The following is a 54,545-nucleotide window of genomic DNA, read 5'->3' as shown; positions in this document are numbered from 1 at the left end:
GCAGCGATCCTCGAATGCGCCGCGGGGACCCTGGACCTCACCGAGCCGGTCGCGGTGATGATGCTCGGCATCCTCAACTTCGTGCTGGACGTGGAGAAGGCGCGGCGCATCGTGCGCGAGATCATGGCCGCGGTGCCCTCCGGCAGCTGTCTCGTGCTGACCCACCCCACCTTCGACGACGACCTCGGCGGCGCCGGCCAGATCCCGGCGATGGAGTTCTGGAACGAGAACGCCACCCCGCCGATCACCGCCCGCAGCGGCGAGGACATCGCCGCCTTCTTCGACGGCCTGGAGATCCTCCCGCCGGGCCTGGTGTCGTGTTCCCGCTGGCGTGCCGAGCCCGAAACGCCCCCCGTGGTACCGCAGTTCGGGGCGGTGGCCGTGAAACCCTGACGTACGGCAGCCGCCCGGCCGAGTCCGTCGAGGAGGACGTATGACCACCCTTGCCGATCCCGTCCCCGGCGGGCGCCCCGGCGAAGTGCAGCGGGCCGCCGCGATGAGCGGGGAGCTGTCCGGGCGGGGCGTGCACGGGATCGTGCTGTCCTACGTCGACACCGCCGGCGTCGGCCGGGTCAAGACGATCCCGACGCAGAAGCTCGCCTCGGCGTCGGCCTGGGGCGTGGGCATGTCGCCGGTGTTCGACACCTTCCTGGCGAACGACTCCATCGTCACCACCGACGTCCTGGGCTCCCCGGACGGCGATCTGCGCCTCTACCCCGACCTCGACCAGCTGGTCGTACTCGCCGGGCAGCCGGGCTGGGCGTGGGCCCCGGTCGACCGGATCACGCAGGAGGGCGAGCCGCACCCGGGGTGCGGCCGCACCCTTCTGCGCCGGATCGTCACCGAGGCCGCCGAACAGCGCGGGCTGTCTTTCAAGGCGGGCATCGAGATCGAGTGGAGCGTGGGCCAAGGGCCCGCTGCGGGTGGGGAGTTCGCGCCCGCGACCACCGGCCCCGCCTACAGTGCCACGCGCCAGGTCGAGTTGAGCGACTACACCGCCGGCCTGCTCACGGCGTTCGCAGCGCAGGACGTGGAGGTCGAACAGATCCACCCCGAGTACGCCGCCGGGCAGTTCGAGATCTCGGTGGGCGCGCTGGACCCGGTGTCGGCGGCCGACCGCAGCGTGCTGGTGCGGCAGACCATCCGGGCGGTGGCCCAACAGCACGGGCTGGTGGTCTCGTTCTCCCCGGCCGTGTTGGCCGAGGGTGTCGGCAACGGCGGCCATCTCCACCTCTCCGCCTGGCGCGACGGCGTCAACCTGCACTCCGGCGGCGAGGGCCGCCACGGCATGACGGCCGACGCGGAGTCCTTCGCGGCCGGCATCCTCGCCCGGCTGCCCGCCCTGACGGCCGTGACCGCGCCCAGCCCGGCGAGCTATCTGCGCCTCAAACCGTCCCAGTGGGCCGGGGTGTTCACCACCTGGGGCCGCGAGACCCGTGAGGCGGCGCTGCGGGTCGTCACCGGCACGGCGGGCCTGCGCGAGCAGGCGGCGAACCTGGAGGTCAAGCCGGTCGACCTGGCCGCGAACCCGTACCTCGCCCTCGGCTGCGTGATCGCGGCGGGGCTCGACGGCATGAGCCGCTCCCTGCGGCTGCCGGAGGAGATCACCGGCGACCCGGCCCGCCTGGGCGCGGAGGAGGCGGCGGCGCGGGACGTACGGCGGCTGCCGACCTCCCTCGCCGAGGCCGTCGAGGAGTTCCGCAAGGACGACCGGCTGCGGGCCGCGCTCGGGCCGGTGCTCGCCGATGCCGTGATCGCCGTACGGCAGGGCGAGATCGCGGCCGTCGACGGGCACGACGATGCGTGGGTGGCGGCGGCGTACCGCTGGAAGTACTGAGATGGGCGGCGGGCCTGTCCTCCGGGCGCTGGAGGCGCTGCCGTTGGTGGACCACCACTGCCACGGGGTGGTCACCGCCGACCTGTCCCGGGAGGAGTTCGAGGACCTGATCACCGAGGGCGGGTCGTGGCCGGGGAGCTCCTCCTTCGACAGCCCCGTCGGGGTGGCCGTCCGCCGCCACTGCGCTCCCCTGCTGGACCTGCCGCGGCACGCGCCGGCCGAGGACTACCTGGCCCGCCGCGCCGGGCTCGGGTGGCGCGAGGTCCACGCCCGTCTCCTCGGCGCCGCCGGAGCGGACGTGTTCTGCGTGGACACCGGGTACGCGCCGGAACGTCTCAGCACCCCGGCCGAACTCGCCCTGGCCGCGGGTGGCACCGCGTACGAGGTGGTGCGGCTGGAGAGCGTGGCGGAGTCGGTGGCGGTGCGGGGCGTCGAGCCGGGCGAGTACGCCGACGCCTTCCGGGTGGCCGCGCTGGAGGCCGTACGGCGGCCGGGCGTGCTGGCGGTGAAGTCGGTCGCCGCCTACCGCACGGGCTTCGACCTGGACCCGGCCCGCCCCTCGGACGCGCAGGTCACCGAGGCGGCCCGGCACTGGCTCGCGGGCGGCGGCGGCCGGCTGGCGGACCCGGTCCTCGTACGGCACCTGCTGTGGACCGCCGTCGATCTGGGCCTGCCCCTGCAACTGCACGTCGGCCTCGGCGACAACGACATCCGGCTGCACCGCTCGGACCCCGCCCACCTCACCGACTGGCTGCACCTGACCGCCGGCACGATCCCGGTCCTGCTGCTGCACTGCTGGCCCTACCAGCGCCAGGCCGCCTATCTGGCCACGGTGTTCGAGCAGGTGTACCTGGACGTGGGGCTCGCCCTGCACTTCGTGGGCCCGGCGCGGTCCCGGACGGTGCTGGAGGAGGCCCTGGAGATCACCCCGTTCCGCAAACTGCTGTACAGCTCCGACGCCTACGGTGTGGCCGAGTTCCACTTCCTCGGGGCGCTCGCGTTCCGCCGGGGTCTGGCTGGTCTGCTGCAGGACCGGGTGGACAGTGACGAACTGGACCTGCCGGACGCGTTGCGCATCGCGGAGTGGGCAGGAGCACACAACGCCCGTCAGGTCTACCGCCTTCCCGGCACCTCCTGAAAGTATGATCAAGCAATGTCTGACATGACCGAAACCACGCCCGGCTGGCTCTCCCCCGACGAGCTGGAGATGGCGCGTGCGCGCATGCCGATCCTGTACGTCGAGGCCGTGCCCGTGCGGGTCGACGACAGCGGCGAAGTCACCAGCGTCGGCCTGCTGCTGCGCATCGGGCCGGACGGCACGGTCAGCCGGACCCTGGTCTCCGGCCGGGTACTGCACCACGAGCGCGTGCGGGACGCCCTGCTGCGCCACCTGGAGAAGGACCTCGGCCCGGTGGCGCTGCCCCGGATCCCGGCCTCCCTGCAGCCCTTCACGGTCGCCGAGTACTTCCCGACCCAGGGCATCACGCCGTACCACGACCCGCGCCAGCACGCGGTGTCGCTGGCCTACGTGGTGCCGGTCACCGGCGACTGCCGGCCGCGCCAGGACGCCCTGGACCTGGTCTGGTTCAGCCCGCAGGAGGCGGTGTCCGAGGCCGTGCAGAGCGAGATGCCGGGCGGTCACGGGGTGCTGCTCAGGCAGGCCCTCGCCCACGTCGGCTGCTCTGTCTGAGCATCGCGCTGAACGGCGTCACGGGCCGCTCCCTCGGCTCGCCGTCCACGGTGATGTCGACGACCTCGTTGTAGAAGGCGAGCAGGCCCTTGATCACCGCCACGGCGGCCAGCGGCTCCGGGTAGCTCCACACGAGGTTCGCCCCGCCGGGCGTCGACCAGTACGCGGCGACGCCCTTGTACGGGCAGGCGGTGTGGTGGTCGCTCGCGGTGAGCAGGTCCATGCGGACGTCCTCGCGCGGGATGTAGTAGCGGGTGGGCAGGGCGGTCTCGAAGAGCAGCACCGGCCGGCGGGTGTCCGCGAGGAGCGTGCCGTCGACCGTCACCTGGACATGGCGGCTGCTCGGGATGGCGTCCACCCGTTTGTGCGGGTCGCGGGGGTGGACGAAGATCTCTTCCTCCTCCTCGTACCAGTGGTCGAGGCCCTTGCCGCCGCGCCCGAACCACTCGAAGGCGATGTGCCCGGCCAGCTCGGCGGCGGGGAACGTCCAGGCGGCGTTCTCCAGCAGCTCGCCGTCGACGACGAGGTCGTAGAAGATCGTCGATCCGCTGTGCGCGCCCGGCCGCGGGTTCCGCGCGGGGCGCAGCAGGTCCTCGCGCACGTCGCCGCGGGGGAAGGCGTACTGCGGTACGGGCAGTGACGGCTCCCAGACGAGGACGGGGTGCCGGCTGTCGACGACGGTGACGTCGCCCTTGCGGCCCCGGACCCAGCGTTCGCTCGGTTCCCACAGAAGGCCCTCGGGGGTGCTGCGGACGGAGTGTGCGGTGCGGAGTCCACTCATGGGTCCATGATGAACCCCATGGACCTTGAGCCGTACCGGGGCGAGTTGGTCGCGTACTGCTACCGGATGTCGGGGTCGTTCCACGAGGCCGAGGACCTCGTGCAGGAGACGATGCTGCGCGCCTGGAAGGCCCGGGAGCGCTACGACGCCTCGCGGGCGTCGGTGCGCACGTGGCTGTACCGGATCGCGACGAACGTGTGCCTGACGGCGCTGGAGGGGCGGGCCCGGCGGCCGCTGCCGTCCGGGCTCGGGACGCCGAGCGAGGATACGGGGGCGCCGCTGACGCCGGCCTTCGACATCCCGTGGCTGCAGCCGTTCCCCGACGCGCGCCACGACGTGGACGCGCGGGGCGATCTGCGGCTGGCGCTGGTGGCCGCGATGCAGGCGCTGTCGGCGCGGCAGCGGGCGGTGCTGGTGCTGCGGGAGGTGCTCCAGTTCAGCGCGGCGGAGGTCGCCGAGCAGCTCGGGACCACGGTCTCCGCGGTCAACAGCGCCCTGCAACGGGCCCGGGCGGCCGTCGCCGGGGTGGGTGACCCGGGCGGGATCGGCGAGCCGGACGACGCCGGGGCACGGGCGGCGGTACGGCGGTACGCGCGCGCCTTCGAGGCCGCGGACGTGCCCGCGCTGGTGCGCCTGCTGACCGACGACGCGATCCTGGAGATGCCGCCGGTGCCGCTGTGGTACCGCGGCCGGAGCGACTTCGGCCGGTTCATGGAGCGGGTCTTCGACACGCGCGGCACCGGATGGACCGTGCGGCATCTCGGCGCGGGCGGGGAGCCGGCGTTCGCCGCGTACGCGCCCGCAGCGGACGGCGGGTTCCGGCTGCACACGCTGCAGGTGTTCACGGTGACGGGCGGGCGGATCGCGCGCAATGTCGTCTTCGCCGATCCCCGGGTGTTCGAGGCGTTCGGCCTGCCTCCGGAGATTCCCGCGCGGCAATCCGCCGGGCCGCGATGAGTCCGGGCGGTGGCGCCGGTAGGTACCGGTGACCACCGATCGAGAGGACATCGGACATGACAGCGCGTTTCCTCGCCCTGTACGACACCCCCGCCGACCCCGCGGCCTTCGAACGGCACTACCGCGAGGTCCACCTCCCACTGGCCCACAAGCTGCCCGGGCTGCGCCGCTACACCGTCGGCACCGGCGTCACGGCCGTGCGCGGCGGCACGCCGTACTACCTGGTCGGCCTGCTCGAATGGGACAGCCTGGACGAGCTGCGGGCGGCGTTCGCCTCCCCCGAGGGCCGGGCCTGCGCGGCGGACTCCGAACGCCTCCAGGAGTTCACCACCGTCCGCAGCATGGTCTACACCGTGGACGAGGTCTGAGCGGCCTCAGGCCAGCAGGGACGGCCGGCCCGGCGGCATGACCGGCCGGGCCGGTACCGGCCCCAAGACGACCGGGGGCATCGGCTCGTGGCGCGGGCGCCTGCGCCTGCGGTCGCGGTTGCGGCGCTCGTGGACCAGCGCCATCGCGACCGCGGTGCCGACCGCGATCAGGTGCTCGCGGCCGGCCAGGTTGGGTACGGCGATCGACTCCCACACCATCGACCCGCCCGTGAGGGTGAAGACGATCGGCGCCCGCCGGACCACCGAGATGTACGTGAACAGGCCCACCACCGCGGCCGACGGTCCGGTGTCGAGCACCTGGCCGACCTGCGGCGGCAGCCCGATCCCGAGCCCGCCGGGCCCGATCGCGAGCATCACCCGCACCATCAGGGTGCCGGCGAGCGTCGTGGCGTACGAGATGACGAGGGTCCTGGCCCGGCCGAGGACGAGTTCGGCCAGCGCGAAGGCGAGGAAGAGCTGGGTGATGCCCGCCCACACCGGCAGGTCCAGGGCCGGGACGTACAGGGACACGGGCGTGCGCAGCAGCGCGAGCCACAGCGGCAGGTCGGCGTAGACGCCGCCGAGCAGCCGCACCACCGTGGCGCCGGTGCGGTGCTGCGCGACGGCGTGGAAGAAGATCACACCGAACGCGGCCAGGAAGGCCAGGGAGAGGCCGGGCAGTCCCCGGCGCCTGAGCCGGCGCAGCGGGTCGGCGACGATGCCCTCCCACTCGCCCCGCAGGGTGCGCCAGAGGAACAGCGCGACGCGCCACCACCACGTGGCACTCGGCCGTTCGTGCCGGCGCCCGGGTATGCGGTCCACGGCCCCGTCGCCGTCCAGTCCCCTGTCGGCGCCGTCCCAGCGCCGTGTCTCCCTGTGCAGCAAGACTCCCCCGTCTCTCGTACGGCGGCCCTACCGACCGTATGCATCGAAATGCAACTGTTTCTAGAGACTGTGGGAAAGAAGGTCAGGTTGCCTCAGTGCGCGGAGTCCAGCCGGAATCGCTGGTCGTCCGACAGCTCCAGGTCCACCGCGGCCAGGCTCTCCTCCAGCTGGGCCACGGAGGACGCGCCGACCAGCGGGACGACCGGCAGGACGCCGCCGAGCTGCCACGCGAGGACGACCTGGTTGACGGTGGCACCGGTCTCCCGCGCCACCTCGTGCAGGGCGGCGAGACGGGCCGGGGTGCCCGGGTGGTCGTACTCGGCGGGCAGCCGGTCGGGGCGGACGTACGCCCCCTTCAGCAGCGGCGAGTAGGCGACCAGGGTGAGGCCGGGCTCGGCCCTGAGGTAGCCGAGCATCTCGGGGCCGACGGCGCCGAGGCTGCCGTCGGGGAAGAGGTCGCCGGGCACGTCGAGGCGGGGCCGAAGGTAGCTGTGCTCGTACTGGAGCACCTCGTAGCCCGGCAGTCCGGCCGCCGCCGCGGTCGCCCGGGCGCGCTCGACCCGCCACACGGCCTGGTTGCTGGCCCCGAGCAGGCCGACGGTGCCCTCGGCGACCAGTCCGGCGAAGGCCTCGACGGTCTCACGCTGCGGGACGGTGTGGTCGTCGATGTGGGCGTAGAGCAGGTCCAGCCGGTCCACGCCGAGGCGTTCGCGGCTGCGTTCGGCGGACTCGCGGATCACCTTCGCGGACAGCCCCTCCGGGTTGTCGACGAAGCCGGTGCCGGGGGCGAGCGGGCGGGCCCCCAGCTTGGTCGCGATGACGATCTCGTCGCCGACGCCGCGGCTGCGCCGCCAGCGGCCGAGGAGTTCCTCGCTCTGGCCGCCCTGGCCGCCGTCCTCCCAGAAGGCGTAGTTGTCGGAGGTGTCGACGAAGGTGCCGCCGGCTTCCGCATAGCGGTCCAGGACGGCGAAGGACGTCTTCTCGTCGGTGCGGGAGCCGAAGAGCATCGCGCCGAGGGCGAGGACGCTGACCTCGCGGCGGGTGCCGGGGGCGGTTCCGATGGTGCGGTACTTCATGGGTGTCCTCCCGTTCGTGCCCGCGCGGAGATGCTGGCACGAACGGGAGTCTCGTTCTTGAAGCGCGCTTCAAGTCAAGCGGGTGCGGCCTTACTTGGCGAACGGCCCTTCCAGGGCGGCCCATTGGAGCAGCATGATGGTCTTGGCGTCGTTGATCTCGCCGGTGCGGATCATCTCCAGGGCGCGGCGGAAGGGCAGTTCGACGATCTCGATGTCCTCGCCCTCCTCGTCGAGGCCGCCGCCCTCGTGGGTGCGGGTCGAGGGGCCGTAGGCGGCGGCGTAGAAGCTGACGCGTTCGGTGACGGAGCCGGGGCTCATGTAGACGTCGAAGACGTGCCGGACCTCGCCGATGGTGTGGCCGGTCTCCTCCACGACCTCGCGACGCACGGCGAGTTCGGGGTGTTCGTCATCGTCGTCGAGGAGGCCGCCCGGGGTTTCGATCAGCATGCCGTCGGGGTGGCCGTTGACGTAGACGGGGAAGCGGAACTGCCGGGTGAGCAGGACGGTCTCCCGCTCGGAGTCGTACAGCAGCATGGTGGCGCCGTTGCCGCGGTCGTGGGTCTCGCGCTGCTGGGTGGACCAGGTGCCGTCGGCACGCCGGATGTCGAAGGTGGTGGCGCGCTCGACGTACCAGTGGCTGGAGAGCAGTTCGACCTCCCGCACGCGCACGCGGGGGTTGCCGGTCAGGTCGAGGCCGGTCCGGTCCAGGCCGGTGCGGCCGCGGCGGTCGGGGGTGTCGATGCCGGCGGTCATCGGACGCCCCGGGGCGGGTGGGGGATGGTGCGGTTCGTCATGGTCGCTTCCTACCACGACCCCGCTCGGGCGACGGTGAGCACGTGGGAGTGCCGGGCGGGCAGGTCGACGAAGAGGCCGGGGGTGAGCAGGGTGCCGCCGTCGCGGTCGTAGACCTGGTCCGTGAGCAGGTCGGTGAGCCGGTGGGGGCGGCCGGCGAGGTCGGGCCAGGGCAGCGGGATCTGCGCCTGGGCGGGGGCGTCGGAGTGGTTGACGATCACGATGTGGCGGGTGTCGGCGCCGGTCCAGGTCCAGGCGAGCAGGTTGCGGTGGGTGTCGTTGTCGGGCCAGCCGGTGGTGGTCAGCAGCCGCCATTCGCCGTCGCGGACGGCGGCAGCGACGGGCAGCAACCGGGCGTAGAAGGTGCGGAGTTCGTCGTCGACGGGTTCCGCCGGCCGGCGGGTGAGGAAGACCGGCGGGCGGACCGTGCGGCCCTCGAACTGGCCCTCGTGCCAGAGGGTGGCGCCGGGCAGGGTGGCGACGGTGACGGCCGCGGCGGGTCCCCGGCCGCCGGGGAGGGTGGCGGCGGCGCGGGGTTCGTCGTGGTTCTCCAGGAAGCGGACCAGGCCGCGCTGGTAGGCGGGGTCCGCCTGGAGGTGGGCGCGGACCGACCCGGCGTCCTCGTGGACGAGGCGGTCGTAGAGCCGCTTGTCGTAGCAGTGGTCGAAACCCTGCTCCTGCAGGGCGCGTTCGAGGTCCCAGTAGGCCTCGGCGACGAAGAGCATGTCGGGGTGGCGGGCGCGCACGCGTGGCAGGACGTACGGCCAGAAGTCCTCGGCGGGCGGCGGGCCCGCCCGGTCGCCCCACGTCTTGGCGAACACGTCGTTCATGAGCAGCATCGCCATGTCGCAGCGCACGCCGTCCGCCTGGTCGCCGAGGGAGACCAGGGTGTCCACGGTGGCGGTGCGCAGGTCCGGGCTGAAGGCGTCGAGCTGGACCACGTCGTGCCAGGGCGCGAAGTACGGGTCGCGGCCGTTGGCGAAGATCCGCCCGCCGACGTCGAGGAACCCCTCGGGCGAGCGGGCCAGGTCCTCCTCGGTGCCCCGGATCAGGCGCTCGGGATGCCCGGTGAGCCACGGGTGGTCGGCGGCGACGTGGTTGGGGACGTAGTCGACGAGCAACCGCATGCCGCGGGAGCGGAGTTGGGCGCGCGCCTCGGCGAGGCCGTCCGGTCCGCCGAGGCCGGGGTCGACCACGTAGTCGCGGACGCAGTACGGCGATCCGGTGATGTCGGCCTCGGTGAGGTCGGGCAGCGCCTCGCGGAAGGAGGCGAGGAGTGCCGGGTCGCGCAGGGCGATGGCGAGGCCGGCCGGGCTGCGCTCCCACACGCCCATCAGCCAGACGGTGTCGACGCCGGGCCGGGCGACCTCGTCCCACTCCTCGCCGGGCACGTCCCCGAGGGTGACGCGACGGCCGTGGCGAGCACTCAACTCGCCCAGCCAGACGAGGGTGTTGATCTCGTAGATCACCGTCATGAGAACGGCTCCTCCCGGTCCACGCTGAAGTGTTCGTCGGTGGCGTCCCGCGATGCGTCCGCCGGCCGCAGGGACTCCCGGGCGCCGCGGTGCCAGTCCTCGGCGCCGATGGCGTGGAACACGGTGGCGGTGGCCGCCACCAGGCCGGTCCAGCCGGTCTGGTGGGAGGCGCCGAGACCGGCGCCGTTGTCGCCGTGGAAGTACTCGTAGAAGAGGATCAGGTCCTTCCAGTGCGGGTCCTTGGCGAACTCGGCCCGGGCACCGTGCACGGGGCGGTGGCCGTCCTCGCCGCGCAGGAAGGTGGCGGTGAGCCGGTCCGAGATCTCGTGGGCGACCTCGTAGAGGTTCATGAGGCGGCCCGAGCCGGTCGGGCACTCCACGGTGAATCCGGGGCCGTGGTAGGCGTGCAGGTTGAGCAGGGCGCGGATGAGCAGCAGGTTCATCGGGAACCACACCGGGCCGCGCCAGTTGGAGTTGCCGCCGAACATGCCGGAGTCGGACTCGGCGGGCAGATAGCCCACCTGGTAGGTCTCGCCGTGCACCTCGAAGGTGTACGGGTGGGCCGCGTGGTGGCGGGAGAGGGAGCGGATGCCGTGCGGGGCGAGGAACTCCTCCTCGTCCAGCATGCGGGCGAGCACGCGGCGCAGCCGGTCCTCGCCGAACAGGGCGAAGAGATAGCGGCCGTCGTGCGCCGGATCGGCGTCGAGGTGCTGCGTGACGACGGCCTCGACCGCCGGGTGCCGCCGGATGAAATCCTTCGCGCCCTCGGCCAGTTGGGGGAAGCTGCGGTCGGTGCGGCCGCCGACCACGCTGGTCGCGGCGAGCGGCAGCAGGCCGACCAGGGAGCGCACCTTCAGCCGGGTCGCGCCGCCGTCGGGCAGCCGCAGCACGTCGTAGAAGAAGCCGTCCTCCTCGTCCCAGAGGCCGGAGTTGTCCTTGCCGATGCGGTTCATGGCGACGGCGATCCAGGCGAAGTGCTCGAAGAGCATCTGCGCCTGCTCGATGTAGACCGGGTTGTCGACGGCGAGTTCGACGGCGATCTCCAGGAGGTTCTGGCAGTACAGGGCCATCCACGCCGTGCCGTCGGCCTGGTCGATGTGGCCGCCGGTGGGCAGCGGGGCGCTGCGGTCGAAGACGCCGATGTTGTCCAGGCCCAGGAAGCCGCCCTGGAAGACGTTGTTGCCGTCGACGTCCTTGCGGTTGAGCCACCAGGTGAAGTTCTTCATCAGCTTCTGGAAGGCGTTCTCCAGGAAGGCGCGGTCGGCGCGGCCGGTGCGGTGCTTCTCCAGGTCGTGGACGAAGAGGACGGCCCAGGCGTGCACGGGAGGGTTGACGTCGCCGAAGTTCCATTCGTACGCCGGGATCTGGCCGTTGGGGTGCAGGTACAGGCGGCGCAGCAGCAACTCCAGCTGGGACTTGGCGAAGCCGATGTCGACCATCGACAGGGCGATGGTGTGGAAGGCGAGGTCCCAGGCCGCGAACCACGGGTACTCCCAGGTGTCCGGCATGGAGATGACCGCGTCGTTGACCATGTGGTACCAGGCGCTGTTGCGGATGCCGGGCTCGGCGGCGAGGGGGTCCACGCCGTGCTCGGCGAGCCAGCGTTCGACGTCGAGGTAGTAGTACTGCTTGCTCCACAGCATGCCGGCGAGGGCCTGGCGGACGACCCGGCGCTCGTCCTCGTCCATGCCGTCCGGGACGACGCTCTCGAAGAAGGCGTCGGCCTCGGCGCGGCGCAGGTCCATCGTCGTCGCGAAGTCCGCCCAGGGATCGGGCTGTTCGCGGTCGGTCAGCCGCAGCCGGACGGTCGTGCTCTCGCCCGCTGGGAGGGTGAGGACGCTGTGCAGGGCGGCCTTGGTGCCGGTGCGGTCCGGGTTCACGGCCGCGGTGTCGCCGTGGACGACGCAGCGGTCGATGCCGTCCTTCACGTACGGGGTGGCGTTCGGGCTGCCGAAGATACGCTCGTCGTTCGTCTCGTTCCCGGTGAACAGGGCGGTGGCGTCGGTGTCGTGGTAGAGCCAGCGCGGGCCCAGTTCCTCGTGGTCGGCGCGGATGGCGTCGGGGGTTTCGGTCAGGCCGGGTACGGCGGTTCCGCCCGCCCAGGACCAGGTGTGCCGGAACCAGAGGGTCGGCAACAGGTGCAGGGGCGCCGGGTCGGGTCCGCGGTTGTGCGCGGTGATCTCGATCAGCAGGTCCTCGGGGCCGGCCTTGGCGTACTCGACGAAGACGTCGAAGTAGCGGTTCTCGTCGAAGACGCCGGTGTCGAGGAGTTCGTACTCGACGTCGTGGCGGGTGCGGGCGCGGTTGGTGTCGACGAGGGCGGCGTAGGGGAACTCGGCCTGCGGGTACTTGTACAGGTACTTCATGTACGCGTGCGTGGGCGTGGAGTCGAGGTGGAACCAGTACTCCTTGACGTCCTCGCCGTGGTTGCCCTCCTGGTTGGTCAGGCCGAACATCCGCTCCTTGAGGATCGGGTCGCGGCCGTTCCACAGGGCGAGCGCGAAGCACAGCCGCTGCTTGTCGTCGCTGATCCCGGCGATGCCGTCCTCGCCCCACCGGTAGGCGCGGGAGCGGGCCTGGTCGTGGGTGAAGTACGACCACGCGTCGCCGTTCGCGCTGTAGTCCTCCCGGACGGTCCCCCACTGGCGTTCGCTGAGGTAGGGGCCCCAGCGGCGCCAGGCCACCCGGCCGCTGTCCGCCTCCTCCAGCCGCTGCCGTTCGCCGCCCGCGCCGCTGTCCGCCGCCATCGCCGCCTCCTCGTGGGCCCGGCATCGCTCCCAGACTCGGGGGCACGGGGCCGGCCCGCAATGGCTGGGCGGCGGAGGGGTGCCTTCCGGGCCCGCGTGGCGTGCGCGGGTGTCCGGCGGCTCGGATACCCGGGGTCGAGGCCGGGACCGGGATCGGGAAGCAGCTCGGCGAGCGCGGTGGACCGGCCGCTGCTCTGCGCACCGCCGGCTGAACGACGGAGGGGAACTGCCGGGCCCGCGTGGTGTGCGCGGTGTCCGGCGGCTCGGATACCCGGGGTCGAGGCCGGGACCGGGATCGGGAAGCAGCTCGGCGAGCGCGGTGGGCCGGCCGCTGCTCTGCGCACCGCCGGCTGAACGACGGAGGGGAACTGCCGGGCCCGCGTGGCGTGGCGGCGTTCCGGCGGCTCAGGCGCCCGGGATCGGGAACAGCATGCAGCTGCTGGTGGCGTGCGCGAGGAGACGGTCGGCGGAGTCGAGGAGTCGGGCCTCGGCGAGCGCGGTGCGCCGGCCGCTGCTGAGGACGCTGCCGACGGCGCGGACCTTGCCCGTGTCGACGGTGACCGGGCGCAGGAACTTCACGGTGAGGTCGAGCGAGGTGTAGCCCGTGCCCTGCGGGAGGGTGGACTGCACGGCGCAGCCCGCCGCGGAGTCGAGCATCGTCGCGTAGATGCCGCCGTGGACGCTGCCGATGGGGTTGTAGTGCTCCTCGCCGGGCTCCAGCGAGAACACGGCGTGCCCGTGGTCGACCTCTTCGAGGTCCATGCCCAAGGTGGCGGCGATCGGCGGCGCGGGCAGCCGGCCGGCGAGGATCTCGCGCAGGAAGTGCAGGCCGGAGCCCTGGCCGACGGTGGCCGCGGAGATCGCGGGGTCGTGCCAGTCATACGTACGTGAGCGTTCCATGCGGCTGCGCTTCCTCCTTGGCCCGCGAGGCCTCCGACGCCGTCGCGCGGTCCTTCGGGGCCGTCTGACTCTGTCCGCCGAAGCTAGCTCTCCGCTCCGCTGACTGTCAATGTCGAAGCCAGGTGCTCTACGATGGCCGTATGAAGTGGCTCGAGATGAGCACGGAGAACTGTCCCGTGCAGCGCACCCTCGACCTGGTCGGGGAGAAGTGGACGCTGCTGCTGTTGCGCGACGCCTTCAACGGGGTGCGCCGCTTCGACGACTTCCGCCGCCATGTGGGCCTTTCCGAGGCGGTGCTCGCCGACCGGCTGCGCAAGCTGGTCGCGGCCGGCGTCCTGCGGACCGTCCCCTACCAGGAACAGGGCAGCCGGACCCGGAACGAGTACCGCCTCACGCCCAAGGGCCGTGATCTGTGGCCCGTGCTGGTGGCGCTGCGGCAGTGGGGCGAGACCTACGTCGGGGACCCCGAGGGCCCGACGCTCGACATCCGGCACCGCGACTGCGGGGCGCCCGTCCGCGTCGTGGTCGAGTGCCCGGAGGAGCACACGGCCCTCTCCCCCACCGAGGTCACGGTCACGCCGGGACCGGGCGCGCGCCCCCTGACCGAGTCGCCGACAGGAACCTGACCCGCGCCTTGCCGGCCCGAGCACCGGAGCACCGGACGGCCAACCGCCCCGGCCGCCGGACGGCGTCACGCGCCCTCGGTCAGGGCTCGCCTCCACGCGTGCTCCCGTAGCAGGCGCAGGCCGTTGAGGCCGACGATCACCGTCGATCCCTCGTGGCCGGCGACGCCGAGCGGCAGGGGCAGCGTGCCCGCGAGGTCCCAGGCGACCAGGCCGGCGATGAACACCCCGGCGATGACGAGGTTCTGGGCGACCAGGCGCCGGGCCCGGCGGGAGAGGGCGACGACGGCGGGCACGGTGGCGAGTTCGTCGCGCACGACCACCGCGTCCGCGGTCTCCAGCGCCAGATCGGAGCCGGCCCGGCCCATGGCGACGCCGGCGTGGGCGGCGGCCAGGGCGGGCGCGTCGTTGACCCCGTCCCCGACGACCAGCACCTTGCGGCCGGCCGCCTCCAGCTCCCGGACGGCGAGCACCTTGTGCTGCGGCAGCAGACCGGCCCGGACGTCCTCGATGCCGGCCTCCGCGGCCAGGAGCGCCGCCGCGCGCGGGTTGTCACCGGTCAGCAGGAGGGGAGCGGTGCCGGCCAGGGCGGTGAGGGAGGCGACGGTCGCGGCGGCGTCGGGCCGCAGCCGGTCGGCCAGGCCCAGTACGCCGACGGGGACCCCGTCGGCGAGGACCAGGACGGCGGTACGTCCCCGCTCCTCCGTCTCGGCCGCGAGCACCGCCGCCCGTGCGGCACCGGCGTCGTCCGCGCCGCCGAGCAGCCGGGCGGGGGCGCCGACCTCGACCCGGCGTCCGTCGACGGTCGCCACGACTCCCACCCCGGGCGTGGAGCCGAAGTCCTCGGCGGGCGGCAGCGCCAGCCCCCGCTCCCGCGCCGCCGCCACGACGGCCCGCGCCAGCGGATGTTCGCTGGGGTGCTCGGCGGCGGCCGCCAGCCTCGTCAACTCCCGTTCCCCCAGGCCCGATCCGGGCAGCGGCCGGACGTCGGTCACCCGCGGGACGCCCTCGGTCAGCGTGCCGGTCTTGTCGAGTGCCACGGCGTCGACCTGCCCGAGCCGCTCCATCACCACCGCCGACTTCACCAGCACACCGTGCCGCCCGGCGTTGGCGATGGCCGACAGCAGCGGCGGCATGGTGGCCAGTACGACCGCGCACGGCGAGGCGACGATCATGAAGGTCATGGCCCGCAGCAGCGCGCCCTCGAGGTCGTCGCCGAGCGCGAGCGGCACCAGGAAGACCGCGAGCGTCGCCGCCACCATGCCGAGCGAGTAGCGCTGTTCGACCTTCTCGATGAACAACTGGGTCGGCGCCTTGGTCTCGGACGCCTCCTCGACCATGCGGACGATCCGGGCGATCACGGAGTCGGAGGCGTCACGCTCGACGCGGACGCGCAGGGCGCCGGTGCCGTTGACGGTCCCCGCGAACACCTCGTCGCCGACCTCCTTGGCCACGGGCAGCGGCTCACCGGTGATGCTCGCCTGGTCGACCTCGCTCACCCCGTCCAGCACCCGCCCGTCGGCGCCGACGCGCTCCCCCGGCCGTACGAGGACGATGTCGCCGACCGCCAGCTCCTCGACCCGCACCTCCTCCTCGGTGCCGTCCGGAGCGAGCCGGCGGGCCGTGGCCGGGGCCAGATCGAGCAGTCCGCGCACCGAGTCGGCGGTGCGGGCCGTGGCCAGGGCCTCCAGGGCGCCCGAGGTCGCGAAGATGACGATCAGCAGGGCGCCGTCCATCACCTGGCCGATCGCCGCGGCACCGAGGGCGGCGACGACCATCAGCAGATCGACGTCGAGGGTCCGCCCCGCGAGTGCCTTGAGACCTTCCCAGCCCGGTTCCCATCCCCCGGTGACGTACGCCAGCGCGTACAACGGCCCCCACAGCCAGGCCGACTGCCCCGCCAGCTGGAGCGGCAGGGCGAGCAGAAAGGCGGCCGCGGCCGCGAGGGCCCAGCGCGCCTCGGGGAGGGCGAGCAGGCGGGTGCGGCGCGGGGGCGCGACCGTGCCGGGTGCGGGGGCGGAGCGGGGTGGGGAGAGGGTGGAGGTCACCGGCTCACCATACAGGAACACATGAAGAGTCATTCATCTCTTCATTGGTCGGCCGAGCCTCGCCTCATCGGTCGGTCCGTGCCCCTCCTCATCGTTCGACCCGCGTCGCCCGCCCCCGTCCGACCCGGCGACGGAGCAGCAGTCGGCGCGCCGGGCGCTCGACCTTCTCGTACAGGAGCCAGGACAGGGCCAGGGAGACGGTGAAGGCCGCGGCCGTGACGGTCAGGCCCTCCGCGAGACCGTAGCGGGGCTTGACGCCGAGCAGGGCGGTACCGGCCCGCAGGACCAGCAGGTGGACCATGTAGAACGCGAAGGACAGCTCCCCGAGCCGGACCATCCTCCGGTGGCGCCACAGTGAGGGCAGGCCGCGCAGGTCCGCGACGGCCGCCGCCGGGATGAGCAGGGCGAAGCCCAGGACCGTGCAGGTCGTAGCGGGGTAGCCGGCGGTCACCTGGGGCACCAGGAAGTAGCCGATGATCGCCAGGGCGAGGGAACCCTCCAGGCCGGGTCCGCGCCAGCGGTCCAGGAGCACCAGCCGGGCGACGGCGGCGCCGAGGACGAACTCGGGCAGGCGGGCGGCCGGGAAGGAGTACAGCGGCTGCCCGAACCAGTGGTGCGCGTCGGCCCAGGCCAGTACCAGCACCGCCAGCAGCGACGCGCCGGCCAGCGCCGCCGACCCGCGGACGCCGAGCCGGCGCAGCAGGAGTGCGAGCAGGGGGAAGGCGGCGTAGAAGAAGGCCTCGCAGGCCAGGGACCAGCTGACCGGGTCGAGGGTCTGCCACCACGGGCGCCACCAGGAGTGGACGAGCAGAGCGTTCGCCAGGCCCTGGGTGGGTGTCGGCATCGGCATGCGGGGCAGCGTCCAGGCCATGAGCAGGGCGAGGGCGGCGGTGACGAGATGGACCGGGAGGATGCGGGCGACCCGGCGTCTGAAGAAGGCCGGGGCGCGGTCACCGGGCCGCGCGGACCACATGAGCACGAAGCCGGACAGCACGAAGAAGAACGACACTCCCGTGCCCCCGGCCCCGAAGGCCCAGGTCGTGATGCGGTCGGCGGTGCCGCCGAAGTAGCCGAAGTTGTGCACGTGGAGGCCGAAGACCAGCAGCGCGGCCATCCATCTCAGCCCGGTGAGGGACGGCAGCGAGGGCGCCGCGGTCCTGCCGGTCCTGGTCGTGGTGGCCGCGGGTGCGGCCGAGGTCCTCGGTGTGCCGGCCGGCGCCGTCCCGGTCGCCGTCGTCATCGAGTCACCCTCCCGGAAATGTGCGTAGGAGACATGAGAGGGAGCGTTGCCGGTTCCCCGTCTCCCAATCGGTCCCGTAGGCAACATCACACGAACGGTGGGCGTAAGCGGAGTCGTCCCTGGTGTCACGTCGCGGCTACCGGTGGGTCTATCGTCGGAACCGTGGGCCAGAGGTGGGAGGTCAGCCGGTGATGCCGCAGGACGAGGCCGTGATCGGCTGCACGGGGAAACTGCTCGTTGGCACCCGCGGAACGGCGGGACCCGGGGAGATCATCGTGCGTGTACGGGGCGGCTCCGAGACCTTCATCGCCTGGTCCGACGCCCCTCTGCCGACGGGGGCGACGGTGCTCGTGATCGAGTCACGGGGGTGCCGTGAAGTCGGCGTCATCGAGTGGCAGGATCCACTCGCCGCGTTCGGCGACCGTGCCGACGCTGACTGAGGAGAAAACAGAATGTTCGGTTACCGCGTTCCCGCTCCCGACGAGGCGATGCTGATCTCGGGTGGCAGGCGGGGACTGGGGGGCGCGCCGTTCCGGGTGGTGACGGGGCACGGGAAGTTCGTGCTGCCGTTCTTCCGAAAGACCCGTTTCCTCACGCTGGCGATGTGCGAGGCCGAGGTCACGGAGACCTGTGTGACCCGGCAGGGCATCGCGTTGAACGTCCGTGCCGTCATCGCGTTCAAGGTCGGCAACGACAACGAGAGCATCATCAACGCCGGTCAGCGCTTCCTCTCGGACCAGGACCAGATGTCCGTGCTGACCGGCCGGATCTTCGCCGGCCATCTGCGGGCCATCATCGGCTCCATGACGGTCGAGGAGATCGTCACCGAGCGGCAGAAGCTGGCCGCGGAGGTGCTGGACACCTCGAAGATGGAGATGGCGAAGATCGGTCTGATCGTGGACTCGCTGCAGATCCAGTCGATCGACGACGGCGACGCCGGCTACATCGACGCCATGTCCGCGCCGCACCGCGCGGCCATCCAGCGGCAGGCCCAGATCGCCCAGGCGCAGGCCACCCAGACCGCGGCCGAAGCGCAGCAGGAGGCGGCGCGCAAGCAGGCCGAGTACGCCCGGCAGACCGCCGTCGTCCAGGCGGAGTACTCGGCGCAGGTGGACCGGGCGCAGGCCGAGGCCGCGCAGGCCGGTCCGCTGGCGCAGGCCCACGCGCAGCAGGAGGTGCTCGCCGCGCAGACCGAACTGGCTCAGCGGCAGGCGCAGTTGCGTCAGCAGCAGCTGGTGGCGGAGATCGTCAAGCCGGCCGAGGCGGAGGCCGAGCGGATCAAGCTGCTCGCCAAGGCGGAGGCCGACCGGATGAAGATCCAGGCCGAGGCGGCCGCCTCCTACGACCGGGTGGCCCTCGACCGGATGCTGATCGACCAGCTCCCGCAGATCGTGAAGGAGGCCGCGGGCGGCCTCGCGGGCGCCAACGTCAACGTCCTCAACGGCGCGGACGGCCTCGGCGAGATCGCCGCCGGTCTGGTCTCGCAGGGTCTGACGATCCTGGACTCGGTCCGGCAGAACCTCGGCGGCCAGGACTCCGACGGCCGCAACGGCGGGGGCAACGGCGTGCTGGAGCTGCGCGCGAAGGACGACCGCAAGCCGGGCGACGGACCGGTGAACGTCGACTGAGCCGTGCCGCGGTCTCCGTCCCGGCGGGGACCGCGGCCTACGCTGCTCGCCATGGGCGACGGCGACTTGACCGACCTGCGGGGCACGGAGTTCGAGCACGCGGACCTGGGCGGGGCCCGGTTCACCGGGGTGGGCCTCAACCGCGCGACGTTCCGGGCGTGCGAGCTGAACCACGTCGTGATGCGGGGTGTGGAACTGGTCGACACCACCATCGACGGCGAGATCAGGAACCTCGTGGTCAACGGCGTCGACGTGGCACCGCTGGTGGAGGCCGAGCTGGACCGCCGGTATCCCGACCGCCCGCGGTTCCGGCCGACCACGGCCGACGGGTTCCGCGCGGCCTGGGACCTCGACGAGCGGCTGTGGGAGGCCACCGTCGCCCGGGCCCGGCGCCTGCCCCCGGACCTGCTGCACGCGTCCGTGGACGGGGAGTGGTCGTTCGTCCAGACCCTGCGGCACCTCGCCTTCGCGAGCCAGTCGTGGGTGGAGCGGTGCATCCTGCGCGACCCCCGCCCCTGGCACCCGCTGTCCCTCCCCTGGGACGAGATGGGTCCCCGCCCGGGCGTCCCCCACGACCGCGAGGCCCGGCCCTCGCCGGACGAGGCGCTCGCCCTGCGGTGGGCGGCGATGGCGGCGGTGCGGCGGGTGGTCGACGGCCTGACCGACGAGCTGCTCGACACCCGTACCGAACCGGCCGTCGGGCCCGGCTGGCCGGACGAGGGCGAGACCTTCCCGGTCCGCGAGTGCCTGCTGGTGGTCCTGAACGAGGAGTGGTGTCACCGTATGTACGCCGAGCGCGACCTGACCGAGCTCGAGAAGAGGGGCTGACCGCGTGGAACTCGCCTTCACGGGCCGGGTGATCGAGTGGCGCGGGCCGGCGCCGTACTACTTCGTGGCCGGGCCCGACGCGGAGTCCGCCGACGTCCGCGAGGTGGCCGCCTCCGCCACGTACGGCTGGGGTGTCGTGCCGGTCGAGGCCCGGGTCGGCGAAGTCGCCTTCACCACCTCGCTGTTCCCCGAGGACGGCGGCTGTCTGCTGCCTCTGAAGAACGCCGTGCGGGTGCCGCAGGGCGTGGCGGCGGGGGACGAGGTGACGGTGCGGACGACCGTCCGCCTCTGAGTCCTGCCGTCACCCTATTCTTCGATCATGGCCGATACCGAAGTGATGCGGCTGGCCGAGATGCCGCTGCACGACCCGTTCGTCGTCGCCGACGACGGCACCCGCACCTATCACCTGTACACCTCCAACGACCCGTCGGTGTCCGGTGTGGAGGGCGTCGGCACGATGGTCTACCGCAGCCGCGACCTGCGGGACTGGACGCGTCCCACGGTGGTGTTCCTGGCCGCCGACCGGACGCGGGCGTGGGCGGCCGACGGCGGCTGGGCGCCCGAGGTGCACGCATGGGGCGGCCGCTACTACCTGTTCACCACCCTGCACGACGAGAGCAGGCCGCTGCCGGTGCCGCCTCCGGGCCGCTACGGCACACCGTTCCCCCTGCCGAACCATCGGCGCGGCACGGTCACCGCCGTGTCCGACTCGCTGCTCGGGCCGTTCACGCTCGTCGACGCCTCCCGCCCCACACCGCCCGAGCACCTCATGACCCTCGACGGGACGCTGTACGTCGACCCCTCCGGGCAGCCCTGGATGGTCTACGCCCACGAGTGGCTGCAGACCGTCGACGGCACCATGGAGGCGATCCGGCTGGCCCCGGACCTGACGCGGACCGTCGGGGACCCCGTCTTCCTCTTCAAGGGCTCGGACGCGTCCTGGCTCGGGGAGCAGATCCCCGCCGGCGTCCCGCACCAGCTGCCGCCGTACATCACGGACGGCCCGCAGCTGCACCGCACGCCGGAGGGAGCCCTGCTGATGCTGTGGTCGACGTACGAGAAGGACCGGGCCTGTGACGACGGCGGTCTCAGCGGCGGATACGTACAGACCTACGCCGTCTCCCGCTCCGGTGAACTGCGGGGCCCGTGGGAACAGCGACGGCCCCTGGTCCGCGACGACAGCGGCCACGGCATGCTGTTCCGCACCTTCGAGGGCCGGTTGATGATGATCCTGCACCGCCCGTTCGAGAACGCCCGCGGCAAGCTGTACGAAATGGAGCTGCGCGGCGACGAGTTGCGGGTGCTGCGGCAGCGCACGGACCTCGACGGCGGCGGCTGAGCCGTCAGTCCTCGCGCCCCGGGAGCGGCGCCCTGCCGTCGAGGCGGAGGAGTACGGCGGTGCCGGGGCGCGGCAGACGGACGGTGAGCCGTCCGTGGGCGGCGTCCCATGCGGCGGTCGCGTCGGCAGACGCCGGGTGGAGGACCGTGGGGGTGACGCGGGCGCCCCGGAGGTGGTCGAGGGGGACGGCGCGCGTGCTGTCGTCGGCGTCGTCACCGGGGACCGGGGCGCGCCGCCACAGCGTGAGCCAGTCGGCGTCGGTCCCGCGGCGGCCGAAGGCGATCCAGGAGTCCTCCCACGCGGGCAGGCCGAGCGGCCAGTAGGGCAGGCTGTCCGGGATCTGGTGGCGAAGTTCCTTGTAGACGGACAGGCCGGTGCGGACCAGGTCGAACCGGTCCGGGTCCATGCGGTCGAGGAACCCGGACAGGTGGATGCGTCCGGTCATCGCGCCGGTGAGGGTGAAGGCGATCAGGTCCGGGGTGAAGTGCGGCTGCGGGTAGGCCCATACGGCCGCCTGCTCGGGCGTCACCGCGGTGGCGGCCGATGCCGCGATGGGCGGGTAGCGCAGCGGGTCCTGCTGGTCGCTGGTGGACTGCAGCTGGGTGACGGCGAGTTGGGCGTAGTCCATGCGCAGTCCGCCCGAGCCGCAGTTCTCCAGGACGAGACGGGGGTACCGGTCGAGAACGGCGTTCAGCCAGTCGAGGTGGGCGCGATGGTGCCCGAGCAGTCCGGCGCCGGCGCTCTCCTCGCCGTTCTCGGTACCCGGCCCGGGGTTGATGTTGTAGTCGAGCTTCAGATAGCCCACTCCCCACTCCCCCACGATCCGGTCGACGACCCCATCGAGGTGGGCGCGGGCGGCCGGGTGGCGCAGATCCAGGTGGTGGCGGCCGTGCTCGGTGACGCGTATGCCGCCCCGGCGGAAGAACGCCTCGGGCGGCAGGGTGCGCGCCAACGGACTGCGTACGCCCACCACTTCGGGCTCCAGCCACAGACCCGGTGTCATCCCGTGCTCCCTGACGGCGTCCAGCACCTGTCGGATGCCGCCGGGGAAGCGCCGGCCGGACGGCTCCCAGGCGCCCACGGCGTCCCACCAGCCCTGGGCGTCGTCGTCGTACCAGCCCGCGTCGACGACGAAGACCTCGGCGCCGGCGGCGGCCGCCGCCTCGATGAGCGGCAGGAGCTTGTCGGTGGTGGGGTCGCCCATGAGGGTGTTCATGTAGTCGTTGTAGATCACCGGGAGGGCCGTGTGGTCCGGGTGGCCGCGGCGCATCCGGCGGCGGCAGTCGGTGAGCTGCCCGAAGGCCGCGTCCAGGCCGCCGGTCCGGGCGCCGGCGAGGGTCGCCGGGACGGTGCTGAACTCCTCGCCGGGCGCGAGGGTCCGGCGCCATTGGTGGTGGGCGTCGTCGGGGCCGAACAGGGCGACGTAGGCGGCGCCTTCGCGTTCGCCGGTCTCGTAGCGCCAGCCGGCGCTGGACTCGATCTGCCACAGCCACGCGCGCCCCGCGTGCTCGGTGAGCGCGGCGACCGGGAGGTGCCGGCCCGTGGACCAGCTGCCCTGCGAGAAGCGCTCGAAGCAGCCGCGTCCTTCGTGGCCGTGGGCGGAACGGCCGAGCCGGACGACCTGGTCGCGGAACGGGCTCCGCCGCCAACGGCACTCGGCGAGCCAGTCGTTGTCCGCCCAGTGCAGCGTGAGGCCGCCGAGGGCGCCGTCGGCGAGACCGCCGAGCGCGAGGCTCGACACGCTCTCCAGCCGGAGCGGGACGCCGCCTTCGTTGACCAGGCGCACCCGCGAGCGGAGGAAACCGGCGCCGGGGCAGGTCCGCAGAGCCACCTCGGCGACGAGGCCGGTGACCGGATCGGCGAGCACGATCGTCGTGCACCCCCACTCCCCGTCCTGGACCGTCTCGTGGCCCCGGTAGGCGAGGCGCTCGCCGATCGAGGTGTCGATGAACCGTTCCCCCGACCAGGTGCGCCCGTGGCCGGTGGCGGTGACCTCCACCAGGGGCAGCAGGGTGTCCCAGTCCTGCCCCGGCGGCCCCAGCCCGACCGACCCGCCGGGACCGGCGACGGCCTGCAGCCCGAGAACCTCCTGGGACCAGAGAATCGCCCCCTCCGCTGCTTCGACGGCACTGGTCAACGCGGTCTCCCTACGGTGGCGGGCGGGCTTCGGCAGATCTTTCCCAGGCCGGCCCCGCCTACTCCGCCCGCCGCATCCCGTACAATTACCCCCGGGGGTATACGAGAGGAAAGGGATCATGGAGTTCGAGCCGACGGACGCGGAGCTGCGCGCGGTGCTGAACCGGCTGCGGCGGGCCCAGGGCCAGATCTCCGGAGTGATCCGGATGATCGAGGAGGGACGGGACTGCGAGGACGTCGTCACACAGTTGTCGGCGGCGTCGCGGGCACTCGACCGCGCGGGCTTCGCGATCATCGCGAGCGGCCTGCAGCAGTGTGTCGTGGACGGCGAGAGCGCGACGGACCCCGCCGAGAGCCAGGAGCGCACCCGTGCCCGCCTGGAGAAGCTCTTCCTCTCGCTCGCCTGATCACCGTCGACCGTCCAGACCCCGAACACCGATCCGAAGGAGAACACCTCATGTGCCGACAAGCGGTCTGCCGAAAGTGCAAGGGCCTCACGTACCGGGGCTGCGGCATGCACGTCGAGCAGGTACTCGCCGGAGTCCCGCGCTCGCAGCGCTGCACCTGCTCCGACGACGACGCTCCGGCCGAAGGGCTCTGGAAGCGCCTGTTCGGCCGCCGTTCCTGAGCGGGCGCACGAAGAAGGGCCCCCGCCGGCTCTCGCCCGCGAAGACCCTTCGCACCGTCGGGACGACAGGATTTGAACCTGCGACCCCTTGACCCCCAGTCAAGTGCGCTACCAAGCTGCGCCACGTCCCGGTGCCCGTCTGACCTGGGGTTTCCCCCGGCCGAACATGCAGGGAAACCATACCGCACTCAGGTCCATGGTCGCGCACGGCTTTTCGCGGCCGCGCGCACGGTTCCGCCCACGGTTCTTCGCGGGCTCCGCACCCGCCCGCGGACCGCATCGCCCCGTGCCGGCGCCCCGCCGGTCAGTCCGCGGACGGCGCCCCCAACTCCGGGTAGGCGTCCAGCAGTCGGGTCGGGGCCGCCTGGCGCCAGGAGTCGGCGAGTATGTCGCGCAGTTCGGCCTCGTCGTCGACGGCCGAGAGGCGGGCCCTGACCCAGGCGAACTGCGCCTCGTGGTCGGCGATCCAGAACTTCTCCGGTTCGGCGAGGACCAGCTCGTCGCGCTCCTCCTTCGGACAGCGCACGGCGATGGAGGTCTCGTCCTCGGGCAGCGTGGCGAACATCTTCCCCGCGACCCTGAAGGTGGGCATGCTCCAGGCGATCTTCTCCGTCGTGTCCGGCAGGGCGAGGCAGATTCGGCGTACGTCTTCGGCATCCGGCATGCACCGCACGTTAGCCCCCGCCACTGACAATCACCTGGTGGGAGCCTCGGCGACGGTCTCGCGGCCAAGGGACTTGCAATAGATCGACGTCGGCCTCAGCACGCCGTCCGGGGCCGCCGCGTAGTCCGGGATCACACCGATCCGGCTCCACCCGGCCGTCCGGTACAGCCGCTCGGCGGGGCTGTCGGTCTCGGTGTCCAGGTGCAGCAGCGTGATCCCGGTCGCGGCGGCCGCCTCCTCCGCCGTGGTCAGGAGCAGCCGGCCGAGCCCCTTCCCGCGGGCGTCCCGGTGCACCATCAGCTTCACCAGCTCCGCCCGGTGGCGGCTGTTGGGCTTGTCCGGGAAGGCCAGACTCACCGTGCCGACCGGCCGCCCGCCGTCGTGGGCCACCCATACCGCGAGCGAGCCCGCCGCGGCACCGGCGGCCCGCTCCCGCCACCAGGCGAGGGCCTCCGCACGGTCGAGCGGCGCGAGGAAGCCGACCGAGGCGCCGCCCTCGACGGTGTCGACCAGCAGATCGGCCAGGCCGTCCGCGCTCGCGAGCAATCCGGCGTGGTCCACGCGTCGGACGATCACGGCAGCACCACCGCCAGCACGTAGCGCGCGTCCGCCGGGCCTGCGCACCGGAACCGCGTCGGCCCCCACACCCGTAGCCGCAGGCAGTCGCCCGTGCCGAGGTGGTGCTCCGTCTCCCGCTCCGCCACGTCGAGCGCTCCTTCCAGGACCCAGATGTGCTGTTCCAGTCCGGGTACGGGCGGCCGGTCGTAGGCGATGTCGGCTCCCGCGGCGAGCCGTCCCTCCACGAGTTCGCCGCGCAGTCCGGGGTGCGGGGGCGAGACGGATCGTCGTACGAAGCCGGAGGCGCGGTCCTGCCACACCGGCTGCTCGGCGGCCGGCACCAGCGCCGCCGGCTCCGCCTCCACCTCGGCGAGCAGCCGGGACATGGGGCGTCCGTAGACGCCGCAGAGGCGGTTGAGGAGGGCCGCGGTGGGGCTGATCTCCGCCCGCTCGGTGCGGGAGAGGGTGGACTTGCTGATGCCGCTGCGTTCCGCCAGCTCGCCGAGCGACCATCCGTGTTCGGCGCGCAGTTCCGCCAGGCGTACGGCGAGCCGGGCGTCGACGGGGTCCGGGGCCGGGGCCGGGGCCGGGGGGTCCCCGGCACGTTCATCGCGTTTCACATCAGGGACGGTATCCCTGATATGAGACAGCCAGGTTACGGAGTCTTCACTCCGGCCGCCTCGCGCAGCGCCTCCAGCACCGGGCGGATCAGGGGATGCTCCTCGGCCCCGCGCCGTACGGCCGCGAAGACCCGGCGCGTGGGCGCGACGCCGTCGACGGGCCGTACGACCACGCCGGTGAGGTCCATCCCGCTCAGCGCCGACCGCGGTACGAGCGCCACGCCGGCGTCGGCCGAGGCGAGGGCGACAACCGCGCGGAAGTCGTCCGAGGAGTGCTCCAGGCGCGGCTGGAACCCGGCGCTCTCGCAGGCGAGCACGACCACGTCGTGGCACGGGTTGCCGGGGTACGGGCCGATCCAGGCGTCCTTGGCCAGGTCGGCGAGCGGGATCTCGGCGGCCTCGGCCAGCCGGTGCCGCACGGGCACGACCGCGTCGAACGGCTCGGCGTACAGGGACAGGTGGGTCAGCCGCGGGTCGTCGGCGGGCGGGGCACCCCGGTACTCGACGGCGACGGCCACGTCGACCTGCCGGTCCAGCACCATCGGCAGGCTGGCGTCGCCCTCGGCGTCCTGGACGCGGATGCGGATGCCGGGCGCCGACTCGGCGAGACGCGCCACCGCGGGGGCGACGACCTGGGCGATGCCGGTGGCGAAGGCGGCGACGGTGACGGTTCCGGCGGCCCCCGATCCGTACGCGGCGAGCTCGGCCTCCGCCCGCTCCAGCTGGGCGAGGACCGCATTGGTGTGGCTGAGCAGGATCTCGCCGGCCGGGGTCAGCCGTACGCCCTTGGCGCCGCGCTCGACCAGGCGGTGGCCGGTCTCCTGCTCCAGGGCGGTCAGCTGCTGGGAGACGGCCGAGGGGGTCAGGTACAGCGCGGCGGCAGCCGCCGTCACCGTGCGGTGGTCGGCCACCGCACGGAGGATGTGGAGCCGCCGCGCTTCGATCATGGAACCGATTGTCTCAAACGCGCCCCTTCACCGAGCCCGGCCCGTCACCGAACCCGGCCCGTCACCGGTCGTCCCGGCTCCCGAGGTCCGGACGTCCGGACGTCAGCCCTGCTCGGTCTCCAGCTGCGTCCGCGCGGCCACGAAGGCGTCCACGGCCCGGTTCACGTCCTCGGTCGAGTGCGCGGCGGACAGCTGGACGCGGATGCGGGCCTGGCCCTGCGGCACCACCGGGTAGGAGAAGCCGATGACGTACACACCCCGCTCCAGCAGCAGTTCGGCCAGCCGGCCGGCCTGCGCGGCGTCGCCGATCATCACCGGGGCGATGGCGTGGTCGCCGGGGAGGACCTCGAAGCCCTCCTCGGTCATCCGGCGCCGGAAGAGGGCGGTGTTCTCGGCCAGCCGGACACGCAGGTCGTCCGCCGACTCCAGCAGGTCGAGGACCTTCAGGGAGGCGGCCGCGATCACCGGGGCGAGCGTGTTGGAGAAGAGGTAGGGGCGCGAGCGCTGGCGCAGCAGGGCGACGATCTCGGCGCGGGCCGCGACGTAGCCGCCGGAGGCGCCGCCGAGGGCCTTGCCGAGGGTGCCGGTGATGATGTCCACGCGGTCCATGACGCCGTGCAGTTCGGGGGTGCCCCGGCCGCCGGGGCCGACGAAGCCGACGGCGTGCGAGTCGTCGACCATGACCATGGCGTCGTGGCGGTCGGCGAGGTCGCAGATCTCGCGCAGCGGGGCGACGTAGCCGTCCATGGAGAACACGCCGTCGGTGACGATCAGCTTCCGCCGCGCGCCGCCTTCGGAAGCCTCCTTCAACTGCCGCTCCAGGTCGGCCATGTCACGGTTGGCGTAACGGAAGCGGCGCGCTTTGGACAGCCGGATGCCGTCGATGATGGAGGCGTGGTTGAGGGCGTCGGAGATCACCGCGTCCTCCGGGCCCAGCAGGGTCTCGAACACGCCGCCGTTGGCGTCGAAGCAGGAGGAGTACAGGATCGTGTCCTCCTGGCCGAGGAAGGCCGACAGGCGCGCCTCGAGCTGCTTGTGCACCTCCTGCGTACCGCAGATGAACCGCACGGACGCCATGCCGTAGCCCCAGCGGTCGAGGGCCTCGTGAGCGGCGGCGATCACCTCGGGGTGGTCGGCCAGGCCGAGGTAGTTGTTGGCACAGAAGTTCAGGACCTCACCGGGGCGTCCGCCCGCGGTGACGTTGACGGTCGCGGACTGCGGGGTGCCGATCACGCGCTCGGGCTTGTGCAGGCCGGCGGCGCGGATCTCGTCGAGGGTGGCGCGCAGGTCGTCGCGCACGGAGTCGAACATCATCAGTCCCTAAAGAGAGTCAGAGGGTCCAGTCGAGGATGACCTTGCCGCCGCGGCCGCTCGCCGCGTCGGCGAACGCCGCCTCGTAGTCGCGGTAGCCGTACCGGCCGGTGATCACGGGCGAGAGGTCGAGGCCCCCTTCGAGCAGCACCGACATCGCGTACCAGGTCTCGAACATCTCCCGGCCGTAGATGCCCTTGACGGTGATCATCGAGGTGACGATCCGGGCCCAGTCGACCGCGAACTCCTCGGCGGGCAGGCCGAGCATGGCGATACGGCCGCCGTGCGTCATGTTGGCGATCATGTCGCGCATGGCCTCGGGCCGGCCGGACATCTCCAGGCCGATGTCGAAGCCCTCCCGCAGCCCCAACTCCCGCTGGCCGTCGGCGATTCCGACCTGTGAGACGTTCAGCGCGAGGCTGACGCCGATCTTGCGGGCCAGTTCCAGGCGTTCCTCGCTGACGTCGGTGATGACGACGTTGCGGGCGCCGGCGTGCCGGGCCACCGCGGCGGCCATCAGGCCGATCGGCCCGGCACCGGTGATCAGCACGTCCTCACCGACGAGCGGGAAGGACAGCGCGGTGTGCACGGCGTTGCCGAACGGGTCGAAGATGGCCGCGACATCGAGGTCCACCGGTACCCGGTGCACCCACACGTTGGCGGCGGGCAGGGCGACGTACTCGGCGAAGGCCCCGTCCCGGCCGACGCCGAGCCCGACCGTGGCCCGGCACAGGTGGCGGCGGCCGGCGAGGCAGTTGCGGCACTTGCCGCACACCAGATGGCCCTCCCCGCTGACCCGGTCGCCGGCCTTGATGTCCGCGACGTCCCGGCCGGTCTCGACGACCTCGCCGACGAACTCGTGCCCGAGCACGAGCGGGGTGCGGATGGTCTGCCGCGCCCAGCCGTCCCAGGAGCGGATGTGCAGGTCGGTGCCGCAGATGCCGGTGCGCTGCACCTTGATCAGTACGTCGCCGGGTCCGACCGCGGGCTCCGGGACGTCCGCGAGCCACAGCCCGGGTTCCGCCTTCTCCTTGACCAGCGCCTTCAACGCTACGGCTCCTGACGGTGAGACCCCGGGCGCGGGCATGCCGAGGAAGCCCGCATCCGGGGAAGGGGGTGGGATCGCGTAGCAATCTGCCGTACGGTCCCTCCCCCGGTCCATCGAGAGTTTCTTAACCCGCGCCGCAGATCCGCTTCACGCCCGGCGGATCCGCTTCACGCCTGGGAGACCTGGTAGTGGGCGATGGACCACGCGTCGCCCTCCCGGGTCACCAGGACCGAGAGCTTGACGTCCAGGGTGGGCCGGTCCGTGAAGGAGAACTCCACGGCCAGGTAGCCGAGGACGAGTCCGTCGGCGGGCCGCCGGGTCTCCAGGACGCGGTACGCGGCCTTCATGCCGAGCGGCTGGGAGTCGTAGTACGCGGCGACGCCCTGCCGTCCGACGCTGTAGGGGCGGAGCCCCTGGAAGATCGCGTCCTCGGTGAAGACCGCGGCGACGTCTTCGGGGCGGTGCTCGTCGACCGCGGCCTTCCACCGGTCCAGGACGCCGCGCAGGACGGTCTCGTCGTCTGTCGTGCTGGTCATGGCTGCTCCTTGAAGGGTGTCAGTGGCCGGCGCTCATGCCGCCGTCGACGTGCAGGATCTCGCCGGTGACGAAGGGCGCCGTCTCCAGGAAGAGCACCGCGTCGACGATGTCGCCCACTTCACCCATGCGGCCGACGGGGTGCAGGGCGGCGAGGAAGTCGTGGGTCTCGGCCGGGTGCATGGGGGTCTTGATGGTGCCGGGCGAGACCGCGTTGACCCGGATGCCGCGGGTGGCGTACTCGATGGCGAGGGACTTGGTCGCGGACTGCAGGCCGCCCTTGGTCAGCGAGGCGAGCACCGAGGGAACCCGGGAGTCGGCGGCGTCGACCAGGCTCGTGGTGACGCTGACGATGTGGCCGCCGCCCTGGGCGAGCAGGTGCGGGACTGCCTGCTGGGCGAGGTGGAAGAAGCCGGCGACGTTGATGCCGGTCACGGCCGCGTAGTCCTCGGCCGTGTAGTCGGTGAACGGCTTGGCGACGAACACGCCCGCGTTGTTGACCACGGTGTCGATACGGCCGAACCGCTCGACGGCGGCCGCGACGACGCGCTCGGCGGTGGCCGGATCGGCGATGTCGCCCTGGACGGTGACGACGCCGGCGTCGTCGACGGGGGCGATGGTGCGCGAGGTGGCGACGACGGCGTACCCCAACTTGCGGTAGCCCTCGACGAGGGCGGCGCCGATGCCCTGCGAGGCGCCGGTGACGATCGCGACCTTCTGGTTCTGCGTGCTCATGGTGACCTTCTCCGAAGTGATGACCGGCTACTAGCCGACCGGTCGACTATGTGGAAGGTAGGCCGGATCGCACGGCGGCGGAAGGATCGCTTCCCTCCCGTGTGGGAGGTGCCGGCTCCCAGCGCAGGTCAGCCAGGGAGCGCGTACGGATCGTCGGCGGGCAGCCAGGCGTCCGGGGCGTGGATCCCGAGGTCGCCGACGTCCTCGCACAGGGCGTCCACGGTGGCGAGGACGGCGGCGCGGTCCTCGTTCTCGCGCCACACGAGCGACCAGGTCCAGTACACCTTCGGGGCGACGATCTCGCGGCGGACCAGGTCGGAGGGGACCGGGTCGCCCTGCCCCTTGGGGGAGTTGAGCACCGGGCGGGTGCAGCGGCGGACGTGGTCGAAGAAGGCGGGGCCGGTGACGGCCCCGTCGGAGATCCGCACCGGACGGGCCCCGGTGCGCAGGGCGATCTCCTCGGCGTAGACGTTCCAGGACTGCCAGGAGGTGATGTCGTCGTCGATGAGGACGTCGGTCTCCCCCGCGGCGACCTCGCCGGCGTCGGTGCCCTTGGCGACGGCGTAGAGCCGGTCGGCGCCGATCAGCCGGGCCCGCAGCGCCAGCCGCTTCAGGTCCTCGTTGCGCACCCAGCACACGGCGAGGTCCAAGCTCCCGTCGGCGACCCGGGCGGCCTGGGTGTGGGAGGGGGCGACCCAGGCGTCGACCCGGACCTGGGCGACCGACGCCGTGCGCGAACTCAGGTCCGCGGGCAGCCAGTTGACATAGCCGAGCCGCACCGGCCGGGACCCGGACAGCCGGCCGGCCCGGCGCTTGAGATCGTCCGCCCGCTCCAGCAGGGCACGGGTGTGCGGGAGCAGGTCGGCGCCGGCCGCAGTGAGGGAGACGGAGCGGCGGTCCCGGTCGAAGAGCCGTACGCCGAGGTCGCGTTCGAGGGCCTTGATCTGCTGCGAGAGCGAGGGGCCCGCGATGAGCAGCCGCTCGGCGGCACGGCCGAAGTTCAGCTCCTCGGCGACCGCGACGAAGTACCGCAGCTGGCGCAGTTCCACGCGCGCCATGCTACGCGCGGCTGGTAGGCCCGGCCTATCAGCAGCGAGGAAGCCGGTCGTGGCACCTGTGCCGGGGCGAGCGCACGATGGGCTCACCGACGAGCACGAACGGAGTGCGTCATGCGAGAGTTCCTGGTCGAGATCACCACCACCGTCCCCGAGGGCACCGGTCAGGACGAGGTCGATCGGCGGCGGGCCGCCGAGGCCGTCCGCGCCCGGGAACTGGCCGCCGCCGGCCATCTGGCGCGGCTGTGGCGGCCGGTGGGTGAGATGCGCAGCATCGGCGTCTGGCTGGCCGGCGACGAGGAGGAACTGCACGAGAAGGTGCTCGGCACCCTGCCGCTGCGCCCGTGGATGACGCTCACGGTCACCCCGCTGGAGCCGCACCCGAACGATCCGGGCCGATGAGGCGCTCCTCCCCCTGGGCCCATGTCGCCCGGGCCGCCGCCGCGCTCGCGGCGGGCATGGGCGTCGGCCGCTTCGTCTACACCCCGATCCTGCCCCTGATGCACACCGGGGCGGGCCTGTCCGCCGGTGCCGGGGGGAACCTGGCCACCGCCAACTACGTCGGCTACCTGGCCGGAGCGCTCGCAGGCATCCTGGCCCCGGCGCTGACCCGCTCGCGCTCCGTGCTGCGCGGATCGCTGGTGCTGCTGACGGGGACGCTCGCGGCGATGCCGCTCACCCACAGCACCGCCGTCTGGGCCGTGCTGCGGCTGGCGGCCGGGGTGGCCGGCGCCCTGGTGTTCGTCGTGGCGGCCGGGTCCCTGCTGCACCACCTGCGCGACCACCCGCCGCACCTGTCCGGCTGGGCGTTCGGCGGCGTGGGCGGCGGGATCGCCCTGTCGGGCCTGCTGGTGCTGGTTCTGCGGTCCTTCGGCGACTGGCGTACGGCCTGGTGGGCGGCGGCCGCGCTGACCGCGCTGCTCACCGCCGCCTGCTGGAACCTGCGACCCGAGGCGGCGCCCGCCGCCCAGGTGGGCGCAGGCGGCGCGCGGCCCCGTACCCACCGCTGGTTCGGCGCGCTGTTCGTCAGCTACACCCTGGAGGGCTTCGGCTACATCGTCGCCGGGACGTTCCTGGTCGCGGCGATCGGGCAGGGCTCCCCCGGCTGGATCGGCAGCGGCGCCTGGGTGCTCGTCGGGCTGGCCGCCGTACCGTCCTCGGCGCTCTGGGCGCGGCTGGGGCGCCGCTGGTCGCGTCCCGGGCTGCTCATGACGGCACTCGTGGTGCAGGCGGCCGGCATCGCCCTGCCCGCCCTGACCGGCGCGACGGCGGCCGCCCTCGGCTCGGCGGTGCTCTTCGGCGCCACGTTCATCGGCGTCAGCACGCTCGCCCTCGCCACCGGGGCCCACCTGCGCTTCCCACGCTCGGTCGCCCTGCTGACCGCCGGGTACTCCGTCGGCCAGATCCTCGGCCCCCTGGCGGTGACGCCGCTGCTGCACCACGGATACCGGCAGGCGCTGCTCCTGGCCGCGCTGGTCGTCCTCGCCGCGGCCGCGGCGGCCGCCGTGCTGCGCGTCGGCTTCCCGCACCACATGGTCGTAACGCGACGCACGGAGCCCCGAAGGCGGCGACAATCGAGCGAGGAAGCGGGCGCGCTCGCCCCGCACTCGGCCGACTGACGTGGAGCCGCACATGACCACCGCACGGGACCTCGCGATCGTCGCCCTGGACGTGGCGGCCGACACGCCGGTGGAACAGGGCGACCTGTCGCTCGCGCTCGCTGCCGCCGAGGTGTTCGACCTCGTCGAGGCGAAGGCCCTCGTCCTGGACGGCGACCGCATCCTGCCCAGCGCCCAGTCCCCCACGGGCGACCGCCTGCTGGACGAGGCCGCCGCCGCGCTCGTCCGGCAGCAGCCCTACGAGTCGGTCGAGGACTGGCTGTGGCGCCGGGGCCGCGGGCTGTCCTCCTCCTACCTCGACGACCTGGAGCGGGTGGGGCTGACGGCCCGGCCGCGGGGCCGCCGGATTCCGCTGCGGACCGGGCGGTCGGTGCTGGTCGACTCGGCGGCCCGCCGGGCGGCCGAGGAGCGCCGGGCGGCGGGCGAGCCCGTCCTCGCCGCGCTCGCCGCCGCGGCCGGCATCGGTGCCGAACAGGCCGAGATCCCCGAGGAGTTGGCGGGCGAGACGCCCACCACCGTGCTGGCCGCCGTCGGCAACGCGGTGATGGAACTGGAGGCGGTCCGCCAGCGCCGCCAGATCGAGAACGCTGCGTTCGACAACGTGTGGCGCGGCTACTAGGCCTTCTTGCCGGCGGCGTCCGGAGCGGGTGATCGGCGAGCGGCGGTCAGGCGGCGGTGGCGCCCAGCAGGGCGCGGCAGTTGTCCCACAGGGGGCTCAGACGGCCGGTGTCGTTGTAGAGCTTGGCGAACATCACCTGGCCCTCCAGTTGGGCCACCACCGCGCGCGCCGCCCCGCGGGGGTCGGCCGTGGTGACGTCGCCGCGCTCGCGGGCCTCGGCGATCACCGCCTCGACCATGTCGGTCTGGGCCTCGAAGATCTCCTGCAGCCGCTCGCGGACGGCCTCGGTCTGGTTGCTCAGCTCCAGGGTGAGGTTGCCGAACAGGCAGCCCGAGACGGTGCCGCAGCCCTGCTGGACGGCGCGCTGACCGGCCTCCGTCTCCTCGAACAGCCGCCGCAGACGGCGCAGCGGCTCGGCTTCGCCGCTCAGGGCGCGCGTCCAGTCGCGCTTCTGGGACGTCCAGTGCTCGTCGACGACGGCGAGCGCGAGCGCTTCCTTGGACTCGAAGAAGTAGTAGAAGCTCCCCTTCGGCACCCCGGCGGCCTTGCAGATCTCGGCCACGCCCGGAGCGGAGTAGCCACGCCCCTCGATCAGCGAGCGGGCGGCTTCGAGGATCTTCTGCTTGGCGTCGCTGGTGCGTCCCATGCGCACAGTGTACGAAAGTATTAGACCGGTCGGCTAGTGAGGACGGCCGGTCCCCCGGTCACAGCAGCGGAAGCCCGTCCGCCTCGCGCCGCTCCAGCCGCGCCACCAGCTCCGCCGCCGACGCCTTGATGCTCTCCAGGCCCGGCCTGCCCCACGGCCGCGGCTCCACGTCGGCCACGCACACCGTGCCGAGCACCATGCCGGTGCTGTCGACGAGCGGTGCGCCCAGATAGGAGCGGACACCGAACTCGTCGACGATCGCGTTGCCCGCGAACCGCGGGTAGTCGCGCACGTCCTCCAGCACCAACGCCTTGCGCCGGACCACCACATGGGGGCAGAAGCCGTGGTCGCGGTTCAGTTCCCGGCCGAGCACGGGCGCGCTGCCGTCGGCCCTGACGACGACGGCGGGCGGTAGGGCCGGCACGTGCAGCCCCGCGAAGAACTGGCGGTTCTCGTCGATGAAGTTGACCATGGCGTACGGCGCCCCGGTCACCTCGGCGAGCCGGGCTGCGTAGGCGTCGAGGCCCGGGTCCGGGTGGTCGGTCAGGCCGAGTTGGCACAGGCGCCGGGTGCGGGCGGGGGCCTCCTTGTCCTCGGGGGTGAGCAGCAGTCGACCGGCGGGGCGCGACGGGTCGTACCTCATGGGCGGGCTCCGTCACTGTGGACGCAGGTCATGTAGGGGCTCCATGGCGGGTGTTCGGGGATCACATGTGGGCGCCGTGGCTCGGCGCGTGGGCCGGGGCGTGTGCGATGAGGTGGCGGACGAGGGTCAGCAGGGTCTGCACGCCCGAGCTGGAGATCCGGGCGTCGCAGCGCACGACGGGGATCTCCGGGGGCAGGTCGATGGCCGCACGGACCTCCTCGGGGTCGTAGCGGTAGGAGCCGTCGAACTCGTTGACGGCGACGATGAAGCCGAGGCCGCGCTGCTCGAAGAAGTCGACCGCGGCGAAGCACTCCTCCAAGCGGCGGGTGTCGGCCAGGATGACCGCGCCGAGCGCCCCTTCGGAGAGTTCGTCCCACATGAACCAGAACCGCTCCTGCCCGGGCGTGCCGAACAGATAGAGCACATGCTCCGGATCGAGGGTGATGCGGCCGAAGTCCATGGCCACCGTCGTCTCGACCTTGTTCTCGATCCCGTCGAGCCGGTCGGTCGCGGCGCTGACCGTGGTGAGCAGCTCCTCCGTGCTCAGCGGCGCGATCTCGCTCACCGCGCCCACGAAGGTCGTCTTGCCGACTCCGAACCCTCCCGCGACCAGGATCTTCAGTGCGGTCGGGAAGGGGTCAGAGCTGTCGTCGTAGTCCATCGAGCACTGCCTCCAGTAGGGCCCGGTCGGTCGGGGCGTGGTGGAACTCGGGGGGCTTGGTGGTCAGCGCCCCGCAGTCGACGAGGTCCGACAGCAGCACCTTGGTGACCACCGCCGGCAGCTTGAGATGGCCGGCCAACTCGGCGACCGAGACGGGCCCGTGGCACAGGTCGAGGGCCTGCTGGTGCTCGGGGCCGAGGTAACCGAGGGGCGTGGCGCCGGTGGCCATCACGTGCGACAGGAGGTCGAGCGCGATGGTCGGCCGGGTGCGGCCGTTGCTGACCGTGAAGGGGCGCACCAGTCGGCCGGCCGCGTCGTCGAGCCAGGGCCCGTCGCCCGCCGCCGCCACGCTCAAGGCCTCATCGCCGTGGGTTCGACGGCATGCTGCCGGGGTGCGGTGGCCAGGTACGGGCGGACGCTCTTGACCAGCATGGCCATCTCGTAGCCCAGCACCGCCGCGTCGGCCTCGCGGCCGGCGAGCACCGCGAGGCAGGTCCCGGAGCCGGCGGTGGCCACGAACAGCAGGCTCGAGTCGAGTTCGACGACGACCTGGCGGACCTCACCGCCGTCGCCGAAGCGGACCCCGGCGCTGCGGCCGAGGGAGTACAGGCCGGAGGCCAGCGCCGCCATGTGGTCGGCGCTGTCGGCGTCGAGGCCGTGAACCGACTTCACGAGCCCGTCGCAGGACAGGAGTACCGCGCTGGTGGTGTGCGGTACGCGCTGCACGAGGCCGCTCATCAGCCAGTCGAGATCGGATGCATGGCCGGTCGGCGCATCGCTCGCCATGGTGGATCGACTCCTTGGGGTACGAAGGTCTGCGGGAGCGGTGGGGGCGGGGGTGAAGGCTGCGGTGGTCATCCGGCCGGTGCGCTCCCGTCGTGCCGGGTGGGGTGGTCGGTTCCGCGCGCGGAGGCGGGGCGCGCCTGGGCTATGTGGGCCGGGTCCATGGGCGACGCGTCCAGGGGCGACCGGCCCGCGGGCGGTACGTCCCCGGGGCGCGAGGCGGCGGTGGCGCTGACGTCCGTGGGGGGGCCGTCCGGGCGTGCGGTCGGGAAGCCGTGCGGGTCGGTGGTGTGCGGGTCGGTGGCGTGGGGCTCGGTGGCGTGGTGCTCGGTGGCGTGGTGCGGATTCAGGTGGGACGACAGGGAGGTCGGCCGGTCCTGCTCGGCGGGGACACTGCGCAGGCGCTCCATGTGCGGTGCCGACATGTGGCCCGCTGCTGTGTGCTCCGCACCTGTGTGGTCCGTCTCCAGGTGCTGCTGGGCCTCGGCGAGTCCGATGCCGCGTTGGAAGGCGGCCATCAGGCCCGGGTCGTGACCGGCGACCTGGGCGGCGTCCTGGCGCGGTGCCGGGCCGTCGCGCAGCTGGGGCGCGATGTGTTCCTGGGCGCGGCGGCGCGGCAGTTGCGGGGGCCGGCCCATGGTGCCGCGGACGGTGCCGGTGCGGGGCGTGGGCGGCGCGGTGACGTGGTCCGCGACGAGGTGCCGGTCGTCGGGCCTGATGCCGGGCGCGGCCTCCGCCGGGTTGGGCCGCTCCTCATGGGCGCCGCGCACGGGCAGCGGCGTGGGACCGCCGCCCGGCGTGGTCCCGTGCGGCACGGCGCCGTTGTGGAGGGACGACCGGGTGCCGTCGCCGTCCCACTGCTCGCCGTGGCGCGCCGCGGCCGGCTGGGGCGCGGCCCGGCGCCCGGTGGCGTCGGCTCCGGTCCGCGGCAGTGACTGCGGCCGCGAGGGCTGGAGTTGCGGCGGCGGGGCCGCTGCCGGCACGCCGGTGCCGCCCTGCGGCTGTGCCGCGGCCTCGGGCAGGCCGGGGGTCGGGCCCAGCAGGCCCTGCGGTACGACGAGCACGGCCTGCACTCCGCCGTAGATGTTGGTCTGCAGCCGGACGTGGATGCCGTGCCGGCGGGCCAGCTGCGAGACGACGAACAGTCCGATCCGGCCGTCGGCGAGCAGGCTGGCGACGTTGACCTGGTCGGGGTCGGCCAGCAGGGCGTTCATCTTCTTCTGCTCCGCGACGGGCATGCCGAGGCCGCGGTCCTCGACCTCGACGGCGAGGCCGGAGGTGACGAGGGTGGCCCGGAGCAGGACCTGGGTGTGCGGGGCGGAGAAGACCGTGGCGTTCTCGACGAGTTCGGCCAGCAGGTGGATGACGTCGGCGACGGCATGGCCGCGCAGGGTGCCGTCGATCGGCGGGACCAGCTTGACCCGGGAGTACTGCTCGACCTCGGCGATGGCGGAGCGCAGCACCTCGGTCATGGGCACGGGGTGGCTCCACTGGCGGCGGGAGACCGCGCCGCCGAGCACGGCGAGGTTCTCCGCGTGCCGTCGGATGCGGGTGGCGAGGTGGTCGACGTGGAAGAGGCCCTTGAGCAGGTCGGGGTCCTCCATCTCGTTCTCCAGCTCGTCGAGGATGGAGATCTCCCGGTGCACCAGGGACTGCAGCCGCCGGGCGAGGTTCACGAAGACCTCGAGCTTCTGCTCGCTGCCGGCCTGGCTGGAGAGCTGGGCGGCCTGCACGACGGCGGTGACGGCGCCGTCGTGCGCCCGGGCGAGGTCGGCAGCGAGCAGCTCGAACTCCTCGGCGTCGTCGGCGGGCGCGCCGCGCGGCTTGCGCGGGGGCGGGGTGTCGCCCCGGCGCAGTGTGTCGACGAGGGCACGCAGGTCGGCCTCACCGCGGGCGGTGCTGCGGCGCAGCGCGCCGATGCGGTCGCTCACGGACCTGGCGGCCCGGTCGGCGGCGACGGCGGCGATCACGATGCCCGCCATCGCGACCGAGACGGCGCCCGCGAGCACGCCCCACAGGGTGAGGCCCGGCCGGGCTCCGGTCGAGCGGATCGTGAACAGGACGGCCGCGCTGGCGCTCAGGGCGACCGCGACGGGCGGCAGCACGGCGAGCCTGAGCAGTTGGGGCCGTATGTGCGTTTCGGGCAGCGAGGGCGCTGTGCGGGCGACCGGTCGTCCGTGCCGTCCGCCCTCGCGGCGGTCTGCGCGTGCGGCCGGTGCGCGGAGGTGAGACATCGGATTCCTCGTCGTGCTGGTCCGTCGGTGCCTGGGGCGCGGGTGTGCGCGGTTGGGGCATGCGCCGTCGTGTCGGTCGAGAGGGGGACAGGAATGCGGCCCCGCATCGCCCGACGGACACTCACAGTAGTCGCCAAGGCATCATGTGCGGTGGGCAGTTGACAAAGTCCCCCGCAGAGCGTCCCGCTCTGGTATGAGGCGTCGTACGACAGACCGATAAACCCAGGGAGTCGACGATCCCACTCAAGAAGGGATCGATCAGAGCTGGTCAGAAGCGGTCACGGCGATACAGGGGTCACTTCGCCGTCATTGCGGCGCCGGGGAGGATTCGCCTGCGGTCACCGATCGCCCTCTGTCCGCTCACCGACCCGACCGGACCGTTTCGCCCTCTTTTCCGCCCGCCGGAGTCACCCCCTGAACGTCACTGTCCGTGTCAACCGCAGGGAGCGAGCATCACCCGGCAGAGGGTCGTGAAGCAGGGGTATACGAGACGGGGCCGCCGTGATCCGGGCTGCCCGAACCGCGGGCCGCCGCCCTCACCGGCCGGCCGCGACCCGCCGTCCTCACCGTCGTCCGCCGAACTCGCCGACCGGCTGCTGGGCCGTACCGACCTCGACCTGATCGACATGGGCGGCGGGCCGCACCCGCCTTTTCATCACCCATGGCGGCCCGCGGCCGCCTCACCCGGAGCCGGGCTCACCCGGCGGCGACCGCCTCCGGCTCCCCCGTGCCCTCGTCCGCGCCGCGGTCCGAGTCGTGCTGGGTGGCGCTCTGAGCGTCGACCGCCGAGGCCGCCGTCGTCTTGATCGCCGCACCCGTGAGGGCCGTCGGCCAGCCGCCCTCGGGAGCCAGGGCCACCGCGCGCCACCACGGGTCCGAGGGGACCGTGTCGGCGGTGGGCTCGAAGGGCTCGCCGGGGCGGGGCAGGGCGATACGGGAGCCGGTGGCGTGGGCGGCCTCGACGGTGCCCTCGCCGGGCTCGGCCCACGGGTGGGGCGCCAGGTTGAAGGTGGCCCAGTGGATCGGCAGCATCACGCCGTGCGGCCGGCCGCCCTGGAGGTCGAGGTGGGCGCGCATGCCCTCCTCGGGCGTCATGTGGATGTCGGGCCAGAACTCGGAGTACGCGCCGATCTGGATCATCGTGGCGTCGAAGGGGCCGTGCTCGGCGCCGATGTCCCGGAAGCCGTCGAAGTAGCCGGTGTCACCGCTGTGGTAGACGCGGTGCTCGTCCCCGGCGACTGCCCAGGACGCCCACAGGGTGTGCTGGGTGTTGCGCATCCCGCGGCCGCAGAAGTGGCGGGCCGGAGTGGCGGTCAGCGTGAGGCCGCCGACCTTCGTCGCCTCGTTCCAGTCCAGCTCGCGCAGCCGGTCGGCGGAGACGCCCCAGTGTTCGAGGTGGGCGCCGACGCCGAGCGGGACGGCGAAGAGGGTGTCCGTGTCGGCCAGCGCCTTGATGGTGGGCAGGTCCAGGTGGTCGTAGTGGTCGTGCGAGATGACGACGACGTCGACCGGACCGAGCGCGGCCAGCGGCAACGGCACCGGGTGCACCCGCTTGGGGCCGACGAACGGGAACGGGGAGCAGCGCTGACCCCAGACGGGGTCGAAGAGCACCCGGTGGCCGTCGATCTCCGCGTGCACGCTGGAGTGCCCCATCCAGGTGAGCCGCAGCCCGGTGGCGGGCGGCTTCGCGAGGTCGGCGAGCGTGGTGGCGTGCACCGGCACGGTCCCCCGGGGCGCGCGGCGGGGCCGCTCGTCCTTGTCGAAGTAGATCTTCGCGAAGTCCACCATCGACAGGGAGGGGCGGCCCGTCGATCCGCCGGGATTCTGGAAGACCCCGTCCTTGAAGTGGGGGGATCTGCGGATGCGTGCCAGGCGCTCACCGGAGGGATCCGCGCCGAAAGCCTCGGGCTGCAGCGCCTTGAGCCCGGAGCTCAGGGGACGGAAACCGGACACGGTACCTCCAGGTGGAGTCGGTGAGGCATTCCATTATGGTCGGCGGCACTGACAGCACCCGGGTCGTGCGGTCCCGGCGGGCTCTTTCCAAGGAAAGCCCAAAGATCGGGACGCTCGCGACCGCTGCCAGGCGCAGGTCTGCTGCCACTCCGGTGAGAACCGGCGATCTCCGGTGCCCATTCCCGTCGCCGGCACGGAACCCCGTCGGCGAGGTGAGGACGCCGGCCCCGCGTTTTCGTTGACAACCGGAAGCACCCTCTCGATACTGACCGACGATTCAGTAACGCCCTCCCCTTCCGCACCGCCCGGTCCGCCGCCTGATCGCCGTCTCCGAGGAGACCCCATGACCGCTCCCCTGATGTCGCTCACCTGGACCGACCATGTCACCGGCCGCCAGGGCTTCCTGGTCGTCGACCGTCTGGTGCGCGGCGTCGCCAGCGGCGGACTGCGGATGCGCGAGGGATGCACGCTGGACGAGGTCGCCGGGCTCGCGCGCGGGATGACCATGAAGGAGGCGCTGCACTACGACCCCGAGGGGCGTTACGTCCCGCTGGGCGGCGCCAAGGGCGGCATCGACTGCGATCCCCGGGAGGCGGGGGCGTACGGGCTGCTGGTGCGCTACCTGCGGGCCATGAGGCCGTACATCGAAGCCTTCTGGACCACGGGTGAGGACCTCGGCCTGACCCAGGACACGGTGGACCGGGCGGCGGCCGAGGCGGGGCTCGTCTCCTCGATCCAGGCGGTGTATCCGCTGCTCGACGACGAGGTGACGGCCAGGCGGCGGCTCGCGGACGCGTTCGCCGTGGAGGTGGACGGCATCGGGCTGGACGAGCTGGTGGGCGGCTGCGGCGTCGCGGAGTCGGTGCTGGCCGCCCTGGACCGGGCGGGCGTGCCGCACGCGGGGACGCGGGTCGCCGTGCAGGGCCTGGGCACCATGGGCGGGGCCACGGCGCGCTTCCTCGCGCGCGCGGGGCTCACGGTCGTCGCGGTGGCCGACATCAAGGGCACCGTCGCGAACCCCGCCGGGCTCGACGTGGAGGCGCTGCTGGCGGCGCGCGACGGGTACGGCACCGTGGACCGGGCGGTGTTGCGGCCCGGGGACCGCGAACTGCCCGGCGACGCCTGGCTGGCGGCCGAGGCGGAGGTGCTGGTGCCGGCGGCCGTCTCGTACGCGATCGACACCGCCGACCAGGAGCGGGTCAAGGCCCGTTGGGTGGTCGAGGCGGCCAATATGCCCGTACTGCCGGAGGCGGAGGAGCTGTTGGCCGTGCGCGGTGTCACCGTGCTGCCCGACGTCGTCGTCAACTCCGGTACCAACGCCTGGTGGTGGTGGACCCTGTTCGGCGACATCGGCCCGGACGCGGAGGAGGCGTTCGCCCACACGCGTCGCTCGATGCGCGCCCTGGTCGAGCTGATGCTGGCCCGCGCGGAGACCGACGGCACGACCCCGCGCGCGGCGGCCCACGCCATCGCCGCCGACCGGCTGCCGGTGATCGCGGAGCGGTTCGGCTGGTACCGCTGACGGGAGCGGGCGAAGGACCGGCCGACCTGCGGCGGCCTTCAGGCAACGCCCCGTCCAGGAGCACGTGCACCGCTCTGCCCGAAAAGGCCGAACCACGACGGCGGTCGAGGGCGCGGCGCGGATAGGGTGACCGCGTGGCGAGAGTGCGGTTGAGCGTGGCCGAGCGGCGTGAGGAACTGCTGCGGGCGGCCATCGAGCAGATCGAGAAGCGGGGCGTGGCGGCGGTCCGGATCGCCGACGTGGCGTCCGCGCTCGGCGTCAGCAACGCCCTGGTGCTGTACCACTTCTCGACGAAGGAGAAGCTGGTCGCCGCCGCGTTCGCCTACGCCGCCGAGGACGACCTGGCCCATCTGCGCAAGCTGCTCGGCCGTCGCACCACGGCGCTACGGCGACTGCGCGCCGCCGTGCGCTGGTACGCGCCGACCGGCCAGGCCAAGGGCTGGCGGCTGTGGATCGAGGGCTGGGCGGCGGCGCTGCGCGAGCCCGCGCTGCGGGAGGTGGCGCAGGACCTCGACAAGCGGTGGAAGGCGGCGCTCGCCGAGGTCGTCGCGGAGGGCGTCGCCGCGGGTGAGTTCCGGTGCCCCGACCCCTTCGGCGCGGCCCTGCGCCTGACGGCCCTGCTGGACGGGCTGGCGGTGCAGCTGACCTCGTACGCCGGTGCCGTCTCGCGGACCCGGGCGCAGGAGTGGGTGGACGAGGCGCTGGCACGCGAACTGGGCCTGGACCGCGCGGCGTTGACCGCATCGCAGGCGTGAGGCCCCCGGTACGCACCGGGGGCCTCATTCCGCCGGGCGTCAGGCGACGGAGGCGATCCGGGTCCTGATGTCCTCGGGTGACAGGGCGCCCTTCGCCGTGACGTGGTCGCCGGACGACTCGCCGCGCAGCCGGCGCCCGATCCACGGCACCAGGTACTCGCGGGCCCACTGCACGTTGTCCCGCCGCATCTCCAGGGTGCCCCGCGGCGGGAGCGGCGGCCAGGGCTGGTCGGGGTCTGCCGGGATCTCCAGGCCGAGGACCTGCCCGGCGCGCAGCGCCACGCGCGTGTGCCCCTCGGGCGAGAGGTGGAGCCGGTCGCCGTCCCAGGCCCTGCGGTCCTGGACCGAACGCAGCGACCACAGGTCGAGCACGGGGCAGCCGTACCGGTCGGCGATGGCCCGTACATGGCCGTTGTAGGTGGCGATCTTGCCGCGCAGGTGCTTGAGCACGGGCACGCCACGGGTGTCGAACCCGGTCGTCACCATGACGGTGCCGGCGACTTCGGTGAGCCGGGCGACGGCCCGCTCGAACCGCTCGGCGACCTCGTCGGGGTCGGTGCCCGGCCGGATGATGTCGTTGCCGCCCGCGCAGAAGGAGACCAGGTCCGGGGCGAGCGCCACGGCCTGCGGGAGCTGGTCCGCCACGATCTGGTCGAGGAGTTTGCCGCGCACGGCGAGGTTCGTATAGCTGAAGTCACCCTCGGGGCGCCGGTCCGCGAGGAGTACCGCGAAGCGGTCCGCCCAGCCGACGAAGGCCCCGTCGGGGCCGGGGTCGCCGACGCCCTCGGTGAAGCTGTCCCCCACCGCGACGTACGACCCGATCACTGATCTGCTGTCACTCTTCGAATCGTCTGCCACGCCCGTCATGATTCACCTTCCAATGTGACCTACGCGACCGTAGGCAGGGCTTGACGGGCGGTGAGATAAGCCACTCCTAAAGTGTTGACCAAGGTCGGAATAACGCCTCGACCAGCACGGTTGACGGGTTGACCATCGGCAGGCGCACACACCGAAGGCCGGACCCGGGGATCGGGGTCCGGCCTTCGGCGGCGTGTCGGGCGGCGTGGCGGCGGGGGGTCAGCCGACGGCGACGCCCTTGGAGCGGAGGTAGGCGACCGGGTCCACGTCGGAGCCGTAGTCCGGCGTGGTCCGGATCTCGAAGTGCAGGTGCGGGCCGGTGACGTTGCCCGTCGCGCCGGAGAGGCCGACCTGCTGGCCCGGGCTCACGCTCTGGCCGGCCGAGACGGAGAGCTGCGAGAGGTGCGCGTACTGGGCGTAGTAGCCGTCGGCGAGCCGGATGACGACCTGGTTGCCGTACGCGCCGCCCCAGCCGGCGGAGACGACGGTGCCCGCGCCCACGGCCTTGAGGGAGGTGCCGGTGGGGACGACGAAGTCGACGCCGGTGTGGTAGCCGCTGGACCACATGCTGCCGGCCACGCGGTAGCCGGTGCCGACGGTCGCGCCGGAGACGGGGAGCTGGAAGCCGGTGGCGGCGGTGGTGGTCGCCGTGGCGCTCCGGGTGGTGGCCTTGCCCGCGGAGGAGGAGCGCTCCTTGGACGGGGCCGGGCGCTGCGCGGAGGAGGACTTGGTGGTGCCCGTCGCGGCCTTCTTGCCGATCGTGAGCTTCAGACCCGGGTGGATCAGCGACGGGTCGTCGCCGACGGCGTCGCGGTTGTCGGTGTAGAGCTTGTGCCAGCCACCGCTGACGTGCTGCTCCTCGGCGATCTTCGAAAGGTAGTCACCGGAGCGCACCGAATAGACGTGCACCGCCTTTTCGGAGGCGGTGTTCTTCTTTTCGGTCGTCTTCTTCACGGTATTCGGAAGGACCTGCACGGCCTTTTCCGAAACCGACTGGGAAGCGGACTGGGCGGTGGCCGCGTGGGCGCCGGTGGCACCCATCAGCGGGAGGGCGAGCGCGGCGCCGCCGGTTCCGGCGACGGCTATGGAGCGGGTGAAGCGCTGGGGCTTCGGGCGGCGGTGCTTACCCTTCGCGGGCATGGCGAATTCCTCTCCGGCGCCTGCGAGGTGAGCTGTCGGGTGCGGGCTGGAGATGCCCGGCCGCGCGCTGGTCGCGGCTGTACCCCTAGCCGTTCCGGAGACCGGAACAGGCGTTGTACCTGTGGGTCCCCCGCTCCTGCCGTTCACGGGTGAGTTGGTGCGGGCTCCGGGCGGCGGCAGGATTGGGCGTCCGTCCGGATTGGTGTGGAACGTAAGCGACGAGGACGCGAGGGGACAAGCGACGGTTCCCCGCGAATGCGTTTCCCTTGATCCTCCGCGGAAATTCACGGTCACTCTCCGTGAATTTCCGCTTCGTCCGGCGCGTCAATCCGCAGGAATGACAGAGCGATTACGTGAGCATGACGAGGTACGCACCGTCACGGCTATGACGCTGCTCACGTGACGCTGCTCCAGCTTCCCTTGCTGCGGCGCGAGTTGGAATGAAGCAGAACCAACGCGCCAATTCGGACACAAGAGTCAGATGCGGCGCAGTCGGAGAACTGCCGCATCAAGGTCGCCCCGCAGTCCGGTTCGCAGTCCGTGATGCAGCAATACGGCACCTCGATACACTTCGCCCGTTTCGAGGCATTCGTACGATGCGGTCGGGTCGAGGGCCCGCAGCCGCAGGGCCGGTACAGGCTCGCCGTAGCTCTGCGCCTGCAGCCAGGCGAGGACGACCGTCTCGTCCCCGCGCGTGTACTGCACCGCGCTCAGCCCGCCCGTCGGCGGCCTCAGACGGTGGAGCTCGCCGTGCTGGACGAGCGGCCGGATCACCTTGTACAGGCCGACCCAGTCGCGGGCCTCGGCCAGTTCCTCCTCGGTCCACTGCGTGAGGTCCCCACCCACGCCGAGGACTCCGGCCATGGCACTGACGAACCGGAAGCGCAGCGAGCTGACGCGCCCGTTGAGCTGGGTGTTGGGGCTGTCGGTGACCCAGGCGGCCATCACGCGCGCGGGGTGGATCTGGCTGAAGCCGTGCTGGATGGCGAGCCGGTCGAGCGGATCGGTGTTGTCCGAGGTCCACACCTGGTCCGTACGGCTCATGATCCCGAGGTCGATCCGTCCGCCGCCGCCCGAGCAGGACTCGAAGACGACGCCGGGGTGGGCCGCCCGGAGCCGGTCCAGCAGGGCGTACAGGGCATGCACGTGGTCGACCCAGAGGCGCTGCGGATAGGCGTCGCCGGGCCAGCCGGCGTCCGTGAAGCAGCGGTTGAAGTCCCACTTGACGTAGTCGATCGGGGCGCTGGACAGGAGCGCGTCGAGCCGCTCCCAGAGGTACTCCTGGACGTCCTCGCGGGCGAGGTTAAGCACGAGCTGGTTGCGCAGCTCCGTCCGCCTGCGCCCGGGCTGGAACTGCACCCAGTCGGGGTGGGCACGGTACAGGTCACTGTCCGGGTTGACCATTTCGGGCTCGACCCAGATACCGAACTGCATGCCGAGTGCGTGCACGTAGTCGGCGAGCGGTGCCAGGCCCTTGGGGAAGCGGTCCGGGTTGGGCGTCCAGTCGCCGAGCCCGGCCCGGTCGCTGATGCGTTTGCCGAACCAGCCGTCGTCGACGACGAACAGCTCCACGCCGATCGCCGCGGCCCGCCGCGCGAGGGCGCCCTGCTGCTCCTCGGAGATGTCGAACTCCGTGGCCTCCCAGGAGTTGAACAGCACGGGGCGGTCCTTCTCGGCGTCCGGGACGACGTACGCGCGCTGGTAGGCGTGCCAGGCCCGGCTCGCACCGCCGAAGCCGCCGTCGCTCCACAGCCCGGCGAAGACGGGAGTGGTGTACGACTCCCCCGCCGCCAGGTGCAGCAGTCCGGAGTCGTCGTACCCGGCGCCGCCGGTGATCTGCACGCGCGCGTCCGGGAGTTGGGCCACCGCGATGCGCCAGGAGCCGGACCAGCCCAGGGCGCAGCCGTAGACCTCGCCGCGCTCCTCGGTGGCGTCGGTGTCGAGGGCGACCCAGGGCAGGTGCTGGTGTCCGGTGTGCCCGCGGCGGCTGCCGATGATCTTCTCGCCGTAGGTGAGCGGCGAGCTGGTGAGCCGGGACTCGGCGGCCCAGCGGCCGTGCAGCTGGGACAGCCGCCAGCCGTCGCGGTCGGGGAGGGTCCAGGTGGCCGCGTCCGCGCGCAGCAACTCCAGGGCGCCGGGGCCCTCGTTGTCGAGGGTCACCCAGCGCTCGACGACGTCGTGCCGCATCCGGTGGTGCAGGGTGATCGCGAACCCGCCGTCGCGGAACCTGAGCCGGAGGTGGTCGCCCTCCGCCTCGTACGCCTCGAAGCGCCACTCCGTGCCGCGCCGCTCCGCGGAGCGCACGGACAGGGCGGGGCGCACGAAGCGCGGGCCGCCCTCGACCGGGTACTCCTCACGGCCGTCGAGCGGGGACTCGAAGGGACGGTAGTCGGGCAGCGGGCGTACGGCGAGGGCCTCGGCGTCGGCCAGGGCGATCCGTGGACCCCAGTGCAGATGCAGGAGCTCGTCGTCCTCGGTGAGGTGCATCGCGTAACCACTGGTCGGCCCGGTCAGGAGCCAGGTACGGCCGTTGTCGGAGATCTCCAGCATCAAGCCCCCACATATTCGAACAGGTGCGATCAAGCAGCAACATCATCAATGCCGGTGGGGGCCTACGGCAACGCCTGTGGACAACTCATTGCCCAAGGAAACGTATGTCGTATCGTCGTCAGGGTGCCCGTCGTCGAGCCGAGCCGGCGGGCGGACTGGGAGGAGCCCCCGTGACGCAGCAGATCCCGTCGACCGAGCCGGAGCTGGCCCGGGTGCGCAACTTCCGCGATGTGGGCGGGCTGCCGACGGTGGACGGCCGGCGGGTGCGGCACGGGGTGCTGTTCCGCAGCGGGCATCTGGCGCACGCGACCGAGGAGGACGCCGCGTTCCTCACCTCGCTGGGGCTGCACACGATCTTCGACTTCCGCAACGCCGCCGACCAGAAGCTGGAGGGCCCGGACGTCGAGCTGCCGGGCGTGCGGAACGTGAACCTGCCGCTGTCGGACCCGGCGGACGGCGCCGGCTTCTGGACGATGGTGCGGGACGGCGAGATCGAGCAGCTGCGCGAGGTCCTCGGGGACGGCAAGGCCGCCGACCGTATGATCGTCTCGTACCGCATGATCATCAGGGAGCGCACCGCCGAGCACACGCGCGTGCTGCGCTCGCTCGCCGAGGACAGCGTGCCGGCGCTGATGCACTGCGCGGCGGGCAAGGACCGCGCGGGGCTGTCCATAGCCGTCACCCTGCTCGCCCTGGGCGTCGAGCGGGAGGCCATCGTCGCGGACTACCTGGAGTCCAACGCCAAGCACCGCCGCTACAAGGTGCACCGCAGCAGCAGCTCCTCCGCGGGCTACTCCCCCGAGGTCATGGAGCTGCTCAGCCCCTTGTTCGAGGCGCGCGCCGAGTATCTGGCGGCGGCCTTCGAGACCATCGAGGAGACCTGGGGCGGGGTCGAGGCGTACCTGGAGCAGGGGCTCGGGGTCACGCCGGAGATCCGTGAGCGGCTGCGGGGACGGCTGCTCGACTGACGGGCGGCCGGCCTACTTCGCCCCCACCGCGAACAGCAGGTAGATGAAGGCGGCGAAGACGTGTCCCACGGCGATGTAGATGATCAACCGGACCCACAGGGCGCGGGGGAACTTCTCCTCCATGTTGCTGTTGCTCATGGTGTCTCTCCATTGGTGGGGCCGAGGCACAACGCGGCCGTCGGGCTCTGCAGCAGGGTGTGGACGAACAGGAGCTCGACGCCGTCGGGGTCCTGCGCGGCGATGCGGTGCGGGGTGAGCGAGTCGAAGTGCGCGCTGTCGCCGGGCGCGAGCCGGTGCGTGGTGTCACCGAGGCGCAGCCACAGCCGCCCGCTGAGGACGTACAGCCATTCCTCGCCGGGATGCACGCGCACGATGTCGCCCTGCGAGCCGTGCGGTACGTGGACGCGCAGGGCCTGCATGCCACGGCCGGGCGACCCGGCCTGCCAGTAGGTCCAGCCGCCCGCCGGGGTCGGTTCCATGTCACCGGCACGCACCACGGCGTCCCGGTCGGCGACCCGCTCGCCGAGCAGTTCCGAGACGGTCGTACCGTAGATACGGGCGAGGGCGAGCAGCATCGGCAGCGAGGGCTGGCGCTGTCCGGTCTCCAGCCGGGACAGATGGGCCGGCGAGAGCCCGGCGGCGCGCGCCGCGGCCTCCAGGGTGAGGGAGGCGCGACGGCGCAGGGCGCGCAGCTGAGGCGCCACGGCGGGCAGGTCCGGCCCGGCGAGCGGCTCGGACTCGGCTTCCGGAGAGCTCATGACTCCATTGAGCCGCGACTTTGCCCCTGCGGCAAATTTGTTGCCCCAGAGGCAAAAACCGCTCCGGGTGCTCAGGCCGGGCACCCGCCCCGGCTCACCGGTTGGCGACCGCCTGCTTCACGAGCGTCTTGCCGAAGTCCCACATCAGTCCGCCGCCGCTGTGCGCGTCGTCCATCACGGCGGTGAACGCGTCCACGAACCGGTCCACGTCCGGCTCGCCGATGATCAACGGCGGGATCAGCTTGATCACTTCGAGGTGGTCGCCGGAGACCTGGGTGAGGATTCGGTGCCGCTGCAGCAGGGGGACGACGACCATCTGCGCGAACAGGCCCTTGCGCGCGGCCTGCAGCATCGTCCAACGGCTGCGCAGCTTCAGGGACTTCGGTCTGCCGAACTCGATGCCGATCATCAGGCCGCGGCCGCGGACGTCGGCGAGCAGCTCGTACTTGTCGACGAGCGCCGCGAGCCGCGACCTCAGCTGCTCCCCCCTCGCCCGGGCGTTCGCGACGATCTGCTCGTTCTCCATGACGGACAGCACGGCGAGGCCCGCCGCCATGGCCTGGGCGTTGGACCCGAAGCTCGCCGAGTGGACCAGCACCCGGTCCATCGACGAATAGACCTTCTTGAAGATCCAGTCCTTGCCGAGGGTGGCGCCCACCGGGACGTAGCCGCCCGACAGCGCCTTGGCCACGCACACCAGGTCGGGCTCCACGCCGTCCTCGTGCTGGTAGGCGTAGAAGTCACCGGTACGGCCGAGGCCCGTCTGCACCTCGTCGGCGATCAGCAGCGCCTTGTGCTTGCGCAGCAGTTCCTGGGCGGCGCGCAGATAGCCGGGCGGAGACTCGTGCACGCCCTTGCCCTGGATGGGCTCCACGATCAGCGCGGCGACGTCGCCCTTGGCCAGCTCCCGGGTCAGGGCGTCGAGGTCGCCGAGCGGGACGGCGGTGTCCGGCAGCAGCGGGGCGAACCCGTCCCGGAAGCCGGACTCGCCGTTGACCGACAGCGAGCCCGTGGTCAGGCCGTGGAAGGCGTGGTCGCAGTACAGCACGCGCGGCCTGCCGGTGGCGTAGCGGGCGAACTTCAGCGCCGTCTCCACCGCTTCCGTGCCGCTGTTGCCGAAGAACACCCGGTCCAGGTGCGGGCTGTACGTCAGCAGCTTCTCGGCCAGCAGCCCGGGCAGCGGCTGGCAGTCGAAGCGGGTGAGGTCGGCGAGCGAGGCGTCGAGGACGTCGTGCAGCGCCTTGCGGACGACCGGGTGGTGGCGGCCCAGGCCCATCACCCCGAACCCGGCGAGCATGTCCAGGTAGTCGTTGCCGTCCGCGTCCCAGAAGTGGGCGCCCTCGGCGCGCTCGTAGACCTTGTCGAAGCCGATGGTGTGCAGCATGCGCGGGAGCTGGTGGTTGAGGTACTTGCCGTGCAGCTCGTAGCGTTCGGCTCCGCGCTCGGACAGGAGCGCCCCGAGGTCGAACTCCTTGGTCATTCAGCCCTCTCCTTGACGGTGCCGTCCGCCTGTTCCTTGACGGCCAGTGTGTTCTCGGCCTCCTTGACGGCCAGGCTCGCGCTGATCCGCCCGGCCACCTCCACCGGTGTGAGCCCGATGTCGGCCAGCACCTCGCCGCGTTTGGCGTGCGCGAGGAACTGCTCCGGGATGCCGAACCGCCGTACGGGCACGTCGACTTCGGCGTCACCGAGGGCCAGCGCCACGGCCGAGCCCACGCCCGCCGAGCGGCTGTTGTCCTCGACGACGGCCACCAGCCGGTGTTCCGCGGCGAGGCCCGGAAGCGCCGGGTCGACGGGCTTGACCCACCGGGGGTCGACCACGGTGCAGGAGATCCCCCGCGCCTGGAGCAGCTCGGCGGCCTGCAGGCAGACCGGAGCCATCACGCCGACGGCGACCATGAGCACCTCCGGCGTGCCGGGGTCGCGGTGCAGGACGTCCAGTCCGCCGATCCGGTCGACCGCCGGGATCTCCGGGCCCACGGACTCCTTCGGGAAGCGGACCAGGGTGGGCGCGTCGTCCACGGCGACGGCCTCCCGCAACTGCGCCCGCAGCTGGTCGGCGTCGCGTGGCGCGGCGATCCTGAGCCCCGGCACGACCTGGAGGATGGACATGTCCCACATGCCGTTGTGGGAGGGCCCGTCCACACCCGTCACACCCGCGCGGTCCAGGACGAAGGTGACACCGCAGCGGTGCAGGGCGACGTCCATCAGGAGCTGGTCGAAGGCGCGGTTGAGGAAGGTGGCGTAGACGGCGACGACGGGATGCAGCCCGCCGGTCGCGAGTCCCGCCGCGCTCACCGCGGCGTGCTGCTCGGCGATGCCCACGTCCCACACCCGGTCGGGGAACTTCGCGGCGAACTTGCCGAGGCCCACCGGGTGCAGCATCGCCGCCGTGATCGCGACGACGTCCTCCCGCTCCTCCCCGATCCTGACGATCTCGTCGCCGAACACCGATGTCCAGGAGGGGCCGTTGGAGGGCGCGAGGGGTTCGCAGGTGAGCGGGTCCATCACCCCCACGGTGTGGAAGTGGTCCTCCTCGTGGGCCAGGGCCGGCTCGTAGCCGCGGCCCTTCTCGGTCAGGCAGTGGACGAGGACCGGCCCGTGGAAGCGTTTGGCGCGCCGCAGCGCGGACTCCACGGCGCCGATGTCGTGCCCGTCGATGGGGCCGACGTACTTCAGGCCCAGGTCCTCGAACATGCCCTGCGGGGCGAAGGCGTCCTTGAAGCCCTTCTTCGCGCCGTGCAGCGACTCGTAGACGGTGTTGCCGACGACCGGCGTGCGCAGCAGCACCTCCTTGCCCCAGGCGAGGACCTTCTCGTACCCGTCGGTGGTGCGCAGGGTGGCGAGGTGGTTGGCGAGCCCGCCGATGGTCGGCGCGTACGACCGCTCGTTGTCGTTGACGACGATGATCAGCGGCCGGTCCTTGGCGGCCGCGATGTTGTTCAGCGCCTCCCAGGCCATGCCTCCGGTCAGCGCGCCGTCGCCGATCACCGCGACGACGTGCCCCTTCTCCCCCTGCACCTGGCGGGCCTTGGCGAGGCCGTCGGCCCAGCCGAGCGCCGTGGAGGCGTGGCTGTTCTCGACGATGTCGTGCTCGGACTCCTCGCGCGAGGGGTAGCCGGACAGGCCGCCCTTGCCGCGCAGCTTGGAGAAGTCCTTGCGGCCCGTGAGGATCTTGTGGACGTAGCTCTGGTGACCGGTGTCCCAGACGATGCGGTCCACGGGTGACTCGAAGACCCGGTGGAGCGCGACGGACAGTTCCACCACGCCCAGGTTGGGCCCGAGGTGTCCGCCGGTCCTGGCGACCGCGTGCACCAGGAACTCCCGGATCTCCTCGGACAGTTCGCGAAGTTCCGCCTCGGACAGCGCCTTAAGGTCGCGTGGTCCCCGGATGTTCTCCAGAATGGTCACGCTCGGGCCCCCTTCGGTCCGTGCTGTTCAGCTCACGGTGACGGCCGGCTCCCCCGAGGCGACGCCGTCCTGTTCCATCTGTTCGGCGATCTTCATCGCTTCCTCGATGAGGGTCTCCACGATCTTCGACTCGGGTACGGTCTTGATGACCTCGCCCTTGACGAAGATCTGGCCCTTGCCGTTGCCGGAGGCGACCCCCAGGTCCGCCTCCCGTGCCTCACCGGGGCCGTTGACCACACAACCCATCACGGCTACCCGCAACGGGACCTCCATCCCCTCCAGGCCGGCCGTGACTTCGTCGGCGAGCTTGTAGACGTCGACCTGCGCCCGGCCGCAGGAGGGGCAGGAGACGATCTCCAGGCGCCGCTGCCGGAGCCCGAGGGACTCCAGGATCTGGATGCCGACCTTGACCTCCTCGGCGGGCGGCGCGCTCAGCGAGACCCTGATCGTGTCGCCGATGCCCTCCGAGAGCAGTGCTCCGAAGGCGACGGCCGACTTGATCGTGCCCTGGAAGGCAGGACCGGCCTCGGTCACGCCCAGGTGCAGGGGGTAGTCGCACCGCTCGGCCAGCAGCCGGTAGGCGTTGACCATGACGACGGGGTCGTTGTGCTTGACGGAGATCTTGATGTCCCGGAAGTCGTGCTCCTCGAAGAGAGACGCCTCCCATAGGGCCGACTCCACCAGCGCCTCGGGGGTCGCCCGGCCGTACTTCTGCAGCAGCCGCTTGTCCAGCGACCCCGCGTTGACCCCGATCCGGATGGGTGTGCCGTGGTCCCTGGCGGCCTTGGCGATCTCCTTGACCTGGTCGTCGAACTTCTTGATGTTGCCCGGGTTCACGCGTACGGCCGCGCAGCCGGCCTCGATGGCCGCGAACACGTACTTCGGCTGGAAGTGGATGTCCGCGATCACCGGGATCTGGGACTTGCGGGCGATGGTGGCCAGCGCGTCCGCGTCGTCCTGCGTGGGGCAGGCGACGCGGACGATCTGGCAGCCGGACGCGGTGAGTTCGGCGATCTGCTGGAGGGTGGCGCCGATGTCGGACGTACGGGTCGTCGTCATCGACTGCACCGACACCGGCGCCCCGCCGCCGACCGCCACCGGGCCCACGTGGATCTGCCGCGACACGCGCCGCTCGGCGATCGGCCGGGCCGGTACCTCGGGAACGCCCAGGGAGACGGCGGTCATGACCTCACTCCCGGTTTCCGGAGACCGTCTCGCGCATCGCGCGCAGCGACTCCTTCAGCGACCCCATGGTGGCCAGGACGGCGGTGGGCTCGTAGCCGCAGTGCGCCATGCAGTTGGCGCAGCGCGGGTCCTTGCCGCGGCCGTACTTGTCCCAGTCGGTCTCCTCGATCAGTTCGCGGTACGTCGGCACGTACCCGTCGCTCATCAGGTAGCAGGGGCGCTGCCAGCCGAAGAGCGAGTAGTTCGGGATCGCCCAGGCGGTGCACGGGAAGTCGACCTTGCCCTCGAGGAAGTCGAGGAACAGCGGCGAGTGGTTGAGCCGCCACTTGCGGCGGTTGCCGCCCGCGAAGGCCTTCTTGAACAGCTCGCGGGTCTGCTCCACGCCCAGGAAGTGCTCCTGGTCGGGCGCCTTCTCGTAGGCGTAGGCGGGCGAGATCATCATCTCGTCGACCTTGAGGTCGTCGTTGAGGAAGTTGAGCACCTCGATGATGGTCTGCGGGGTGTCGGTGTTGAAGAAGGTGGAGTTGGTGGTGACCCGGAAGCCGCGCCGCTTGGCCTCCTTGATCGCCTCCACGGCCTCGTCGAAGACGCCCTCCTTCGCCACCGACTCGTCGTGCCGCTCGCGCAGTCCGTCGATGTGCACGGCGAAGGCGAAGTAGGGGGAGGGCTTGAACTTGTCCATCTTCTTGCGCAGCAGCATGGCGTTGGTGCACAGGAAGACGTACTTCTTCTTGGCCACCAACTGCCGCACGATCTCATCGATCTGAGGGTGCATCAGGGGCTCGCCGCC

General features: G+C 72.3%; 55 protein-coding genes, 1 tRNA gene and 1 riboswitch (1 of these 57 only partly in view). Of the genes, 20 read left to right on the top strand and 36 right to left on the bottom strand.

Features of this window, described 5'->3' with window-relative positions:
• The 4 genes from LN251_RS27115 to LN251_RS27100 all read left to right on the top strand — a co-directional run.
• The coding region (locus LN251_RS27115; RefSeq protein WP_458246686.1) for an SAM-dependent methyltransferase at positions 1 to 393 on the top strand (393 nt) is incomplete at its 5' end.
• Between the two features lie 40 nt (positions 394 to 433).
• The gene (locus LN251_RS27110) at positions 434 to 1,837 is read left to right on the top strand and encodes a glutamine synthetase family protein (RefSeq protein ID WP_458246685.1); all 1,404 of its coding nucleotides are present in this window, start codon (positions 434 to 436) and stop codon (positions 1,835 to 1,837) included.
• Between the two features lies 1 nt (position 1,838).
• The gene (locus LN251_RS27105; protein WP_458246684.1) at positions 1,839 to 2,975 is read left to right on the top strand and encodes an amidohydrolase family protein; all 1,137 of its coding nucleotides are present in this window, start codon (positions 1,839 to 1,841) and stop codon (positions 2,973 to 2,975) included.
• Between the two features lie 15 nt (positions 2,976 to 2,990).
• On the top strand, positions 2,991 to 3,527 hold the full coding sequence (locus tag LN251_RS27100) for an NUDIX hydrolase family protein (protein ID WP_383677071.1): 537 nt from the start codon (positions 2,991 to 2,993) through the stop codon (positions 3,525 to 3,527).
• Here LN251_RS27100 and LN251_RS27095 read toward each other — a convergent pair.
• Positions 3,490 to 4,308 carry a DUF427 domain-containing protein gene (locus LN251_RS27095; RefSeq protein WP_458246683.1) on the bottom strand — a complete coding sequence of 273 codons (819 nt, stop codon included), beginning with the start codon at positions 4,306 to 4,308 and terminating at the stop codon, positions 3,490 to 3,492. The two genes, LN251_RS27100 and LN251_RS27095, sit on opposite strands and share 38 nt — an antisense overlap.
• An 18-nt stretch (positions 4,309 to 4,326) precedes the next feature.
• On the opposite strand from LN251_RS27095, the gene LN251_RS27090 reads away from it, so the two are divergent.
• Both LN251_RS27090 and LN251_RS27085 read left to right on the top strand, forming a co-directional pair.
• On the top strand, positions 4,327 to 5,265 hold the full coding sequence (locus LN251_RS27090; protein WP_458246682.1) for an RNA polymerase subunit sigma-70: 939 nt from the start codon (positions 4,327 to 4,329) through the stop codon (positions 5,263 to 5,265).
• Between the two features lie 56 nt (positions 5,266 to 5,321).
• The gene (locus LN251_RS27085) at positions 5,322 to 5,633 is read left to right on the top strand and encodes an EthD family reductase (RefSeq protein WP_458246681.1); all 312 of its coding nucleotides are present in this window, start codon (positions 5,322 to 5,324) and stop codon (positions 5,631 to 5,633) included.
• 6 nt (positions 5,634 to 5,639) lie between these two features.
• Here the strand turns inward: LN251_RS27085 and LN251_RS27080 are convergent, their stop codons facing one another.
• The 6 genes from LN251_RS27080 to LN251_RS27055 all read right to left on the bottom strand — a co-directional run bounded on the left by LN251_RS27080 (position 5,640) and on the right by LN251_RS27055 (position 13,508).
• Positions 5,640 to 6,518: a hypothetical protein gene (locus LN251_RS27080; RefSeq protein ID WP_458246680.1), complete on the bottom strand. Its 879-nt coding sequence runs from the start codon at positions 6,516 to 6,518 to the stop codon at positions 5,640 to 5,642.
• Positions 6,519 to 6,610: 92 nt separating this feature from the next.
• Positions 6,611 to 7,594 carry an aldo/keto reductase gene (locus LN251_RS27075; RefSeq protein WP_458246679.1) on the bottom strand — a complete coding sequence of 328 codons (984 nt, stop codon included), beginning with the start codon at positions 7,592 to 7,594 and terminating at the stop codon, positions 6,611 to 6,613.
• 90 nt (positions 7,595 to 7,684) lie between these two features.
• Positions 7,685 to 8,347 (bottom strand): NUDIX domain-containing protein, encoded by a 663-nt coding sequence (locus LN251_RS27070; RefSeq protein ID WP_458246678.1) that lies wholly within the window; start codon positions 8,345 to 8,347, stop codon positions 7,685 to 7,687.
• A gap of 50 nt (positions 8,348 to 8,397) precedes the next feature.
• Positions 8,398 to 9,861, bottom strand: a complete 1,464-nt coding sequence (locus LN251_RS27065; protein WP_458246677.1) for an alpha-amylase family glycosyl hydrolase — start codon at positions 9,859 to 9,861, stop codon at positions 8,398 to 8,400.
• The gene (locus tag LN251_RS27060) at positions 9,858 to 12,608 is read right to left on the bottom strand and encodes an MGH1-like glycoside hydrolase domain-containing protein (RefSeq protein ID WP_458246676.1); all 2,751 of its coding nucleotides are present in this window, start codon (positions 12,606 to 12,608) and stop codon (positions 9,858 to 9,860) included. Before LN251_RS27060 ends, LN251_RS27065 begins: the two co-directional genes overlap by 4 nt.
• A 405-nt stretch (positions 12,609 to 13,013) precedes the next feature.
• Complete coding sequence (locus tag LN251_RS27055) at positions 13,014 to 13,508, bottom strand: PaaI family thioesterase (RefSeq protein ID WP_458246675.1); 495 nt, start codon at positions 13,506 to 13,508, stop codon at positions 13,014 to 13,016.
• Positions 13,509 to 13,648: 140 nt separating this feature from the next.
• Here LN251_RS27055 and LN251_RS27050 point away from each other — a divergent pair, with 140 nt between their 5' ends.
• Positions 13,649 to 14,134, top strand: coding sequence for a winged helix-turn-helix transcriptional regulator (locus LN251_RS27050; protein ID WP_458246674.1), 486 nt, complete (start codon positions 13,649 to 13,651; stop codon positions 14,132 to 14,134).
• 65 nt (positions 14,135 to 14,199) lie between these two features.
• Here the strand turns inward: LN251_RS27050 and LN251_RS27045 are convergent, their stop codons facing one another.
• A complete protein-coding gene (locus tag LN251_RS27045) occupies positions 14,200 to 16,179 on the bottom strand; it encodes a heavy metal translocating P-type ATPase (protein ID WP_458246673.1) in 1,980 nt (659 codons plus the stop codon).
• A gap of 88 nt (positions 16,180 to 16,267) precedes the next feature.
• Positions 16,268 to 17,419: an acyltransferase family protein gene (locus LN251_RS27040; protein WP_458246672.1), complete on the bottom strand. Its 1,152-nt coding sequence runs from the start codon at positions 17,417 to 17,419 to the stop codon at positions 16,268 to 16,270.
• A 191-nt stretch (positions 17,420 to 17,610) separates the two neighbouring features.
• On the opposite strand from LN251_RS27040, the gene LN251_RS27035 reads away from it, so the two are divergent.
• From LN251_RS27035 to LN251_RS27015, 5 genes are read left to right on the top strand one after another with little or no spacing between them, the layout of a single operon-like run.
• A complete protein-coding gene (locus LN251_RS27035) occupies positions 17,611 to 17,859 on the top strand; it encodes a hypothetical protein (protein ID WP_058921803.1) in 249 nt (82 codons plus the stop codon).
• A gap of 12 nt (positions 17,860 to 17,871) precedes the next feature.
• On the top strand, positions 17,872 to 19,047 hold the full coding sequence (locus LN251_RS27030; RefSeq protein ID WP_458246671.1) for an SPFH domain-containing protein: 1,176 nt from the start codon (positions 17,872 to 17,874) through the stop codon (positions 19,045 to 19,047).
• A 51-nt stretch (positions 19,048 to 19,098) separates the two neighbouring features.
• Positions 19,099 to 19,875: a DinB family protein gene (locus tag LN251_RS27025; RefSeq protein ID WP_458246670.1), complete on the top strand. Its 777-nt coding sequence runs from the start codon at positions 19,099 to 19,101 to the stop codon at positions 19,873 to 19,875.
• A gap of 4 nt (positions 19,876 to 19,879) precedes the next feature.
• Positions 19,880 to 20,167, top strand: a complete 288-nt coding sequence (locus LN251_RS27020) for a DUF1905 domain-containing protein (RefSeq protein ID WP_458246669.1) — start codon at positions 19,880 to 19,882, stop codon at positions 20,165 to 20,167.
• A 27-nt stretch (positions 20,168 to 20,194) separates the two neighbouring features.
• Positions 20,195 to 21,214: a glycoside hydrolase family 43 protein gene (locus tag LN251_RS27015; RefSeq protein WP_458246668.1), complete on the top strand. Its 1,020-nt coding sequence runs from the start codon at positions 20,195 to 20,197 to the stop codon at positions 21,212 to 21,214.
• 4 nt (positions 21,215 to 21,218) lie between these two features.
• On the opposite strand, the gene LN251_RS27010 is transcribed toward LN251_RS27015, so the two are convergent.
• Positions 21,219 to 23,351 carry an alpha-galactosidase gene (locus LN251_RS27010; RefSeq protein WP_458246667.1) on the bottom strand — a complete coding sequence of 711 codons (2,133 nt, stop codon included), beginning with the start codon at positions 23,349 to 23,351 and terminating at the stop codon, positions 21,219 to 21,221.
• Between the two features lie 118 nt (positions 23,352 to 23,469).
• On the opposite strand from LN251_RS27010, the gene LN251_RS27005 reads away from it, so the two are divergent.
• Positions 23,470 to 23,757, top strand: coding sequence for a metal-sensitive transcriptional regulator (locus LN251_RS27005; protein ID WP_458246666.1), 288 nt, complete (start codon positions 23,470 to 23,472; stop codon positions 23,755 to 23,757).
• Positions 23,758 to 23,807: 50 nt separating this feature from the next.
• Positions 23,808 to 23,978: a hypothetical protein gene (locus tag LN251_RS27000; protein ID WP_458246665.1), complete on the top strand. Its 171-nt coding sequence runs from the start codon at positions 23,808 to 23,810 to the stop codon at positions 23,976 to 23,978.
• 57 nt (positions 23,979 to 24,035) lie between these two features.
• On the opposite strand, the gene LN251_RS26995 is transcribed toward LN251_RS27000, so the two are convergent.
• The 10 genes from LN251_RS26995 to LN251_RS26950 all read right to left on the bottom strand — a co-directional run bounded on the left by LN251_RS26995 (position 24,036) and on the right by LN251_RS26950 (position 31,453).
• Positions 24,036 to 24,109: transfer RNA gene (locus LN251_RS26995), tRNA-Pro, on the bottom strand.
• 173 nt (positions 24,110 to 24,282) lie between these two features.
• Positions 24,283 to 24,642 carry an MmcQ/YjbR family DNA-binding protein gene (locus tag LN251_RS26990; RefSeq protein WP_458246664.1) on the bottom strand — a complete coding sequence of 120 codons (360 nt, stop codon included), beginning with the start codon at positions 24,640 to 24,642 and terminating at the stop codon, positions 24,283 to 24,285.
• A 30-nt stretch (positions 24,643 to 24,672) separates the two neighbouring features.
• Positions 24,673 to 25,218, bottom strand: coding sequence for an N-acetyltransferase family protein (locus tag LN251_RS26985; protein WP_458246663.1), 546 nt, complete (start codon positions 25,216 to 25,218; stop codon positions 24,673 to 24,675).
• Positions 25,215 to 25,820: a helix-turn-helix domain-containing protein gene (locus LN251_RS26980; protein WP_458246662.1), complete on the bottom strand. Its 606-nt coding sequence runs from the start codon at positions 25,818 to 25,820 to the stop codon at positions 25,215 to 25,217. The genes LN251_RS26985 and LN251_RS26980 overlap by 4 nt, the downstream gene beginning before the upstream one ends.
• Before the next feature lie 35 nt (positions 25,821 to 25,855).
• On the bottom strand, positions 25,856 to 26,767 hold the full coding sequence (locus tag LN251_RS26975) for a LysR family transcriptional regulator (protein ID WP_450437935.1): 912 nt from the start codon (positions 26,765 to 26,767) through the stop codon (positions 25,856 to 25,858).
• 102 nt (positions 26,768 to 26,869) lie between these two features.
• Positions 26,870 to 28,078: a glycine C-acetyltransferase gene (locus LN251_RS26970; protein WP_458246808.1), complete on the bottom strand. Its 1,209-nt coding sequence runs from the start codon at positions 28,076 to 28,078 to the stop codon at positions 26,870 to 26,872.
• Between the two features lie 19 nt (positions 28,079 to 28,097).
• Complete coding sequence (gene tdh / locus LN251_RS26965) at positions 28,098 to 29,126, bottom strand: L-threonine 3-dehydrogenase (protein WP_458246661.1); 1,029 nt, start codon at positions 29,124 to 29,126, stop codon at positions 28,098 to 28,100.
• A 167-nt stretch (positions 29,127 to 29,293) separates the two neighbouring features.
• The gene (locus tag LN251_RS26960; protein WP_458246660.1) at positions 29,294 to 29,662 is read right to left on the bottom strand and encodes a YybH family protein; all 369 of its coding nucleotides are present in this window, start codon (positions 29,660 to 29,662) and stop codon (positions 29,294 to 29,296) included.
• A 19-nt stretch (positions 29,663 to 29,681) separates the two neighbouring features.
• The gene (locus tag LN251_RS26955; RefSeq protein ID WP_458246659.1) at positions 29,682 to 30,395 is read right to left on the bottom strand and encodes an SDR family NAD(P)-dependent oxidoreductase; all 714 of its coding nucleotides are present in this window, start codon (positions 30,393 to 30,395) and stop codon (positions 29,682 to 29,684) included.
• Between the two features lie 128 nt (positions 30,396 to 30,523).
• Positions 30,524 to 31,453, bottom strand: a complete 930-nt coding sequence (locus LN251_RS26950; RefSeq protein ID WP_458246658.1) for a LysR family transcriptional regulator — start codon at positions 31,451 to 31,453, stop codon at positions 30,524 to 30,526.
• Between the two features lie 111 nt (positions 31,454 to 31,564).
• On the opposite strand from LN251_RS26950, the gene LN251_RS26945 reads away from it, so the two are divergent.
• From LN251_RS26945 to LN251_RS26935, 3 genes are read left to right on the top strand one after another with little or no spacing between them, the layout of a single operon-like run.
• Positions 31,565 to 31,852, top strand: coding sequence for a muconolactone Delta-isomerase family protein (locus LN251_RS26945; RefSeq protein WP_383668013.1), 288 nt, complete (start codon positions 31,565 to 31,567; stop codon positions 31,850 to 31,852).
• Positions 31,849 to 33,069 (top strand): YbfB/YjiJ family MFS transporter, encoded by a 1,221-nt coding sequence (locus tag LN251_RS26940; protein WP_458246657.1) that lies wholly within the window; start codon positions 31,849 to 31,851, stop codon positions 33,067 to 33,069. Before LN251_RS26945 ends, LN251_RS26940 begins: the two co-directional genes overlap by 4 nt.
• 13 nt (positions 33,070 to 33,082) lie before the next feature.
• Complete coding sequence (locus LN251_RS26935) at positions 33,083 to 33,688, top strand: GPP34 family phosphoprotein (RefSeq protein WP_458246656.1); 606 nt, start codon at positions 33,083 to 33,085, stop codon at positions 33,686 to 33,688.
• A gap of 46 nt (positions 33,689 to 33,734) precedes the next feature.
• On the opposite strand, the gene LN251_RS26930 is transcribed toward LN251_RS26935, so the two are convergent.
• The 7 genes from LN251_RS26930 to LN251_RS26900 all read right to left on the bottom strand — a co-directional run bounded on the left by LN251_RS26930 (position 33,735) and on the right by LN251_RS26900 (position 40,608).
• A complete protein-coding gene (locus LN251_RS26930; RefSeq protein ID WP_458246655.1) occupies positions 33,735 to 34,334 on the bottom strand; it encodes a TetR/AcrR family transcriptional regulator in 600 nt (199 codons plus the stop codon).
• A gap of 58 nt (positions 34,335 to 34,392) precedes the next feature.
• Positions 34,393 to 34,977 carry a GAF domain-containing protein gene (locus LN251_RS26925; RefSeq protein ID WP_458246654.1) on the bottom strand — a complete coding sequence of 195 codons (585 nt, stop codon included), beginning with the start codon at positions 34,975 to 34,977 and terminating at the stop codon, positions 34,393 to 34,395.
• Between the two features lie 61 nt (positions 34,978 to 35,038).
• Positions 35,039 to 35,638: a GTP-binding protein gene (locus LN251_RS26920; RefSeq protein WP_362985990.1), complete on the bottom strand. Its 600-nt coding sequence runs from the start codon at positions 35,636 to 35,638 to the stop codon at positions 35,039 to 35,041.
• Entirely contained in the window at positions 35,616 to 35,987 is a 372-nt protein-coding gene (locus LN251_RS26915; protein ID WP_058921823.1) for a DUF742 domain-containing protein, read from the bottom strand. Before LN251_RS26915 ends, LN251_RS26920 begins: the two co-directional genes overlap by 23 nt.
• A 2-nt stretch (positions 35,988 to 35,989) precedes the next feature.
• On the bottom strand, positions 35,990 to 36,424 hold the full coding sequence (locus LN251_RS26910) for a roadblock/LC7 domain-containing protein (protein WP_458246653.1): 435 nt from the start codon (positions 36,422 to 36,424) through the stop codon (positions 35,990 to 35,992).
• A gap of 68 nt (positions 36,425 to 36,492) precedes the next feature.
• The gene (locus LN251_RS26905) at positions 36,493 to 38,655 is read right to left on the bottom strand and encodes an ATP-binding protein (protein ID WP_458246652.1); all 2,163 of its coding nucleotides are present in this window, start codon (positions 38,653 to 38,655) and stop codon (positions 36,493 to 36,495) included.
• 696 nt (positions 38,656 to 39,351) lie between these two features.
• On the bottom strand, positions 39,352 to 40,608 hold the full coding sequence (locus LN251_RS26900) for an MBL fold metallo-hydrolase (RefSeq protein ID WP_458246651.1): 1,257 nt from the start codon (positions 40,606 to 40,608) through the stop codon (positions 39,352 to 39,354).
• 343 nt (positions 40,609 to 40,951) lie between these two features.
• On the opposite strand from LN251_RS26900, the gene LN251_RS26895 reads away from it, so the two are divergent.
• Positions 40,952 to 42,130, top strand: a complete 1,179-nt coding sequence (locus tag LN251_RS26895; protein ID WP_458246650.1) for a Glu/Leu/Phe/Val dehydrogenase dimerization domain-containing protein — start codon at positions 40,952 to 40,954, stop codon at positions 42,128 to 42,130.
• A gap of 134 nt (positions 42,131 to 42,264) precedes the next feature.
• Positions 42,265 to 42,885 (top strand): TetR/AcrR family transcriptional regulator, encoded by a 621-nt coding sequence (locus LN251_RS26890; protein WP_450437927.1) that lies wholly within the window; start codon positions 42,265 to 42,267, stop codon positions 42,883 to 42,885.
• Positions 42,886 to 42,924: 39 nt separating this feature from the next.
• Here LN251_RS26890 and LN251_RS26885 read toward each other — a convergent pair whose 3' ends face one another.
• The 3 genes from LN251_RS26885 to LN251_RS26875 form a co-directional block, all read right to left on the bottom strand.
• Positions 42,925 to 43,710, bottom strand: coding sequence for an SGNH/GDSL hydrolase family protein (locus LN251_RS26885; protein ID WP_458246807.1), 786 nt, complete (start codon positions 43,708 to 43,710; stop codon positions 42,925 to 42,927).
• A gap of 252 nt (positions 43,711 to 43,962) precedes the next feature.
• The gene (locus LN251_RS26880) at positions 43,963 to 44,883 is read right to left on the bottom strand and encodes a M23 family metallopeptidase (protein WP_458246649.1); all 921 of its coding nucleotides are present in this window, start codon (positions 44,881 to 44,883) and stop codon (positions 43,963 to 43,965) included.
• A gap of 4 nt (positions 44,884 to 44,887) precedes the next feature.
• Positions 44,888 to 45,053: riboswitch (cyclic di-AMP (ydaO/yuaA leader) on the bottom strand.
• A gap of 307 nt (positions 45,054 to 45,360) precedes the next feature.
• Entirely contained in the window at positions 45,361 to 47,433 is a 2,073-nt protein-coding gene (locus tag LN251_RS26875) for an alpha-galactosidase (protein WP_458246648.1), read from the bottom strand.
• A gap of 170 nt (positions 47,434 to 47,603) precedes the next feature.
• Between LN251_RS26875 and LN251_RS26870 the strand changes: the two genes are divergently transcribed.
• Positions 47,604 to 48,401, top strand: coding sequence for a tyrosine-protein phosphatase (locus tag LN251_RS26870; RefSeq protein ID WP_458246647.1), 798 nt, complete (start codon positions 47,604 to 47,606; stop codon positions 48,399 to 48,401).
• A gap of 12 nt (positions 48,402 to 48,413) precedes the next feature.
• Here the strand turns inward: LN251_RS26870 and LN251_RS26865 are convergent, their stop codons facing one another.
• The 6 genes from LN251_RS26865 to hpnH all read right to left on the bottom strand — a co-directional run.
• Complete coding sequence (locus LN251_RS26865; protein WP_249839841.1) at positions 48,414 to 48,539, bottom strand: DUF6126 family protein; 126 nt, start codon at positions 48,537 to 48,539, stop codon at positions 48,414 to 48,416.
• Positions 48,536 to 49,159 (bottom strand): helix-turn-helix domain-containing protein, encoded by a 624-nt coding sequence (locus LN251_RS26860; RefSeq protein WP_249839840.1) that lies wholly within the window; start codon positions 49,157 to 49,159, stop codon positions 48,536 to 48,538. The genes LN251_RS26865 and LN251_RS26860 overlap by 4 nt, the downstream gene beginning before the upstream one ends.
• Before the next feature lie 94 nt (positions 49,160 to 49,253).
• On the bottom strand, positions 49,254 to 50,639 hold the full coding sequence (locus tag LN251_RS26855; RefSeq protein ID WP_458246646.1) for an aspartate aminotransferase family protein: 1,386 nt from the start codon (positions 50,637 to 50,639) through the stop codon (positions 49,254 to 49,256).
• Positions 50,636 to 52,570, bottom strand: a complete 1,935-nt coding sequence (gene dxs / locus LN251_RS26850; RefSeq protein ID WP_458246645.1) for a 1-deoxy-D-xylulose-5-phosphate synthase — start codon at positions 52,568 to 52,570, stop codon at positions 50,636 to 50,638. The genes LN251_RS26855 and dxs overlap by 4 nt, the downstream gene beginning before the upstream one ends.
• Before the next feature lie 27 nt (positions 52,571 to 52,597).
• Positions 52,598 to 53,755, bottom strand: a complete 1,158-nt coding sequence (gene ispG / locus LN251_RS26845; protein WP_058921837.1) for a flavodoxin-dependent (E)-4-hydroxy-3-methylbut-2-enyl-diphosphate synthase — start codon at positions 53,753 to 53,755, stop codon at positions 52,598 to 52,600.
• Between the two features lie 4 nt (positions 53,756 to 53,759).
• Positions 53,760 to 54,545: the 3' portion of an adenosyl-hopene transferase HpnH gene (gene hpnH, locus LN251_RS26840; RefSeq protein WP_194081685.1), read on the bottom strand. 237 nt of this gene lie beyond the right edge of the window; the window shows 786 of its 1,023 coding nt (coding positions 238-1,023); the start codon falls outside the window, past its right edge; it ends in the stop codon at positions 53,760 to 53,762.

The sequence above is a fragment of the Streptomyces sp. MAI_2237 genome (assembly GCF_054189285.1).
The sequence above is the reverse complement of the archived record's forward strand: the minus strand, read 5'-3'. Positions and strand labels throughout refer to the sequence as shown.

Excerpts from the sequence above, each read along its gene's own strand:
- LN251_RS27015 (WP_458246668.1), top strand. The coding sequence starts at position 20,195 with ATGGCCGATACCGAAGTGATGCGGCTGGCCGAGATGCCGCTGCACGAC.
- LN251_RS26920 (WP_362985990.1), bottom strand. The coding sequence starts at position 35,638 with ATGGACTACGACGACAGCTCTGACCCCTTCCCGACCGCACTGAAGATC.
- LN251_RS26860 (WP_249839840.1), bottom strand. The coding sequence starts at position 49,159 with ATGAGCTCTCCGGAAGCCGAGTCCGAGCCGCTCGCCGGGCCGGACCTG.
- ispG (WP_058921837.1), bottom strand. The coding sequence starts at position 53,755 with ATGACCGCCGTCTCCCTGGGCGTTCCCGAGGTACCGGCCCGGCCGATC.
- LN251_RS27095 (WP_458246683.1), bottom strand. The coding sequence starts at position 4,308 with ATGAGTGGACTCCGCACCGCACACTCCGTCCGCAGCACCCCCGAGGGC.
- LN251_RS27055 (WP_458246675.1), bottom strand. The coding sequence starts at position 13,508 with ATGGAACGCTCACGTACGTATGACTGGCACGACCCCGCGATCTCCGCG.
- LN251_RS26975 (WP_450437935.1), bottom strand. The coding sequence starts at position 26,767 with ATGATCGAAGCGCGGCGGCTCCACATCCTCCGTGCGGTGGCCGACCAC.
- LN251_RS27040 (WP_458246672.1), bottom strand. The coding sequence starts at position 17,419 with ATGACGACGGCGACCGGGACGGCGCCGGCCGGCACACCGAGGACCTCG.
- LN251_RS26950 (WP_458246658.1), bottom strand. The coding sequence starts at position 31,453 with ATGGCGCGCGTGGAACTGCGCCAGCTGCGGTACTTCGTCGCGGTCGCC.
- LN251_RS26930 (WP_458246655.1), bottom strand. The coding sequence starts at position 34,334 with ATGGGACGCACCAGCGACGCCAAGCAGAAGATCCTCGAAGCCGCCCGC.
- LN251_RS26935 (WP_458246656.1), top strand. The coding sequence starts at position 33,083 with ATGACCACCGCACGGGACCTCGCGATCGTCGCCCTGGACGTGGCGGCC.
- LN251_RS26895 (WP_458246650.1), top strand. The coding sequence starts at position 40,952 with ATGACCGCTCCCCTGATGTCGCTCACCTGGACCGACCATGTCACCGGC.
- LN251_RS26910 (WP_458246653.1), bottom strand. The coding sequence starts at position 36,424 with ATGGCGAGCGATGCGCCGACCGGCCATGCATCCGATCTCGACTGGCTG.
- LN251_RS27105 (WP_458246684.1), top strand. The coding sequence starts at position 1,839 with ATGGGCGGCGGGCCTGTCCTCCGGGCGCTGGAGGCGCTGCCGTTGGTG.
- LN251_RS27100 (WP_383677071.1), top strand. The coding sequence starts at position 2,991 with ATGTCTGACATGACCGAAACCACGCCCGGCTGGCTCTCCCCCGACGAG.
- LN251_RS27005 (WP_458246666.1), top strand. The coding sequence starts at position 23,470 with ATGGAGTTCGAGCCGACGGACGCGGAGCTGCGCGCGGTGCTGAACCGG.
- LN251_RS27030 (WP_458246671.1), top strand. The coding sequence starts at position 17,872 with ATGTTCGGTTACCGCGTTCCCGCTCCCGACGAGGCGATGCTGATCTCG.
- LN251_RS27085 (WP_458246681.1), top strand. The coding sequence starts at position 5,322 with ATGACAGCGCGTTTCCTCGCCCTGTACGACACCCCCGCCGACCCCGCG.
- LN251_RS27035 (WP_058921803.1), top strand. The coding sequence starts at position 17,611 with ATGCCGCAGGACGAGGCCGTGATCGGCTGCACGGGGAAACTGCTCGTT.
- LN251_RS26905 (WP_458246652.1), bottom strand. The coding sequence starts at position 38,655 with ATGTCTCACCTCCGCGCACCGGCCGCACGCGCAGACCGCCGCGAGGGC.
- LN251_RS26990 (WP_458246664.1), bottom strand. The coding sequence starts at position 24,642 with ATGCCGGATGCCGAAGACGTACGCCGAATCTGCCTCGCCCTGCCGGAC.
- LN251_RS27075 (WP_458246679.1), bottom strand. The coding sequence starts at position 7,594 with ATGAAGTACCGCACCATCGGAACCGCCCCCGGCACCCGCCGCGAGGTC.
- LN251_RS27050 (WP_458246674.1), top strand. The coding sequence starts at position 13,649 with ATGAAGTGGCTCGAGATGAGCACGGAGAACTGTCCCGTGCAGCGCACC.
- LN251_RS26960 (WP_458246660.1), bottom strand. The coding sequence starts at position 29,662 with ATGACCAGCACGACAGACGACGAGACCGTCCTGCGCGGCGTCCTGGAC.
- LN251_RS26970 (WP_458246808.1), bottom strand. The coding sequence starts at position 28,078 with ATGTTCGACTCCGTGCGCGACGACCTGCGCGCCACCCTCGACGAGATC.
- LN251_RS26955 (WP_458246659.1), bottom strand. The coding sequence starts at position 30,395 with ATGAGCACGCAGAACCAGAAGGTCGCGATCGTCACCGGCGCCTCGCAG.
- LN251_RS27065 (WP_458246677.1), bottom strand. The coding sequence starts at position 9,861 with ATGACGGTGATCTACGAGATCAACACCCTCGTCTGGCTGGGCGAGTTG.
- LN251_RS27110 (WP_458246685.1), top strand. The coding sequence starts at position 434 with ATGACCACCCTTGCCGATCCCGTCCCCGGCGGGCGCCCCGGCGAAGTG.
- LN251_RS26925 (WP_458246654.1), bottom strand. The coding sequence starts at position 34,977 with ATGAGGTACGACCCGTCGCGCCCCGCCGGTCGACTGCTGCTCACCCCC.
- LN251_RS27060 (WP_458246676.1), bottom strand. The coding sequence starts at position 12,608 with ATGGCGGCGGACAGCGGCGCGGGCGGCGAACGGCAGCGGCTGGAGGAG.
- LN251_RS26855 (WP_458246646.1), bottom strand. The coding sequence starts at position 50,639 with ATGACCAAGGAGTTCGACCTCGGGGCGCTCCTGTCCGAGCGCGGAGCC.
- LN251_RS27070 (WP_458246678.1), bottom strand. The coding sequence starts at position 8,347 with ATGACCGCCGGCATCGACACCCCCGACCGCCGCGGCCGCACCGGCCTG.
- LN251_RS26865 (WP_249839841.1), bottom strand. The coding sequence starts at position 48,539 with ATGAGCAACAGCAACATGGAGGAGAAGTTCCCCCGCGCCCTGTGGGTC.
- LN251_RS27090 (WP_458246682.1), top strand. The coding sequence starts at position 4,327 with ATGGACCTTGAGCCGTACCGGGGCGAGTTGGTCGCGTACTGCTACCGG.
- LN251_RS27000 (WP_458246665.1), top strand. The coding sequence starts at position 23,808 with ATGTGCCGACAAGCGGTCTGCCGAAAGTGCAAGGGCCTCACGTACCGG.
- LN251_RS26875 (WP_458246648.1), bottom strand. The coding sequence starts at position 47,433 with ATGCTGGAGATCTCCGACAACGGCCGTACCTGGCTCCTGACCGGGCCG.
- LN251_RS26880 (WP_458246649.1), bottom strand. The coding sequence starts at position 44,883 with ATGCCCGCGAAGGGTAAGCACCGCCGCCCGAAGCCCCAGCGCTTCACC.
- LN251_RS26940 (WP_458246657.1), top strand. The coding sequence starts at position 31,849 with ATGAGGCGCTCCTCCCCCTGGGCCCATGTCGCCCGGGCCGCCGCCGCG.
- LN251_RS27025 (WP_458246670.1), top strand. The coding sequence starts at position 19,099 with ATGGGCGACGGCGACTTGACCGACCTGCGGGGCACGGAGTTCGAGCAC.
- LN251_RS26945 (WP_383668013.1), top strand. The coding sequence starts at position 31,565 with ATGCGAGAGTTCCTGGTCGAGATCACCACCACCGTCCCCGAGGGCACC.